Origin of the sequence: Paeniglutamicibacter sp. MACA_103, assembly GCF_045798555.1 — a bacterium.
Taxonomy (GTDB): domain Bacteria; phylum Actinomycetota; class Actinomycetes; order Actinomycetales; family Micrococcaceae; genus Paeniglutamicibacter.
In genome coordinates this window covers 56,933-113,695 of record NZ_JBIXLN010000005.1, presented here as the reverse complement: position 1 = coordinate 113,695, position 56,763 = coordinate 56,933, and the positions used below count along the sequence as shown (strand labels likewise).

Annotated in this window: 56 protein-coding genes and 2 pseudogenes (2 of these 58 only partly in view); 27 read left to right on the top strand and 31 right to left on the bottom strand. The window is 58.7% G+C overall.

Annotation, left to right across the window (positions count from 1 at the left end; all coding sequences use genetic code 11):
• Window positions 1-487: the start of a helix-turn-helix domain-containing protein gene (locus tag ACIPVK_RS03995; protein WP_407610683.1), read on the bottom strand. Its footprint begins 1,385 nt before the window's first position; the window shows 487 of its 1,872 coding nt (coding positions 1-487); its start codon is at window positions 485-487; its stop codon lies off the left edge, out of view.
• A gap of 180 nt (window positions 488-667) precedes the next feature.
• Here ACIPVK_RS03995 and ACIPVK_RS03990 point away from each other — a divergent pair.
• The 4 genes and pseudogenes from ACIPVK_RS03990 to ACIPVK_RS03975 all read left to right on the top strand — a co-directional run.
• Window positions 668-1,240 (top strand): annotated as a pseudogene (locus ACIPVK_RS03990) (alcohol dehydrogenase catalytic domain-containing protein); the annotation flags it as partial.
• Between the two features lie 144 nt (window positions 1,241-1,384).
• Window positions 1,385-1,900: a zinc-binding dehydrogenase gene (locus tag ACIPVK_RS03985; protein WP_407610715.1), complete on the top strand. Its 516-nt coding sequence runs from the start codon at window positions 1,385-1,387 to the stop codon at window positions 1,898-1,900.
• Entirely contained in the window at window positions 1,897-3,396 is a 1,500-nt protein-coding gene (locus tag ACIPVK_RS03980) for a flavin-containing monooxygenase (RefSeq protein WP_407610682.1), read from the top strand. The genes ACIPVK_RS03985 and ACIPVK_RS03980 overlap by 4 nt, the downstream gene beginning before the upstream one ends.
• A complete protein-coding gene (locus ACIPVK_RS03975; RefSeq protein WP_407610681.1) occupies window positions 3,393-4,112 on the top strand; it encodes an alpha/beta hydrolase in 720 nt (239 codons plus the stop codon). The genes ACIPVK_RS03980 and ACIPVK_RS03975 overlap by 4 nt, the downstream gene beginning before the upstream one ends.
• A 137-nt stretch (window positions 4,113-4,249) precedes the next feature.
• On the opposite strand, the gene ACIPVK_RS03970 is transcribed toward ACIPVK_RS03975, so the two are convergent.
• From ACIPVK_RS03970 to ACIPVK_RS03890, 17 genes and pseudogenes are all read right to left on the bottom strand, one after another.
• Complete coding sequence (locus tag ACIPVK_RS03970) at window positions 4,250-5,449, bottom strand: IS4 family transposase (RefSeq protein ID WP_407610680.1); 1,200 nt, start codon at window positions 5,447-5,449, stop codon at window positions 4,250-4,252.
• A 25-nt stretch (window positions 5,450-5,474) separates the two neighbouring features.
• Complete coding sequence (locus ACIPVK_RS03965) at window positions 5,475-6,068, bottom strand: hypothetical protein (RefSeq protein WP_407610679.1); 594 nt, start codon at window positions 6,066-6,068, stop codon at window positions 5,475-5,477.
• Between the two features lie 69 nt (window positions 6,069-6,137).
• Entirely contained in the window at window positions 6,138-6,833 is a 696-nt protein-coding gene (locus ACIPVK_RS03960; protein WP_407610678.1) for a hypothetical protein, read from the bottom strand.
• Window positions 6,830-7,234, bottom strand: coding sequence for a hypothetical protein (locus ACIPVK_RS03955; protein ID WP_407610677.1), 405 nt, complete (start codon window positions 7,232-7,234; stop codon window positions 6,830-6,832). The genes ACIPVK_RS03960 and ACIPVK_RS03955 overlap by 4 nt, the downstream gene beginning before the upstream one ends.
• A gap of 235 nt (window positions 7,235-7,469) precedes the next feature.
• Window positions 7,470-7,616, bottom strand: a pseudogene (locus ACIPVK_RS03950) (glutaredoxin family protein); the annotation flags it as partial.
• 37 nt (window positions 7,617-7,653) lie between these two features.
• A complete protein-coding gene (locus ACIPVK_RS03945; RefSeq protein ID WP_407610676.1) occupies window positions 7,654-8,343 on the bottom strand; it encodes a hypothetical protein in 690 nt (229 codons plus the stop codon).
• Window positions 8,344-8,356: 13 nt separating this feature from the next.
• Window positions 8,357-8,893: a prepilin peptidase gene (locus tag ACIPVK_RS03940; RefSeq protein WP_407610675.1), complete on the bottom strand. Its 537-nt coding sequence runs from the start codon at window positions 8,891-8,893 to the stop codon at window positions 8,357-8,359.
• 91 nt (window positions 8,894-8,984) lie between these two features.
• A complete protein-coding gene (locus ACIPVK_RS03935) occupies window positions 8,985-12,125 on the bottom strand; it encodes a LysM peptidoglycan-binding domain-containing protein (protein WP_407610674.1) in 3,141 nt (1,046 codons plus the stop codon).
• A gap of 1,164 nt (window positions 12,126-13,289) precedes the next feature.
• Window positions 13,290-13,940: a hypothetical protein gene (locus tag ACIPVK_RS03930; protein ID WP_407610673.1), complete on the bottom strand. Its 651-nt coding sequence runs from the start codon at window positions 13,938-13,940 to the stop codon at window positions 13,290-13,292.
• Between the two features lie 14 nt (window positions 13,941-13,954).
• Complete coding sequence (locus ACIPVK_RS03925; protein WP_407610672.1) at window positions 13,955-14,344, bottom strand: pilus assembly protein TadG-related protein; 390 nt, start codon at window positions 14,342-14,344, stop codon at window positions 13,955-13,957.
• Window positions 14,345-14,778: 434 nt separating this feature from the next.
• Window positions 14,779-15,171 (bottom strand): TadE/TadG family type IV pilus assembly protein, encoded by a 393-nt coding sequence (locus tag ACIPVK_RS03920; RefSeq protein ID WP_407610671.1) that lies wholly within the window; start codon window positions 15,169-15,171, stop codon window positions 14,779-14,781.
• 6 nt (window positions 15,172-15,177) lie between these two features.
• The gene (locus ACIPVK_RS03915; RefSeq protein WP_407610670.1) at window positions 15,178-15,405 is read right to left on the bottom strand and encodes a hypothetical protein; all 228 of its coding nucleotides are present in this window, start codon (window positions 15,403-15,405) and stop codon (window positions 15,178-15,180) included.
• A gap of 12 nt (window positions 15,406-15,417) precedes the next feature.
• Complete coding sequence (locus ACIPVK_RS03910; protein ID WP_407610669.1) at window positions 15,418-16,308, bottom strand: type II secretion system F family protein; 891 nt, start codon at window positions 16,306-16,308, stop codon at window positions 15,418-15,420.
• The gene (locus ACIPVK_RS03905) at window positions 16,305-17,165 is read right to left on the bottom strand and encodes a type II secretion system F family protein (RefSeq protein WP_407610668.1); all 861 of its coding nucleotides are present in this window, start codon (window positions 17,163-17,165) and stop codon (window positions 16,305-16,307) included. Before ACIPVK_RS03905 ends, ACIPVK_RS03910 begins: the two co-directional genes overlap by 4 nt.
• Complete coding sequence (locus ACIPVK_RS03900) at window positions 17,162-18,679, bottom strand: CpaF family protein (protein WP_407610667.1); 1,518 nt, start codon at window positions 18,677-18,679, stop codon at window positions 17,162-17,164. The genes ACIPVK_RS03905 and ACIPVK_RS03900 overlap by 4 nt, the downstream gene beginning before the upstream one ends.
• A complete protein-coding gene (locus ACIPVK_RS03895; RefSeq protein WP_407610666.1) occupies window positions 18,672-19,481 on the bottom strand; it encodes a hypothetical protein in 810 nt (269 codons plus the stop codon). The genes ACIPVK_RS03900 and ACIPVK_RS03895 overlap by 8 nt, the downstream gene beginning before the upstream one ends.
• Window positions 19,482-19,483: 2 nt before the next feature.
• On the bottom strand, window positions 19,484-20,164 hold the full coding sequence (locus ACIPVK_RS03890) for an SAF domain-containing protein (protein ID WP_407610665.1): 681 nt from the start codon (window positions 20,162-20,164) through the stop codon (window positions 19,484-19,486).
• Between the two features lie 81 nt (window positions 20,165-20,245).
• Here ACIPVK_RS03890 and ACIPVK_RS03885 point away from each other — a divergent pair, with 81 nt between their 5' ends.
• From ACIPVK_RS03885 to ACIPVK_RS03875, 3 genes are all read left to right on the top strand, one after another.
• Window positions 20,246-20,599 carry a hypothetical protein gene (locus ACIPVK_RS03885; protein WP_407610664.1) on the top strand — a complete coding sequence of 118 codons (354 nt, stop codon included), beginning with the start codon at window positions 20,246-20,248 and terminating at the stop codon, window positions 20,597-20,599.
• A gap of 555 nt (window positions 20,600-21,154) precedes the next feature.
• A complete protein-coding gene (locus ACIPVK_RS03880; RefSeq protein ID WP_407610663.1) occupies window positions 21,155-22,096 on the top strand; it encodes a ParA family protein in 942 nt (313 codons plus the stop codon).
• Window positions 22,089-22,694 (top strand): hypothetical protein, encoded by a 606-nt coding sequence (locus ACIPVK_RS03875; protein WP_407610662.1) that lies wholly within the window; start codon window positions 22,089-22,091, stop codon window positions 22,692-22,694. Before ACIPVK_RS03880 ends, ACIPVK_RS03875 begins: the two co-directional genes overlap by 8 nt.
• A gap of 12 nt (window positions 22,695-22,706) precedes the next feature.
• Here ACIPVK_RS03875 and ACIPVK_RS03870 read toward each other — a convergent pair whose 3' ends face one another.
• Window positions 22,707-23,591, bottom strand: a complete 885-nt coding sequence (locus tag ACIPVK_RS03870) for a replication protein RepA (protein ID WP_407610661.1) — start codon at window positions 23,589-23,591, stop codon at window positions 22,707-22,709.
• A 322-nt stretch (window positions 23,592-23,913) separates the two neighbouring features.
• The gene (locus ACIPVK_RS03865; RefSeq protein ID WP_407610660.1) at window positions 23,914-24,705 is read right to left on the bottom strand and encodes a hypothetical protein; all 792 of its coding nucleotides are present in this window, start codon (window positions 24,703-24,705) and stop codon (window positions 23,914-23,916) included.
• Window positions 24,706-24,929: 224 nt separating this feature from the next.
• On the opposite strand from ACIPVK_RS03865, the gene ACIPVK_RS03860 reads away from it, so the two are divergent.
• From ACIPVK_RS03860 to ACIPVK_RS03780, 17 genes are all read left to right on the top strand, one after another.
• Window positions 24,930-25,178 carry a hypothetical protein gene (locus ACIPVK_RS03860; RefSeq protein ID WP_407610659.1) on the top strand — a complete coding sequence of 83 codons (249 nt, stop codon included), beginning with the start codon at window positions 24,930-24,932 and terminating at the stop codon, window positions 25,176-25,178.
• Entirely contained in the window at window positions 25,175-26,176 is a 1,002-nt protein-coding gene (locus tag ACIPVK_RS03855) for a conjugal transfer protein (protein WP_407610658.1), read from the top strand. Before ACIPVK_RS03860 ends, ACIPVK_RS03855 begins: the two co-directional genes overlap by 4 nt.
• Window positions 26,173-26,496, top strand: a complete 324-nt coding sequence (locus tag ACIPVK_RS03850) for a hypothetical protein (RefSeq protein ID WP_407610657.1) — start codon at window positions 26,173-26,175, stop codon at window positions 26,494-26,496. Before ACIPVK_RS03855 ends, ACIPVK_RS03850 begins: the two co-directional genes overlap by 4 nt.
• A 14-nt stretch (window positions 26,497-26,510) precedes the next feature.
• Window positions 26,511-27,092, top strand: a complete 582-nt coding sequence (locus ACIPVK_RS03845; protein WP_407610656.1) for a hypothetical protein — start codon at window positions 26,511-26,513, stop codon at window positions 27,090-27,092.
• A gap of 13 nt (window positions 27,093-27,105) precedes the next feature.
• Window positions 27,106-29,601, top strand: coding sequence for an ATP-binding protein (locus ACIPVK_RS03840; RefSeq protein ID WP_407610655.1), 2,496 nt, complete (start codon window positions 27,106-27,108; stop codon window positions 29,599-29,601).
• A 3-nt stretch (window positions 29,602-29,604) separates the two neighbouring features.
• Window positions 29,605-31,761 (top strand): hypothetical protein, encoded by a 2,157-nt coding sequence (locus ACIPVK_RS03835; protein ID WP_407610654.1) that lies wholly within the window; start codon window positions 29,605-29,607, stop codon window positions 31,759-31,761.
• Window positions 31,758-33,371, top strand: coding sequence for a peptidoglycan DD-metalloendopeptidase family protein (locus ACIPVK_RS03830; RefSeq protein ID WP_407610653.1), 1,614 nt, complete (start codon window positions 31,758-31,760; stop codon window positions 33,369-33,371). The genes ACIPVK_RS03835 and ACIPVK_RS03830 overlap by 4 nt, the downstream gene beginning before the upstream one ends.
• A complete protein-coding gene (locus ACIPVK_RS03825; RefSeq protein WP_407610652.1) occupies window positions 33,364-33,972 on the top strand; it encodes a hypothetical protein in 609 nt (202 codons plus the stop codon). The genes ACIPVK_RS03830 and ACIPVK_RS03825 overlap by 8 nt, the downstream gene beginning before the upstream one ends.
• A gap of 512 nt (window positions 33,973-34,484) precedes the next feature.
• On the top strand, window positions 34,485-36,647 hold the full coding sequence (locus ACIPVK_RS03820) for a hypothetical protein (RefSeq protein ID WP_407610651.1): 2,163 nt from the start codon (window positions 34,485-34,487) through the stop codon (window positions 36,645-36,647).
• A 23-nt stretch (window positions 36,648-36,670) separates the two neighbouring features.
• Window positions 36,671-36,955, top strand: coding sequence for a hypothetical protein (locus ACIPVK_RS03815; protein ID WP_407610650.1), 285 nt, complete (start codon window positions 36,671-36,673; stop codon window positions 36,953-36,955).
• Window positions 36,956-37,013: 58 nt separating this feature from the next.
• Entirely contained in the window at window positions 37,014-37,400 is a 387-nt protein-coding gene (locus tag ACIPVK_RS03810; RefSeq protein WP_407610649.1) for a hypothetical protein, read from the top strand.
• 421 nt (window positions 37,401-37,821) lie between these two features.
• Window positions 37,822-37,956 (top strand): hypothetical protein, encoded by a 135-nt coding sequence (locus tag ACIPVK_RS03805; protein ID WP_407610648.1) that lies wholly within the window; start codon window positions 37,822-37,824, stop codon window positions 37,954-37,956.
• A 62-nt stretch (window positions 37,957-38,018) separates the two neighbouring features.
• A complete protein-coding gene (locus ACIPVK_RS03800) occupies window positions 38,019-38,738 on the top strand; it encodes a hypothetical protein (protein WP_407610647.1) in 720 nt (239 codons plus the stop codon).
• 49 nt (window positions 38,739-38,787) lie between these two features.
• Window positions 38,788-39,108 (top strand): hypothetical protein, encoded by a 321-nt coding sequence (locus ACIPVK_RS03795; RefSeq protein WP_407610646.1) that lies wholly within the window; start codon window positions 38,788-38,790, stop codon window positions 39,106-39,108.
• Window positions 39,109-39,139: 31 nt separating this feature from the next.
• The gene (locus ACIPVK_RS03790) at window positions 39,140-40,852 is read left to right on the top strand and encodes a hypothetical protein (protein ID WP_407610645.1); all 1,713 of its coding nucleotides are present in this window, start codon (window positions 39,140-39,142) and stop codon (window positions 40,850-40,852) included.
• Window positions 40,852-41,784, top strand: coding sequence for a hypothetical protein (locus ACIPVK_RS03785; protein ID WP_407610644.1), 933 nt, complete (start codon window positions 40,852-40,854; stop codon window positions 41,782-41,784). The genes ACIPVK_RS03790 and ACIPVK_RS03785 overlap by 1 nt, the downstream gene beginning before the upstream one ends.
• A gap of 33 nt (window positions 41,785-41,817) precedes the next feature.
• The gene (locus ACIPVK_RS03780; RefSeq protein WP_397388760.1) at window positions 41,818-42,144 is read left to right on the top strand and encodes a hypothetical protein; all 327 of its coding nucleotides are present in this window, start codon (window positions 41,818-41,820) and stop codon (window positions 42,142-42,144) included.
• A gap of 54 nt (window positions 42,145-42,198) precedes the next feature.
• Here ACIPVK_RS03780 and ACIPVK_RS03775 read toward each other — a convergent pair whose 3' ends face one another.
• From ACIPVK_RS03775 to ACIPVK_RS03725, 11 genes are all read right to left on the bottom strand, one after another.
• The gene (locus ACIPVK_RS03775) at window positions 42,199-42,435 is read right to left on the bottom strand and encodes a hypothetical protein (RefSeq protein ID WP_407610643.1); all 237 of its coding nucleotides are present in this window, start codon (window positions 42,433-42,435) and stop codon (window positions 42,199-42,201) included.
• 1 nt (window position 42,436) lies between these two features.
• Entirely contained in the window at window positions 42,437-43,051 is a 615-nt protein-coding gene (locus ACIPVK_RS03770) for a hypothetical protein (protein ID WP_407610642.1), read from the bottom strand.
• A gap of 240 nt (window positions 43,052-43,291) precedes the next feature.
• Window positions 43,292-44,971, bottom strand: coding sequence for a hypothetical protein (locus ACIPVK_RS03765; RefSeq protein WP_407610641.1), 1,680 nt, complete (start codon window positions 44,969-44,971; stop codon window positions 43,292-43,294).
• Window positions 44,972-46,009: 1,038 nt separating this feature from the next.
• Window positions 46,010-46,369 (bottom strand): transposase, encoded by a 360-nt coding sequence (locus ACIPVK_RS03760; protein WP_407610640.1) that lies wholly within the window; start codon window positions 46,367-46,369, stop codon window positions 46,010-46,012.
• 252 nt (window positions 46,370-46,621) lie between these two features.
• On the bottom strand, window positions 46,622-47,497 hold the full coding sequence (locus ACIPVK_RS03755) for a cytochrome b/b6 domain-containing protein (RefSeq protein ID WP_407610714.1): 876 nt from the start codon (window positions 47,495-47,497) through the stop codon (window positions 46,622-46,624).
• A gap of 485 nt (window positions 47,498-47,982) precedes the next feature.
• Window positions 47,983-48,954: an electron transfer flavoprotein subunit alpha/FixB family protein gene (locus ACIPVK_RS03750; RefSeq protein WP_407610639.1), complete on the bottom strand. Its 972-nt coding sequence runs from the start codon at window positions 48,952-48,954 to the stop codon at window positions 47,983-47,985.
• 15 nt (window positions 48,955-48,969) lie between these two features.
• Window positions 48,970-49,734 (bottom strand): electron transfer flavoprotein subunit beta/FixA family protein, encoded by a 765-nt coding sequence (locus tag ACIPVK_RS03745; protein ID WP_407610638.1) that lies wholly within the window; start codon window positions 49,732-49,734, stop codon window positions 48,970-48,972.
• Between the two features lie 91 nt (window positions 49,735-49,825).
• Window positions 49,826-51,067 carry a CaiB/BaiF CoA transferase family protein gene (locus ACIPVK_RS03740; protein WP_407610637.1) on the bottom strand — a complete coding sequence of 414 codons (1,242 nt, stop codon included), beginning with the start codon at window positions 51,065-51,067 and terminating at the stop codon, window positions 49,826-49,828.
• 21 nt (window positions 51,068-51,088) lie between these two features.
• Entirely contained in the window at window positions 51,089-52,255 is a 1,167-nt protein-coding gene (locus tag ACIPVK_RS03735; RefSeq protein WP_407610636.1) for an acyl-CoA dehydrogenase family protein, read from the bottom strand.
• Window positions 52,240-53,067: an HpcH/HpaI aldolase/citrate lyase family protein gene (locus ACIPVK_RS03730; protein ID WP_407610635.1), complete on the bottom strand. Its 828-nt coding sequence runs from the start codon at window positions 53,065-53,067 to the stop codon at window positions 52,240-52,242. The genes ACIPVK_RS03735 and ACIPVK_RS03730 overlap by 16 nt, the downstream gene beginning before the upstream one ends.
• Window positions 53,064-53,546, bottom strand: a complete 483-nt coding sequence (locus ACIPVK_RS03725) for a MaoC family dehydratase (protein ID WP_407610634.1) — start codon at window positions 53,544-53,546, stop codon at window positions 53,064-53,066. Before ACIPVK_RS03725 ends, ACIPVK_RS03730 begins: the two co-directional genes overlap by 4 nt.
• Before the next feature lie 281 nt (window positions 53,547-53,827).
• On the opposite strand from ACIPVK_RS03725, the gene ACIPVK_RS03720 reads away from it, so the two are divergent.
• The 3 genes from ACIPVK_RS03720 to ACIPVK_RS03710 form a co-directional block, all read left to right on the top strand.
• Window positions 53,828-55,210, top strand: coding sequence for an MFS transporter (locus ACIPVK_RS03720; protein ID WP_407610633.1), 1,383 nt, complete (start codon window positions 53,828-53,830; stop codon window positions 55,208-55,210).
• Window positions 55,211-55,244: 34 nt separating this feature from the next.
• On the top strand, window positions 55,245-55,976 hold the full coding sequence (locus ACIPVK_RS03715) for an IclR family transcriptional regulator (RefSeq protein WP_407610632.1): 732 nt from the start codon (window positions 55,245-55,247) through the stop codon (window positions 55,974-55,976).
• Between the two features lie 131 nt (window positions 55,977-56,107).
• Window positions 56,108-56,763, top strand: partial view of an IS1634 family transposase gene (locus tag ACIPVK_RS03710; protein ID WP_407610631.1) — the 5' portion only. It continues 1,099 nt past the right edge of the window; only the first 656 of its 1,755 coding nucleotides appear in the window; the start codon lies at window positions 56,108-56,110; its stop codon lies off the right edge, out of view.

Here is a 56,763-nt window from a genome sequence, read left to right as displayed (position 1 = left end):
CCTTGGCCACCGCATCGTCAATTGGTCCAATGTGAGCGAGCCCAGCCGACCCAAGGTAATCTGCCACTTGGATTGGCCCATCGGCACGGGCCACGGATCCGAGAAGCCCTGTGTTGAACGGCATTCTTATCTCCCTGTAGGCCTGCGTCCAAACACCATCGGTTTCGGTGATGCGGGTTTCGCCGAGTTCCTGGTCATTGAGGCTGATGTAGGCCATGTCCGTTCCCACGATGGCCCTTGTCCGCGTGACGATCTCGCGCAAGGTGTTCTGACCTTCGCGCAGCGAAGAAATGGCAGCTGCCGTGTCGGACAACACGTGTGTTAGCAGTTTCTGCCGGCGTGACGTCGAAGACAACGCATTCACTTTTCGCAGCGCATGGCGCCATCTTTGCCCGTCTGCATCTGCAGGAAGGATGTCCATGGAAATCTCAAGCTCCGAGGGTTCGATACTCAAGGCATTTTCGAGAATCTCGACATAAGTTTTCATCAGCCGCCTCCTCAGGATTTTTCTACACATCAATCGCAAAACTATGTAAATTGTCACATGGTCGCACCCGCGCTAAGGGATCAGACTCGATACATGACGTTCGCCAGATCACACTGGCCCGTGCTTCTAGCAAATTAGATGAATCGCTCTTTACCTCCCGAACATTGAAAGGGCCGTCGCATGACAACGAGCGTGACCACGCCTTCCCGCCGTACCACAGACACAGCGCCATCGGAATCAATTTCACCGCTCGCAGTTTCGTCGATCCGAGGTGATTCCATCCGCATCCGTGGCGCAGTTTTGAACTCGATCGGCGCCCCGGCCCCGTACAGCGTGAGCCGTCCCATCACCATTGACAATCTGAATCTTGGTCGGCCGCGGCGTGGCGAAGTGTTGGTCCGCGTCGAGGCGGCGGGGCTGTGCCATTCCGACCTTTCTGTAGTCAATGGATCAAGACCCCGACCTGTGCCGATGCTGCTCGGTCACGAAGCCGCCGGCATAGTCGCGGAAGTAGGAGTTGGGGTCACATCAGTTGAGGTTGGGCAACGCGTGGTCATGACCTTCCTGCCGCGTTGCGGGGAATGTGAAGCTTGTGGCACGAACGGCAAGCTGCCTTGTTCGAATGGCAGCAAGAGCAACGAGCATGGAATCTTGCTCTCAGGTTCGTCTCATTTGCTTCGTGGAAGCGAACCTGTAAGCCATCATCTGGGGGTCTCCGGTTTCGCCACCCATACCGTAGTCGATGAGCGTTCCGTAGTTCCGGTGGGTCTGGATGTGCCGCCCACTGTGGCCGCCTTGCTCGGCTGCGCAGTTCTCACAGGAGGAGGGGCTCTGCTGAATGCAGGGGCGATTACAAGCCAAAGCACCGTCGCCGTAGTTGGACTTGGAGGCGTAGGAATGGCAGGACTCCTGACTGCATTGGCCACTGGATGCCGCCGTGTCGTCGCCGTCGACGCCCAGAAATCAAAGCTCGAACTTGCACGCGAATGGGGTGCAGATGCAGCTTACAGCCCCACAGAGGCCATTGAACGGTCGGTGAGCGCCGACGTTGTGCTGGAGGCTGTAGGCCATCCGGGCGCCTTCGAAACCGCTTACCAGCTACTCGGTCTTGGTGGAACGCTGGTTACGGTGGGGCTGCCAGCCCCCGGGGCGATGGCCAGTATCGAACCGCTGTCGCTGACGGCACAGGCTCAGACCATAGTTGGAAGTTACCTAGGATCAGCCGTTCCCAAGCGCGACATCCCGCGATTCGAGCAGCTTTGGCGAGAGGGTCGCCTTCCCCTAGAAAAGCTCATTTCCCGTGAGATCCGGCTAGAAGACATCAATGAGGGCATGGACGCGTTGGCCTCCGGCACGGTAATCCGGCAGGTTGTCACATTTGAAATGAGCCAGAAGGAAAGTGAGCATGAATGAACAACGAATCGATGCACTGCGACGTCGTGGTCCTAGGTGCCGGGTTCGGCGGGCTGGGCATGGGTGCACAGCTCAAAAAGGCCGGAATCAATGACTTCACAATCTTGGAAAAGGGTCCAGGTCTTGGCGGCGTGTGGCGTGAAAACTCCTACCCGGGCGCGGCATGCGATACCGAGGCGCATCTCTACTGCTACAGCTTCTTTCCGCACCTCAGGGTAAGTCGGATGTACGCCGACCGCGACGAATTGCTGGGGTATCTGGACCGATTTGCCGCCCATTTTGAGCTTGGTGGGCACCTTCGTTTCAATTCGGAGGTCACCAGTGCGACGTGGGACAGCGATGCAGCACTTTGGCGTTTACAGATTGCAGGCTCCGGCGAAATAACCGCTCGCGTGTTCATTCCCGCTTGGGGCCAACTAAATGCTCCTTCGATCCCGGCTATTCCAGGATTGGCCGAATTCGGAGGGCAAGTCTTCCACTCGGCCAGGTGGGACCGCTCCATCGATTTGGCCGGAAAAAAAGTGATCAGCATCGGTTCAGCCGCCAGCGCTGTGCAGTACGTGCCCGAAGTCGCGAAGGTCGCCGGTTCCTTGAGAGTCTTCCAACGCAGTGCCAACTGGATCATGCCCCGCAACCAAGTAATATTCAGCGAGCAACAGCTGGACGCCTTCGAGGAGGATCCGTCCACCTTCGAACAGTCTCGCGAAAACCTCCACGAGTTCAGGGAGAACGGATTCGAGCGCACGCGACTCGCCACCGACGCCCAGCTCGCCGGTGTTGAACAGGCAATGGCCCACCTGGCCGCTCAGGTCCCGGATGAAGCATTGCGGGCCCGGCTGACCCCGGATTACGAGTTCGGTTGCAAGCGAATCTTGCGCACCGATGACTACTACCCAGCCTTGATGCGTGAGAACGTCGATCTGGTAACCGCGTCAGTTGATTCTTTCGTCCGCGAAGGGATCCGTACCCGGGACGGAGCTGTCCACGAAGCAGACGTGGTGATCTTCGGGACTGGCTTCGATTCCCAGGCATTCCACGGAGACCTGCGCATCATCGGTGCCTCCGGCGACGATTTAAAAGACCGCTGGGCAGACGGCGCAGAAGCCTACCTCGGCATCACGGTGGACGGTTTCCCGAACCTCTTCATGATCTACGGACCCAACACCAACTTGAACCACAATTCCATCATCACCATGCTGGAAATCCAGCAGAGCTACATACTCCAGGCGCTGGCTCGCCTTCTGCCGGTTCCCGGTTCATCAGTCGAAGTGCGCGGACGCGTACTAGCAACGTACAACGCTAATCTTCAGGAAGAGATGGAGGGGTCTGCCTTCTCCGCCGACTGCTCCAGCTGGTACAAAAACGCCAACGGCAAGGTAATCAACAATTGGTCCGGAACCGTAGAGGAATATCGTTCCCTGGCCGGTGACTTCAACACCCGAGATTACGTCCTTTCTGGTGCTGCCCTTCGTGCACCGGAAAATGCCCGATCATGAGCGGTACGGTGCGGGATCAACTGCCGCTCGCGTTGGTGGCAGACGACGCAGTTGCCCTGATCTCCGCATTCCGCCAAAACGGTTCGATCGGTTTCCATGACCTGTCGCTGGCCGATTCACGCGGCGCCTACGAGGTTGGTTGCGCCGCAAACGGGCTCCCTTTTCAGGAATTGCCCCATGTGGAGGACCTGGTTTGCCCCATTGAGAATGGCTCAATCCGCCTACGCCACTATTCGCCTTTCAGCGAAGCCTCGGGCCCCAGACCCGTCATGCTGTTTGTTCACGGTGGTGGCTGGGCCATTGGTTCGCTGGAAACCCACGACCTGATCTGTCGGCAACTGGCATTCGCCAGCGGAATCGATCTCGTGGCTGTGGAGTACCGGCTGGCACCCGAGCATCCATTCCCGGTGCCCCTGCAAGACTGCATCGCAGCATTGGGGTACATATGTATACACGCGGCTGAACAGGGCTGGGATCCTCACCGCGTCCTTGTCGCCGGGGATAGCGCCGGCGGCAACCTCGCCACGGTACTGGCATCCGACCCGCGTTGCGCCGTATCCGGGACGGCCGTGATCGGACAGCTGCTTTTCTACCCGGTGGCAAGTTTGGCCTCGGAGTCCCCCTCATACGGTCGGCTCGAGTCAGGCTTTCCGCTCACTGCGGATTCGATGCGGTGGTTCAAGGAGCTCTACCTAGCCCCAATACCGTTTACTTAGTAACTTTGGGAACGCGTTTGAGTGGCCAGCTGGACATCTTGCGTTTCACGACGCGGGGGTTGCTGCGCTGCCGCCGAGGCGGCAGCAGTTCATGCAGGATTTCCCGACAGAAAATGGCGAAGGCTTCGGCATGTTTTTTAGGGGGAAAAAGCCGGGCGCGCGGCCAATGTTCGCCGTGCGGCCCGGAGGGTTCGCGTGAAGGAAATGCGCAGGGGGTCCTCGTCAAGATCGCGGGCGACTTCGCCGATCAGGGACCGCAGGGCGTAATGCACGCAGAGATAGCCGTAGATTTCCTGCAGGACCCCATCGGGGGTCTTGGAACGCAACACCAGGGAAGGGCCACGTTGGTGGGTCTTAATCTCATCAAAACACAACTCGATTTCCCAGCGTTGGGCATAGGCCTCGGCGAGGTCCTGGGCCGGCGCCTCGGCCGGGTCCAGGATGGTGGTGATCAACAGGAAATCCCCAACGTCCTGGCCGGTGGTGACGGTGTATTCGATCACGCGCACCGGGATCGGGTCCGTGTTGTGACGCCGCTGCTTCGTGCCCTCATAGACGGCCGAAAGGTAGGACCCGTCGGCGAATTCCTCGTGCGCGGGCAGCACCGCATTGCCTTTCATCCGCCACAATTGTTGGGCGCCGGTCTCGATGCTTAGCTTGAACGCTTCGTAGCTGAAGAATCCTCGGTCGGCGATTGCCAGCATGCCCGGCTGGAGCCTGTGCAGGAGCCCTGGGTACATGGTCTGCTCGGCGGTGTCGCACCCGGAGACCACCGCCCCGATGACCGCGTGGGTACCGCATTCGACCAGCCCCAGGAGACGGGCCTGCGGGTAGGCGCTCTTGGCCTCGGTGTTGGTTCCGGGGCGCCCGTAGGTACGTTCGTTCGCCGCGGTGTCCGGGATGTCCAGAACGGTCCCGTCAATGCTCACCAACCGCCATTGCCGGTAAAAACCGGGCCCACCCGCGGCAGCCACCGGCTTGGCGCAGGCATCGAACAGGTCGATCATCACCGTCGATCCCAGGCGGGTGCGGGCCTTGAAGATCGCGGCCTTCGTCGGCATCGTCCATTCCCTGAACCGGCCGGTGATCCATTCCATCCCGGCCAGCACGGAGCGCATGACTTCCTCGTAGGAGCCGGAGGAGAACATGGCCAGTGCCATCACGTAATAGACCATCATCCGCGCCGGAAGCAACCTGTTGCGTTGCCCGGCCACACCGGTGCGATCAATCGCCGCGTCCACCTCCCGGGGCGGGAACACCCGCGTGAGTACGCCCAGGGAGACGTGATCGCCTAACCGCTCGGAACCTTCGGGCTTCACCCATCCACTACGTGCCATTCCAAAAGATTAACACAGCCGAAGACTAAGTAAACGGTATTGTACCTAGCCCGGATCTTTCATCGGGTACCCGATGAAAGATCCGGGCTAGGGTCACGTGTACCAGCTTCCCCATAGCCATTTCGTCTGCCCCTAGCTCTGGCCCACTGTGCACGGTCTTCAACACGTGCACTCCCACCGTGCGGCCGATGCGTTGACAGGCGGCAAGTGAAAAGCGGATCCCCTCCACTGGGCCCTGTAGCTCAGGATCGTTGGCAGCCCGGTTGAGGACTCGGTCCAGGTCATCCACGACTATGGCCACTGGTGAAAGTTCTACGTTCTTTCGGTTCTCTAGGTGCGCATATCGGCGGTCCATCTGTTCGCAGATTTCGCGCATTTTCACTTCGAACTGACGCACCTCGCCGCTTCCAAAGACCCCGCCACCTGCTGCGCTGAGTTCTGCGAGTTCTGTCTGGTCCCCCAGGCCCCAAACTTCCCATGAATCTTCGGCAAGTTCGCGGGCCCAGTGTTTCAGGGCCGTGGTATTCTCCGCCTTGGCCTCCCCTGCCACATACAGATGGCCGTCGGTTGCCGGTGTCCAACACTGGTCAAGGCTGGGGATTTCGGTGTGTGCTTCCATGGTTCTTCTCCTGCTGAATTGGTTTGCTTTCGTTGTTTTCGCGCGACTCGGGGTGTGCACTGCTTCTAACTAGGCGGCTTGCACTGGGCGTGCTGCGGGAGAAGCTGAACCCAACATGATGCGGATGCCCCACCGAAGCGCGAGGTAAATGAGGCTGAGCGATGCCCAGAACATTGCGTAGCGCCAGAAGACGGCGCTCTCCATCAGGGTGGGATTCAGGGATAGGACCATGGCCGGCACGACGATGCATTCGGCCAGGCTCACCAAAACGAACGCCCATGGCATTTGCCGAGCTGGTCCCAGATCTTGGCAATCTCGAATGGTTTGACCCAAAGCAAAAATCGCTGCAATTAGCAGCAAAGACACCACGACCGCTTGCATATTTTCATCGGTGATCAGCGGAAGCAACAGACTAAGACCCACCCAATAGAATGCAGCTCTAAGAATCCTCACCGTCAACTCGGGCAGTTCTGTTGGCATCTGATGAGCCGTTTCCACCGTGTAGGTCCGCGGCGGATAAGTACGTTCCGCCCAGGTGCGGACCACGATTTTCCCGATGAACGCCAGAACACCCCCAAGAAACAGTGCCGTGATAACCCCGCCAAAGGTGGCGCCGACCTCCTGGGTGAGCGCTAAGTAAAAGACAGCAATGAAGCACGCCCTCCAAGTCAGTCTCAGCGTGTGGAGAACGATCCAGAGGAGTGCTGGCTTTAGACCGGATTGAAGCGCGTGGGGTTCTTTCGAAGAATAGGGGGCGGTGTTCATGTCGTTTCCTTTCCATGAGGACCGCCGGCAGTCGGGGACATACCGCGGAGCTCTGGCCCGGTGGTGTGGGAGAGCAGCACAAAGATCCCTACAGCGCGGCCGCGCCGAAGGATGTCATGAAGCGCCGCCACCGTCGGATGATTGTCCTGATCCGGGCCGAGGCCCACATTCAAAGCCTCCACGAGCTCCGGCAAGCCGAAGACCCTCAGAAGCTGCCCCTGGTCATCCCATGCCGAAGTTGCTGAGAGGCGGCAGGCATACCGCCGAACCATCGCCTGGTGGACCTCGTTGATGGTGGCGATACCCTGCTCAAGGCTCACAGTGGATGCATGGAGCAACTCGCCCTGGATGTCCAAAGGAAGCGGGTACGGCAGCACATTAACTTGCGCGTGGATTTGCACTGTTATCGCCGGCCCCTCCTTCGGAAGGTCCAGGGCACAACGCCCACACAACTGAAAAGCAGCACAAACGAAGCAGCCTCATACATCGCTTCAGTAAGGTAGGCACCCATGAGGACATACCGCCTTACGCCTGAACCGCGGCAGCCGCGGGAACGCCCTGGATGGAACGCTGTAGACGGATGACGTCGAACCCGTACCAGTGCTCCCCGGTCTCCGTGTTGAGCACGACAGGCACCTGGGAATACCCCATCTTGACCATCCGCGCGCGAGCAACCGGGTCTTCACTCACATCGTGGAAGACAGAGGGCACCTCGTGCCGCTCCAAGTACATATGAAGCCCAAAGCATTGTCCGCATCCAGGCTTGGTGAACACTTCAAACATGAGATCCCCTGCAGATCGAGCAGGGGACGTACCCTCTTTAGGCGCGGTCTCCTGCAGGCTTATATTCCATGCCCAGGCCATCCCCGATCTGCCGGTACCCCATCCCCCGATAAAGACGAATGTGCCTATCGGTATGAGCCACCAGCCCTACCGGAGCAAGACGCTGGTACTCGTTGGATAGCCCAACAATGAAGCGTTTCCCGTCACCCGATTCAGACTTTTTTCCCCGCGCCAAACAACCCAACTCCACACCAGCAGGACCCAACACGGCCAGCAGATCCTTTCGCCCCCCTTCCCGGCGTGACCGCGGAGCACCCTGCAGAAAGATCGTCAGCAAAGGCAGCACCATGTAGAACAGTGAACCTATGAGCAAGGGCAGCCACACAGCGCCTTTCGCAAAAGCCATCACCAAGAAATACGGACCCGCAACCACCACCAAAACAGTCGCCACAGCACACAGCTTCTGCCACCACCTCAGAACCACCGGGCTCACCACACCAACAACGCCATGCCACGCGTAGAGCTTGCCGCGCAGCTTCCCTTCAACAGCACTGACCAAGAAATTGGGGTACGAAAGAACACTCATCAACCACGCCGCCGGCGAATGACGCGCGAACGCCTCAGCCATGACCCAAGCAGCCCGAGGGACATACCCCCACGAAGCCCTCGACACCTCAACGGCAGCGGGGCCGGCGCTCGCCGATTGCGCTTTGCGTTGTTTCTGCATGGGGCACCTTCTTCTAGGCGAATGCCTGGGACAGTTCGGTGAGGACGAGGGCGGTGGTGACGAAAAGGCCGGCGACGACCATATGGGGGGCGGCCGGGTAACTCTTGTGGCCTCGTTTTTTCAGCACGAGCCCGTGGACCAGGCCGGTCGCTGCAGCCAAGGCCACGGCCCATAGCAGCGGACCTGCGCCGAAAGGGGCTATCAGAAGCCCCAGGGGCACGCTGAGCTTGACGTCCCCCATGCTGGTCGCCTTGCACACCAGCAGCAGCAGATAGAACCCCGTGTGGGCTGCGGCAAGCAGCGCTGTCTGTCCCAGCATGGCGCCACCTTCGGGAAGGATCGCGGCGGTGAGTACCAATGCGGCGACCAGTCCTGCGGTCCAGGGCAGGGTGTAGGCGTCGGGGACACGACGTGTCTTGAGGTCTTTGAGGCTGGTCAAGGCCCCGAAGACGAGCGACAGGACCGTGGCTGGAACCAGGAAGATCAAGATGGTCTCCTGGAATGCCAGCACCCCGCCCAGTCCAACCAGGACGCTGAGTGGGATGCTCACTGCCGGGGACATACCGTCGCTGTCTTTCATGCGACGGCTCTCTTCGCCGAGGAAGCTCTTGAGGCGTTGCACCCCCGCCGGTGACGTCGGGTTAGGCGACACGGTAGCCAACTTCGCGTAGCTCGTTGAGCAGTTGCTGGGTTTCGTCCTCCGGCTCGCTGTCCTCGTCGAAGGCTCCGAGGTAGTCGTGGAACTTTTCGACGATCTCTTCCACGCCGCTGCGGTCCTTGGCCAAATGCTCAGCGGTGATGGCGTCGCGCCAGGCCTGTTCGTTGGCTGGGTCAACGGTACGTCCGACCAGGGCCCCGAGGCGGGCCAACTGGGCATCGTTCTTGGCCATGGCGCGGTCGACCAGCTCGTGGGCGGCCATGGAAATGACTTCGATCATCTCGGTCATATTGCGTTCGTTCCACAGATAGTTCTTCGGGCGGATCCCTTCGAAGGGCGCACCGCGTACCAGGCGGAGGGCTGCGACCAGGCGAGGCAGGGAGACGGTCTGGACGTTGTCCCCGATCAGTCGGGTGAAGATTGTCCAGTCACACAGCACTTGCTCATCGAGGCGGTACCGTTCGTCCCGTGCGTGGGGGAAGAGCATCGTCCCGTCCTCGGCTTGGCCAAGGTACGCGCGGGTGAGGTTCGAGAGCTTGTTGCGGTTCTGTGCGGCTTTCGCGCCTGATACTTCGGTGTTGGGCCAGAAGGCTTCGTTGTACTGTTCGGTGGTGGCCCCCGGGTGCAGTGCCAAGTATGCCAGCAGTCCGACACAGCGTGCGGTGGTTCCCGGCGCGGGTTTGCCGGTAGAGGGGGACGTTGGTTCGACGCCTCGGGCGTTGAGTATTTCCACGGTTCCCAGCAGGCGGATCACGGTGGTGTCGCCTGAGACCATGCCGAGCAGTTCGGTGGCGTCAGGATCTAGGCTGCCAAGTGATACCTGGAGCGGGGACATACCGTTGTCGGCCGGCTGCAGCTCGGCGTCGCCAGCAGTCTCTTGAAGATCCCGATCGTCAAGGTGGATCACGGTGGCAAGCACAGGTTCTTCGTCGGGTTCAGTTTCTGCGACGGGTGCCGCGTGTTCGTCATCAGGGGAAGCACCCGAGGCCTCCAGCGGTATGGTCGGAGTTTCCGCGACAGGCTGTTCGATGCTCTCCTGGTCGTCCGTGACAGGGAGTTCAGTAGCCAGATCTTCGACGGGTTCAGCAACAGGCTCATCCTGAGGCTGGATGGGAACGTTCTGCAATCCATCGGCGTCGAATCCAGAGGAAGGAGCGTCGACGTGGTGAATGTGGATCACGACGTCCTCGACAGCGGCCGGGGTTTCACCGGCATCGGGGGACGTACCATCATCGAGGTCTTCAGCTTCAGCCGCGCTCTGTGCGAGCAGCTCGATGATCGCTTCTTGCTGCTCGGGGATGATTTTCTGCGGTTTGAGCATCAGGCCCACCGGGGCCAAAGTGGCATAGCCCTCGGAGTCGACGGAGAGTTTCCAATCGCCGAGGGTAAATCCTGCAGTAATGGCTGCAATGCCAAGGCGAGGAATTTGGCCAACGAGATCCATGAGCTGATGGCGCTGGCGCTCGGTGGGCTCGACACCCAGCAAAACGATTTCCGGCATCCACGACTGGCCCGGGAGCGTGCGGGCTTCGTGCAAGGAGGACACTCCGGCCGCGTGCATGGCGGCTCGAACGTCGGCGGCCCTGCCCTGGAGCATGGTCAGCAGTTCGTTGATGGTGGCGTAGCTGGTGACCCGCCCGGTGCCCAAGGCTTCTGGCAGGTCATCGGCAACGCCACACAGGCTAATGGTCAGCTGTTCCGACCATGGGGAGCAGGCCAACTCGACGGCCAACGCCGTGAGGATGTGGTGGCTTGATCCGTTGTGGTGGTCCTCGATGCCCAATGCTCCGATGTACTCGGCGTCAATGAGGATCTGGGCGTCCTTGGTGTCTTCGCCGATCGTGACCATCGCGGGGTAGGGGGCGTCTGTGTAGGCCTCTGGCTCGGGGACGTCCATGGGATGAAGACTCCACACAGTACCTTCGTCGTCTTCCTTGGCCCAGGGCTCAGGGAGGTCTTTGGGTTCGGAAAGGTAGAAGGTCAGTGCGCCGGTACTGGCGCGTAGGCAAAAGATCTTGGGTAGGGACGTACCGTTTTCGGTGGCCCAGGTGGCCAGGACCCGCAGGGCTTGGTCGATCTTCTCTTGGGTGATCGGGGCTTCCACATCGCGTATTTCGCGTTCGGTACTGGCGGCAGCGGCGCTAACTGGGGAGGTGCGTTGGCCGGCTTTGCGCAGGCGGCGCTGGTGCCAGCGGCGTTTGCCGATCAGGGCCAGCAGACCAGCGGCCAGCAGCCCGCCGATACCCGCAGTCGTTTGCAGGAAGGTGTCTCCCATGGCGCTGTCGTCCTCAGACACCTGTTCTTGGGCCGGCGGTGGGGTTTCCTGGACAGGTTCCGGTGCTGGGGCGCTGAGCGCGTTCTCCACTGCGCTGCTGCGGTCTTGCGTGTCGACAGCTAACTGCCCTGGCGCGCTTTTTTCAGAGGTAGTGGTATCTGGGGTTTCTGCCTTCGGTGCGGGCTTTGGCTGCGTCTTTTCAACTGGCGCAATTTGGGCGACGGGGATGTTGATCTGATCCCCGGTATAGATTTCATCAGCGTCGAGGATGCCCGGGTTGCAGTCTTGGATCTGCTTGTATTTCAGGCCATCACCGAGGTGCTTTTCTGCCAGGCCCCAGAGGGTGTCCCCGGACTCTACGGTGTGGGTGAAGGTCTCCGGTGAGTCGGTTTTCTGCGCGGCCGCGGCGGCTTGCGCCTGGTCGGTGGTATGTCCCCCTGCCTGCTGCGGCGCAGTGATGACGATGTGTGAGCTCTGGCTGCTGGTATCGAAGGTGGCAGCGTTGGCGGGGCCTACAACGCCGAAGAGTGCGATCACGGCTGCCAAGAGGGTGGCGGCGACGCCCTGCATGGATCCGAGGCCCCTAATCCGCGGTGCCTTGATTCCTCGGACAGCTGACGGGATCTCGATGGCCACTGACAGGGTGAAGAATGCCCACAGGGCCCAGCCGATGATTGGCAGGATGGTGGAGAAGAAGATGATGCCGCCATAGTCGGGACGCGACAGCAGCTGAAGCACCTCGGGCAACCGCTCCAGCGGGTTTCCGGCCAAGGCGAAGAGCGCGATGGGTACCCCGGCTACGAGGCCGAGGAGGACTGTTAGGGCGGCTAGGCCTTTGATTATTTTCATCAGGGACCTCATTCGTCGAACCAGGGCGCCAAGGGGGACGTACCACCTTGTGGGGCACATGGAGTGCCTTCACAGGTGAGATAGCCCCTCGCGATTGGCAAACCGGTCATGGCTCTAGGATTCTTTTTCCGAAGCAAATTCGAGATCAGTCTCGACTATTGAGCACATGCAGCTCCCCCACATATCCAGGCCCCGTCGACTCCGTATACGTGGTCACCACACCGGACTGACCCCCACCAGACCACGAAACCTTCCACGTCGCACGAGCCCCAATGTCATAAGGCCTTGACCCTTCGCCAGGGCTCATCTTCTGGTACCGGTAGCCGCAGCTGGGCGACGAAGTCTTCCCTGACCCCTTCTCCCACGCGACACCCGGCCCATTGCATGTCACGCGTCCACCATCGCCCATGGTGTACACGACATTCACGACCTTCGCTTCAGCAGTGATACTCACACCGCCAAGCGTCTTCGAGCGCTCGTACGGACCCCAATTCAGTTCCTTCTGTTTGGCTTCAGGAACCCACAGCCATACCGGGAGGTTCACAGCCCCGGAGTCCTTCGCAGAAACCGTCGAAGTGAAATCCACGCCTTCCAGCTGGAACGTATCGATGAAACGCTTTGCTGCCTGATCAGGTGTCAACTGATTAACCCCAGGAGGTGGGGAGTTCCGCCATTCAGGCCGCGGAGAGAAGAAATCGCGACGCTGCTGACACAACATGTACTCGACCTGGTCATCCACCGGGTCCAAATGCGTGCAATCCGTATCCGCAGGAGTACACACATACCAAGCACCTTCGCCGGCGTCCCTCCCAGCAGGCGGCGGATCCTGTGGACTCTGCAATCGCCAATAGCAGTTGTCCCCGCCGCTCCATACACCCTTGCTATCGTGCTTACACGGGATCTTCGTCCCATGCTCGTTCTTACACTCCGTCGGGCCCGGCTTGAAATCACTCTCAGGATCCTTCGGATTCCCAATGGGACGAGACTGGTTACTCTCCCCATCAGAACCATCCTGTTGCTGTTGAGACTCACAGTTACCTCGGGCATCACAAACCAAATTCGCAGATTTCCCAACAGGCTGAGCAGATGCACTCGAAACCGGTGACACCAAACCCAAAGCAAGCAGCACACTGCTAGCAGCCAGAGCACTCATAAACCTTCGGGCTAACAAGGGACACCGCCATCTTTGAATACCGTCTTACCAACAAGCCACTGCCCGCGCTTCGTATCGAATTTCGCCTGAACCTCGATAACCGCGCGCTTCAGCTCAGGCTTCCCACCCTTCTTGCCATTGGCCAAAGTGATATCCACCGCTGAGGTGTCGTTACAGATCTCAAGGTAGACAAAATGATCCTTCAGCTTCTTACCCCCCTCGGTGACCTCCGTGGAATAGCCAGAGAGCTTCTCCACCTTCACATCACCAACAACCTTCAGCTTCTTCTTCTTCGTATCTCTCAGAATTCCAATATCCTGAGCAAACTGATCCGCAGTCGCAAACTTCGCCAAATCATCGGTCGAGTCATCCTGTACATGCGCTTGCGTGTTGTAGACCTCAGTCAGCTTCTCGAAAGTCTCGAAAGCAGCATTCACCGACACATCGTCAGGACCAGGCTTCGTCGTCACAGGCTCAAACACCGACACCTCGGCCGACGGCTCCGCGCTCGCCGAGGGAGTGCCCGATGCCGAGGCCGAAACCGACGGGCTCGCGCTCGCCGTCGCTGATTCGGTCGGGGACGTACCACCGGCTGTGTTGCAGCCGGCCAGGAGGAGCGCCAGGGCGGCGGCGGATGCGGTAATTAGTACTGGCTTCTTCATGATGTTCGCTCTTTCTACTGTCCTGGCCTGAAAGCTCGTGCTTCGCCGATGCCGATGCCTTGCTTTGGTCCGATAGGAAGGAATTCGGGGTGGTAAGTGACTACAGCACGCACACTTACCGTTTGTCCTTGTACGGCCACGCTACCTTCGACACCCGACGTGGCTAGGTATTTCTGGGCTGCTTCCCTTGCGAGGGATGGGCTGAGAGTGGTGTCAGCCGTGATGCCGCCGTTCACTCCTGCCCGAGCGGCCGATTGTGCGACCAGGGTGGCCTGTTCCTGGGCATTAATCACGCCTCCTCCGTCGATATACAGGCCAATGACCATGAGGATGATGGGAACCATCCCGAACAAGAGGATCGATGGAGCTTCGCCGCGCTCGCTGCGCCACCACTTTTTTCTCATGACCGCTTACCTTTCCCGGAAAGCGTCCACGGGGGACATACCGTCTGCGGAGATTGTTCGGGCGCCAGGCAAGCTCGCGGTATTGATACCGACGAAAACCACGTCACAGGTCACGGTGGCCCGCACGGTTCCGGGATCCGTTCCGACGGGCGCGAATTGGGAAGTATCGATGTTGACACTGGACGAGGCGCAATCAATCCCACGCTGATCGAGTACCCTGTTGGCTGCCTTTTCCCCGGCAGATTCGCCAGATCCGGCTGTCCTGGCTAGGGACGCGTCCCTAGCTGCTGAGTTAGCAGCTGACTGCACCGCGTGCTTCGCGGTACCTACGACTCCCGCGTAAAGGACCAGCAGGAAGAAGAGGAAAATCACCGGAATCGCGAAGAACGCGCTCACCGATTGACTTCCCCGCTCAGAGCAGCGTGTCTCGTTCTTCATCGCGCAATGATCCTTTCGGTAGGTCCTGAAACCTCCTGGTCGATGGTCCATCCTTCGTGGAAGGGGAACAGAGACGGTGCTTTAGCCTTCACGCTGGCCCGAACTTCGGTTGCCGTCTTTGTAACGTTGACTGCATCGGCCGGTAGATCCATGCCGTATCTGTCCAGAAGCCCAGCTGCCGCGCGGCGGCCGTCGGACGCGGTGGATCCCTCATAGCGGGCCACGTTGTAAGCGGCCGCCGCCACTGCATGTGCTTTTTGGCTGGCGTGGATCACCAATCCGAACTGGATGAGGCCGAAGATCAGAATGAGCATCATCGGGACATACAGCATCCCCTCGACGTTGGAGCTACCACGCTCCCTTTTCTGATCTGCGGCTGATTTGCTCATGGCGGTTTACCACCAACCCATATCGTCGATCTTGCCCATCCATTCCTGGGCTTTTCCGGTGAAGAAGGCCACGGCGACACCAACCACAATGACCGCGATGTACACCCAACCGAAGTTGCTGGTGTCGTTGCTTCCATGCTCGCTCTTGAGTTTGGAGGGGGTCACCTGGGCGGAGATGAAGGCGGCGGCGGTTAGTACTGCGGTGGTCACCTTGTCAGTGATTTGATTGCGCATTGTTCTTTCCTTTCAGAAGGGGCTTGCAGAAATATTGATGAAGAGTGCGGTGAGGATCATTCCGAGGAAGATCATCACGATCCCTTGGATACGACGGGCGATCTTGCCGCTGACCAAGTTGGCTTGTTCGTGCTCGTCAGCTAGAGCTCGCATGCGCAGATTCTTTCCTGACGCGCGCAGAGCCTCGTATATTCTGGCCCCGTCTTTGCCGCTTAGGCGGACAATTCGGGCGGCCTCCGAGAGCTCTGGCACGTGGATTTCCGCGGCGAGGTCATCCAGGGCGTCCCAGACTTGCTGCTGCTGGTATTGGGCCCTAGTCAAAACCTGACGGATTCGCACGAAGACCCAAGAGTCGTTGCTGACGGTGGAGGCACTGGCCACGGCAGCGGTGACATGAGCGCCTCGCTTGACCTCGGTAGCGACCAACTCGATGAAGCTGCCGACACCGCGCCCAAATTCCTTTCGAGCGCGTTGGGCCAAGGCCCTCGCCTGCCGGTCGGGGACGGACCATCCTGCCATGAAGCCTAAGCAAATGGCCAAGAAGAAGAGGTCATTTGGTACTCCTGCCGCGCTCAGAACAACGGCTGAGAGAATCAATATGGCTGTGGTGCTGAAGGCATAAAGGACCTTCTGGAAAGCGTGGTCTACTTCAGTACGGCCGATGAGCTGCAGGTCCATCTTCGTGGCCTTCGGTCCTACCGGCAGCGGGGGCAGCTTCATTCCCCAGGTGCCCATTCGGGTTTTCCAGTCATCCCTGGAAACCCCTGAAGAGGTCTCGGCTGTGGCTTCGGATCCGAAGGTGGCCATCGCGGCCGATAGCTTCGGCCGCGCTGTAAATAGTGGTGAGACAAGTACGGCTACGGCTACGCCGATCAATGCGCCGCCTATCACTGTAAGGATCATTTGGCTTTCCTTCCCAGCATGCGAGCCGCGCGGTACGGTTTGGTCATCTGGTGCATGCTGTACAGGACGGCGCAAAGCGCACCTACCCACACCATGTACATGACCTGTCCCGTGGCGCTTTGGTACGGCTCGGCGATCACGGGCAGGAACGGCATCCCGACCAGCATCACTGCGACACCGACGACAATGATGCGGGTGTCTTGGCGAGTCTTGGAACGATCTGTGTCGATCTGGTGGCGTGCGCGGATCTCGTCATGGACGCTCTCGGCAATATTCTCCAAGGCTGCACTTAGACCTGAGCCACGCTGCTTCGCTGCCAGCATCAGATTCATGATGATCACATCCGCTGTGGGGTCGTCGACCTCGTTTGCAAAGGCTTCCAGCGCGGCCGACAGCGTCCACCCGCCGTCAAGGCGTGCGATGAGTCTCTTGACCATCGGACGGATTGATTCCGCAGCACTGGTCTGCGAGGCCTTCAATGCGGTTTCGAGGAAAGTTCCAACCCCAATAAGGCCGGACAGCGATCGGGTCCAAGCTTCCAGTGCTTCAAGCTTCTCCATGACCTGGCGTTCAGCGCGGTTGGAAAAGAGCGTAGGAATCGTGAGCGCACCCAGCGGCAAAAGGATCAGGGCTGGCGCCCATCCCGTGATCAGGAAGAAGATCAGTGCCACGAGGAACGCGACGCCCGTACGTACCCTCTCTGCCTTGGAAAATCGGGCTCCGAGGCGTTTGACAGACCCTGGCATAGGGGCGGTCTGCCTCGCCTTCGTTTTTGGACGCAGCAAGAAATAGACCACGGTTAGGCCGACGCTGAGAATCAGCAGAAAGACTCCAAGGGGCAAAAGAATCGGGCTCATTGCAGATCCCTCCTCAGGAGCTCTTCGTTCAACCCGTGGCGCTGCAGTTTGCGCCGCATGCGGCCATCCTGTGGGAGGCGGATGAAGTGCGCATTCTCGTCGTCGTTATCCTCATCAAGCTTGAAGATATCCAATACTGCGACACCGGTAGATTCATGAGGCAGGACTTCGGAAATGTGCGTGAGCTTACGCAATTTCGTACCGTCGGGCTGTTCGATGCGATTCAGCTGAACCACGAAATCAATGTGCCTGGCGATCTGGCGCTTGGCGTATTCCTCGGTGTACGTCTGGCTGGCCAGACCTACCAAGGCCTCAACGCAGTCTTCGGGGTCCTCGGCGTGCGCCGTCGATAAGCTACCTGCGCCGGTCTGCATTGCACGGATCATTGGCCCGATTTCATCGCCGCGGACCTCACCAACAATCAGTCTCTGCGCGTTCAGGCGTAGCGCCTTACGGCTGGCATCCCACATGGTGTACTCGCCAACTCCCCCTGATTCACCAGCGGGGCGGTACTGCAAGGAAATCGGCGAAACGACCCGGTTCTCCAGATGATGCAAGTGAAGCTCGCGCTCCATCTCCAGTGTGATGACTTGCTCGTAGGGGTCGAATTCGTTGACCAAGGCACGAAGCATTGTGGTCTTGCCATCACCGGCGTAACCACTGATGACGACCGAACGCTTTGCATCCACGAGAACTCTCAGGAAATGGGCGGCAGCCTCGGTCAGGTTCCCTTTGGCCACCATTTCGCTCAATGTGATGTTCAGAAAGCGGTGAACTCGCAGAACCAACGTGGGTCGTGGCGTCACCGGGGCGATGACGCCGGCCAGACGGACCATTTCCATGAGGTCCGCGTCCACGTCGGGGTGTGCCTGGTCAAAAGCACGCGCTTCTTCTTCCTTGCGGTTCAGCAGGAATTGCACGTCGTCGACCAACACCCGGTCGCTCGGAGCAATCGGTGTTTGGCGACGCATCTCGCCACCAACATGCTCAGTCCACACTTCGTCGCAACCGATCACAGTCACATTCTCAATGGTGGGATCGTCGACGAACTTCTGGAACGGCCCGAGCCCAAACATGTAGTCAAAGAGAGTTCGCTCGACACTGCGCTGCGTATCCTCGGTCCAGCTGCCTTCTTGACCCATGGTCCTAATCTGAAGCTTCACGTTGTCCAGCACGACCTGCTTGATGTGCTGGCGCCCTAACTGTTCGCGGGCTTCCTTATCAAGCTCGGGGCGTAGCAGCAGCTCTTGGGACTGTAGCTCGGCGGCCTGCCCACGAAGAGCCGTGATGGTCTCCCAGTATGTTTCGCTGTCCTCCGAAAAGGTCAGGGTCCCGCTGGCGTTCACGACACTGGTTTCCCTGGCAACGCGGCGGCCGGCACCCGCTCCCCCAGACAAATGGTTCTTGGCAGATGCTGGAACACTCACCGAAGGATGAGGGATCGTCTCGGGAGCGAAGAAGGGCAGGCTGCGGATCTCCCGAGCCGCGGTGCTCTCGGCAGTATTCTCAGGCATCGATCTCCTCCTCCATCGTTGCTCGAATCGTTGAAAGGTCCTTGGTGATTTTTGCGCGTAGAGATCGGATCGAAGCCATGTAGCCATCCCGCAAGGCTTTTTTTGTGGCCCGGTCCCCCTGGGAAAATACCGCTGCACGTTTGGGTGAGAAGGGGATCTCTCCGGCGACCGGCATGTTCAGGAATTTGCGGACCTCAGAGCTGGTGCTTCCTCCGGCCGGAGCTTCAAAAAGCACCAGAGATGAGCTGTCTCCCCTACCGACTGCATCGCGGATGGGATCGATGGACTTGCGCCCATATTCAATCGCTGCCAAGGCAGGAAAGGTCGGTTGAAGACCATACAAAAAGACATCAGCACGTTCAGCCAATGCAACACGGCGGTCACGATTTCCGGTCCACCGGCCGAGATCCACGATGGCATCGACCCCGGACGAATCCAAGCTACAAAGCAATTCAGCAAGCTCCCCCCAAAGCGTCGTGATTCCGCCAGCAGCCTCAGGATTGGCAACTGCTGGGAGTAGAAGCTTTTCAGTTCCCTGGTCTTCCCCCGTACTGGTCAGAGAGACACAGGAGCCCAGCAACGATTCCCGGTCGAGGTGACCAATGGTGGCAATCTGGGAAAGTGTGCTCAAACCACGAACACCTGAAATCTGGCACTGCATGAAACCAGCAATGACCGACGACGGCTTCGAAATGTCGGCTTCAACCAGGACAACTGGTCGAGGCCATTCCAAAGCGAGGGCAACAGCCGTTGTAGTGATTCCAGGGGACGTACCAACACTGGCGATGGAAACGACGGCCATGACTACTTCTCTCCGTCCAAGACCAGGCCGGCAGAGCCTGCTGCGCTCCAAGCAGCTACGCGTGGAGCATCAGGCATCTTCACCCGGACGTCGACAATCATCGCGCTATTTCCTTCCGAGTCTTCACTAACGGTCGGGAAGCGCTCCACAATTGCGCTGACTACTGGAAGCTCACCGGATGCCGCCCCTTGATCCCCAGACGGGGTGTAGACCACCCGGACCTTGTCCCCCGGAAGCAACTCACGAGCGGGTAAGTTCGCCGGCTTCATCCCCAAGCCCACAATGCTGAAATTCTCTGGCACCGGCATGGTCTGCGCGTAAGAACCTTCAACGAGCGGAGTGCCCGCAAAAAGATTAGTTTGAGCCTTCATCCCAACGACCTCAGCGGACCTATCGATAGGAATGAGGTTTGGAGCGTTCTCCCCTACGGAAATAGAGGTCAGATTTTCCTGCGTGATCGCTTCGCCGCGCGAAACGGCCGCTTTCAAGCTCAGGACCTCATGGCTCCCCTTTGACTGAACACCCATCCAGGCGAGCAGGGCCCCAATGATGGCCAGGATCAGCACAGCAGCGATGTATCCCTTGCGGCGCATGGGCATCTTTGGACTCATCGATCGCTGAGGAAAGCCTTTTGCAGGCTTAGCGATGGAAGGTGAGTCGTCTTCGGTGACTTGTGCCGTCACGAGTGGCCTCCTGGAAAATAACGAACGATCTGACTTTTGCACGCTAGCACGACCTAGATTTTAAATCTAGGCTAGTTGCTCATGAGCAACTTCAAAAGCAATGATGGGGACATGCCGCGAAAAATCGACCCCGGACTACCAACCGAGCTGGCGCATGCCATCAGCACCTTCGGCTCCGCGGCCCGCGTGCTGATCCTTCGCGACCTCCAGGTCCGCGGGCCCGCCTCTATCCCGGCGATTGCCGCCCGGCTCGACTTGAACGAACACACGGTGCGGTCGAACCTGAAGGTCCTGGAGGGCACTGGGGTCCTCAGCGGGGACATACCGCCCGAGCGCCGAACAAGGACAGCTGTGCAGTACTCGGTCAACCTTGGGCGCTGCGCCGAGTTGCTCTTGATCTTGCGCACCAATGTCCTCCTTCCGCGTGACACTTAGGCTTCTTCTTTGGGATAGCCCTGCCTTGCGGCCTTTCCGGTCAAGCCTCTTCAATTAATATTCTCGCCTACATGAAGTACCGCTTCCGCACTCCCCCGTAGATATCGCGAATACACGTAGGGCGTTTTTCGGGCTGACGTCCCAAAAGGCCACCTTTTGGTGAAATTGGGGCGATCGCCGAATTTCTTGCACCCTGGAAATGGCCGCGTCCAAGCAGAGCGCAACACTCCCATCTAGAGGAATCGCTCCACTCCCCCCGTTTCTGTGGGCTCCCTCAGCGCTTGGAATGTTCCGCGCCCGGCGTCGATTCAAGGAAACTTGCCACCAAAAACTAGTTGTAGAAGTACTCCTGATACAACTTGTTACCTAGTTTTTACCTAACTACTCCACTAGTTCTAACACAAGGTATTAACTAGTTGCTAACATAGTACAGCGACTATTTTGTGACTTGTTGAAGAACTAGTGATATGAATACTTGCAAACTATGTACATAACTATTCCCAAACTATGTAAGGTGGTAGTATCCAGGGAGTCAGATCATTCATAGGAGACACCATGGCTAATGCATTCGCTCCCACCACGCAAACCGTGGATATTCGCCCGATCCCTCGCGCCACAACCTTTGCCATCGACAAGGGGGGAGTGGGCAAGACGTCCTGCTCTGCCAACGTGGCCGGCCAAGCTGCATCCGCGGGATACAAAACCCTCATCATCGATCTGGACCCCGTAGGCAGCTTGCACAGCGATTTGGGCTACCCCAAGAATTCCGGCACTGAACTCTTTGACGCCCTACGCAAGGGAAATCCCCTCCCGATTCTCGAAGGGATCCGCCCGAATCTCGACGTCGTTGTTGGCGGCGAAGAGCTGCGTGACCTTCAAGGCATCCTTTTCAGCCGCGGACAATCAGCCATCGAAGGCTTCGCGTCCATGCTCTCCCTCAGTTTGGGAGCTATCGCAGATCCATATGACTTGATCGTGATTGATACGCCCCCAGGGGATCCCTGGATCACCGAAGGTGCCCTGTGTGTATCGTCCGCGCTTGTCATTCCCACACGCTCCGATGATGGTTCCTTGGATGCGGTGGAAAATACTGCCCATAAATTCATGCGAGCCCGGCACTTCAACCCGGACCTCCGCTTGGCCGGAGCGCTACTTTTCGGCATCGGAAGCATGAGTCGCCGGATCGCTCGTCAGACTCGTGAACGTCTGGATGAAATGTTGGGAGATGCCGCCCCGGTGTTCAACACCAGGATCCGGTATCAGGAGACCGCCGCGATCGACGCTCGTCGCCAAGGAAAGCTGATTCACGAGCTCTCGCCCGCGGTGCAGGAAGCGGTCAAGGATCGCCTGTTGGCGCTGCAACGGGGGGAATCCCCTGATGATGCAAATGGCCTGCTGGCGACCAACGTGGGCGAGCTTGCGAAGGAATATACTGCCCTGACTCAAGAAGTCCTGACTCGTTTGACGGAAATCGAGGAGGAGATTAGCAATGGCTAGGAAAAATCTGGGCGCGATGTTTGCGCCAGGTGCCGAAGAGCAGCCGAAGCCTGAGGATCCTGTAGTGGACCAGTTGAAGGGGCTCCTGGCCCCGAAGAAGCGGTCGCCACAGCCAGCCGTTGCTGATCGTGCTCAGGCAGTTCCCGATGCTGCTTCAGGCGATTCGTCTGGCCCGGTGACTCCTTCGGAGATGCAGGGCAGGAAGCCAGTTGCGCAAAAGGCCAAGCAGGATCATCATTCAGCGTATCTACCTCCGCACGTGTACAAGGCTTTGCAGAAGGAATCCAAGAACCGCGGATTGGGATACACCGATCTCTTCATGCTGGGACTGAGCGAAGTCTCCAAAGAGCAGCTGAAGGCATGTTTTAGCGTGTCTTCTCCGGCCGGCCTTCCCGAAGGAATGCCTAGCGGTGTCCCGGCCCGTAAGCGGCGTGCTGGGGGAGGAGGAGGTACCCAAATCCAGCTGAGGATGACCGACGAACAAGTGATGTGGCTTGATTCCATATATGCGCCAGAAGTGGGCGCCCCGAATCGGAGCGCCCTGGTTTCGACCGTCTATGCCTTGCTCTTCAAAGTGGAGACCCCTCACTATTCCTAGCAGCGATTGCAGCTAGACAATTGCTTTGGCGGCTCTGTTCAGGCGTAGTCCTGATGGCAGGGCCGCTGTTGTGTTCTGGGGGAAGAATATTTGAACCTCACGCCAGTGACTCAGGAATTTAGCCCGAAACTGTCGTTGGTGCTTGTACTCGGACCCAAATTGGGCTTCCAACTGCGACCATGTCACCGTGGTCGGCTTTTGCAGGCTCCGCAATCGATAGGCGAGCCACACATACAGATCCAGCCGCATAGCTGAACCTGATAGGGCTCGAAGAATCTGTGGATGCAGCATGACCGGTGATTTGAGTGCTTCCTCGTAGAACTGTTCCGACAGCGTAATGGTGGATCCAAGCAGCTGGTCTTGCCCTGGTATTTCCTTGGTCGAGAACCAGAGGTCGTATCGTGAGGCGATATGGAAGTTCTCTCCTGTGATTGCCCATCGCGTGCCTAAATCCCGAGCGTCTTCGATGTTTATGCTCGCTACGGCCAGCCGGTGCAACTGATCCAGTACTCGACGCCCAGAAGCACCCGATCCGTTCATTCCTAGGGTGCCCAGAAATTGCGTGAGTGAATCCCCGAGGGAGATCTGACGGGACCTCGTTCGAACCACCTCGGTAGTCATCCAGGTCATGAGATAGCGCGGAATCACGCCGTACGGGTAGGCGCGGTTTCGGCTGCCATCAGGCGAAGTAACAAGCCCCGGCGTCAGCGTTAGCGTTAGCGCATTGTTCCTGCGAACCCACTCCGTGGCACCTTGGGGATCCTTGTACGGCAGTGACAGTTGAGCCATGATCCGGGAGGCGAAATGTCCATGGAATTTCTCGCCTTCGAGTTCGCTAGCCAGGTCAATCAGCTGCAGCTGACGACGCTGAATGAGTGGCTGTGGACTGGTGGTCATGATGGGTCTTTCTTCCTGTGGATGACGAGAGTTATCCACGTGCAATCGGTGACGCCCCATTTTTCGGGATGTGAATACCTTGTTCGGGAGGAGTAATCCGCGTGATTACTGCGATGCGGCACGTGCAATCGGTGACGCTTGTTCTGATATTGCTGACTTATCCACGTGCAATCGGTGACGGCTGACCACGTGCAATCGGTGACGCCCCACCTGTATTTGCCCTAGTCAGCTCCTTAGATTCAGGAGGCCCATAAGACTTAAATAAACATGGGGGAAATTCATTAGTAGGGGCCGCCGAATCTGTGGATTGGTGGATAACTCCCTAGACCAGCGCTCCGCGTTCAATGCCTGCACTAGACAATCTCCGTGCCAGACGACGTTTGAGAACCTGGATACGTTCGCTCAGTTCACCGCTGCTTAGGCCCAGGCTTTCAGCAAGGACGTGACGTTCTTTGGTTGTGAAAGAGGTGTACTGGCCGAGGAGCTTGGCTTCTTCAATGTTCAGCGCATGGGTCTTCACCGCCCATTCAAGTACGCGCATCACTTCCACCCACGGAGATCCAAAGCTGTCTTCGTGCGGCTTGCACATCATGGGATGAACTTCAGCTGCAGTGCGATCGGCCAAACGGTCTTCGGAGTACATGGCTTCAGCAACAGCAATGTCTCCGAAGCTTTGTTCAGCCATGATCTGGGGGAGCTTGGCCGTCATGGAGCGAGTAATGCGCTTGAGCATTTCCATTTGCAGATTCCCCGTCGCTGAGGTCGTTCGGGTGACGGGGTACGTCTTGATGCTCTCCCAGAGGGCGTACACGGCGATTGTGAGGGCTTCATCGGCCTGGCCGATGGACCGGAGGTACCTCAGGCCCTTGGAGTACCCAGCGGCGTTCACAGCCATTCCCTGGAAGTAGTGCAGCAGGGCGCGTTCCACCGCTGGGTTGCCTTCCACTGCTGCACTCAATGCTTCCCGAAGTTCGTCTTGCGATGCTTCTGAGATCTTCTGCAGATACTCAGCACCGGTGATCGGCCCTGCGGATCCGTAATCGGCAATTTGGTGGGCGTGCTGGGCTTCCCATTCATGGTTCAGCCTGGTGTTGATGCGGGTGAGGGTGGTCATGGCACTCACGTCCTTTCGTCCTGCTCCACGTTCCTCAGCACCCCTGGATTCGAATCTGGATCCTTTGTGCGAGCAGGAAGTCACGAGCAGATTCCTCTTCGACCCTTTGCGCACTGACTAGGCTTTTTTGTTTTGGAAAAAAGTTCGGATCTTCTTGACCGGTTTCGGTTCCTCGGTGGGCTGTCTGTAGGTAGAAGTCAAAAAATTCTTGACAGGGGACCTCTATGAAAGATCGGGCCAATGATGCTGATGAGCATGTGAAGCCGCAGCTTAGTGACGACCTCGGGCATTTCTTCCGTGAAAGCGAGGTCGTCATTTCTACCGAGCAGCAGCTTGAAAGCAGAGTCGCCGATGTGCTGCAGGAGCCCTTCGATACCCAAGCCGCACAGAACCTAGCGGCCTACTTGATGTCAGACGAAATGGAACGCGGTCGACGTGCCGCGGCCTTCATCCGCGAGGAGGGGAAGCTATGAAACGCAAGAGCAAGGTGAATTCCACCGACAAGCCCAAGCCCTCCTTGTGGACTGGCTTCAAAGGGTCTCGTGGGTCGAAGAGCCGGCCGGAAGCAGATCAGGAAAAGCTAATCCAGGCGGAGCCGTGGACCCAGGGCCACAATCTGTCGAACAAAGTACTCACCGGGATAGCGGTTGTCGGTTTGGTCGTGTATCCCTTTATCGCCTCAAATATCTCCCAGTCGATGTCTCCAGCAGCGCCGGCCCAGGTCGTGCAAGCAAAATCTGCGGCCTTGCCCACCCCTGCCCAGCAGGCTAGGGCTACTGCCGAGGGTTTTGTGTCTTCCTGGCTGACCGCCACAAGCGATAATTCTGCGCGGCTTGCACGCTACATCAACGTGACCGACGCAAGGCTGCCAAAGACAGGCTCCGAAATTCGCGAGGTCACGGCAGCCGAGATCCAGCTCATCCAGGACAACGCATACCTGGTCACTGTCAATGCTGAGGTGAAAGACGCAGAAGGGGCCTGGCAGTTAAGGGCCTTCGACGTCTCCTTTGTCACCGACGACGAACAAAAGCTTCTCGTATTGGGCCTTCCAAGCGAACGAGCGATCCAGCCAGCGAAAGGTACCAAGCTCGACGGATACTCACGCGATCTTTCAGCCAACACGCCGATCATCGGCTCAGTCGAAGGATTTCTACAGGCCTACCTGACAGGTGCCGGGGACTTGGCCAGGTTCTCTTCACCCGGCACAAACTTCGTTGCTACATCGCCTGCCCCTTACACCTCAGCCCGACTGGAATACATTGTCGGCGACCGTGAACCGGGGGAGAAGCTCGCGGACGGAGAAACCCTCCGCGTCAACGCACGAGTCTTGCTCATCGCCAAAACCACTGAGGCGCTCGGCGACTTTCAAATGACCCTTACCGCCCGAGCAGGGCGCTGGGAAATCACCACTCTCGGGCTCGATGACCAAATGGTCACTGCCCAACTTTCACGAAAGGAAGCAAAAAAATGAACATCTCCGACCTCACCAACGCCGCATCCCACAACCTCGTTGTAGGCGCCAACGTTTTCGAGCAAATTAACGGCCTATTCAACCAAGGCAAGGGAACAATCATCATCGGTGTCGGTGTCATTATCGTCCTGGCTGTGGGCATTGTTTTCTGGCGCAGCAAGAGCTGGGCCGCGACCCTCAGCACCATGGTCCTCGGTGCACTCGTCGGCTGGTTCGTTGTCGGCGGGTACTCGACGATCCAGGAAAGCGTCAATGAAACCGTATCGATGCCAGTTCCTGCGATCTCGCACACCATCGATCTTCCTGACCAGCTTTCGTAGCCCAGGGGAACACCATGTCTGACGAATCACCGAGGATCGTTACACGCTTCTATCGCGTCGTCCGTATCCCGATCATGATCGGACGCCTCCCCAGCGGAGAAAAGATCATTGGCGGCCCCTACACCGCAGCCCAAATTGTCGCTGTCGGTTTCGCTGCCATGCTGCTGTACAAGACCTTTCCGCTATGGCGAACCGACAATTTTCTGGCCAACATCGGGCTGGCCGTCGTGCTCATCCTCATCGTGGGAATCATTGCGGGAAAGATGCAAAAGCTCGATGGCAACCCGATGATCCACTTCGACGGGTTGATGGGATCCCTCAACGCACGGTACGTCCTCAAACAGGGGACATACCGTGGGAAACCACTCAAGCTAGATCGCCCGCGCCGGGCAAGAGCACATCGCACCTTGATCGACCGCCGTGACAGCACGTGGCCATTTGGCCTCGCGGTCGCTGACCAACCATCTACTGCACCGGCCGTTCAGTTGGACGTTGCCCCAACATCATTTGAAACTCAGCCCCCTGCGAAAGCCCCACAGATCGCGGCGTCCAGCGCTGTCAAGCATCTTCTGGCTCAAGCGGGACATACCAACTAAGGAGGAGACCACCATGCGTATCCCGTACACCGATCTCACCGAGAACCTGGCCTTTACAGACACCGGCACGGTATGGGCCACGTGGCGGTTGGAACCGCAGAAGTATGGGTACGCCCCCGATAAGAAGCGGTTCATGATCAAGAAGCTCCACGAGGAGCTCTTTCAAAGCATCCGCGGTGAAGCCATGCTCATGGGCATTACCGCTTCCCTTGATCCTGCAGCCCTGGTCGAAGCCATGATCGACGGCGTAGATCCGCAGGAAAGCCCGCACTGGTATGACGAGGTCGCCCAGACTCTCGAAACGTGGGAGGACATTGATTTCGGCACCCGGACCTTCTGGCTGTCCATCCCGTTGAAAGCATCCTCACCGAAAGAAATGCTTCAGCGGCATGCCACAGTGCTGCGCCGCAAATTCCATGAAGCCCTGGCCCTTCCCGGTATGTCCCCGGAGGCCGGTCTCCTGGAGACCGGTTTGCACTCCAGCAAGCAGGCGCTGCAGAACCTCCCGATGATGTTCCGTGCCCGGCCGGCTACTCCAGCAGAGCATGTGTGGTTGGCGCTACATCACCAGCAGCGCGGCCTCTACATGGACGAATCAGTAGGTCTGCAGGGACATGAACAGTCCCTCGTCGAAGGCCAAGCCCAGATCATTCCCGAGCCGTGGATTGACCAGGGCGCGCAGACCGACTCGAAGGACGAGAACCGGGACCGGATATTCCGCCGCCGGTACATCAAAGTTGCGGCAGCCAATGAGCCTTCCTACCAGCAGGTCCTAGCCATACGCACCATGCCTTTGGGAGGTTTCGAATTCCCTGGCGGCGAATGGATGTCTGCCATTGACCAACTCGACTTCCCGGTTGACTGGGTCTGGCGGCTACAGATCACCGGAGCGCGCGAAGCAAAAAAGCAAAATGCCGTCAATGAATCCCGTCTCGCGGACCAGTACGAACAACGCACCGACGAAACCGTGACAGGATCGAATGCGGATCTTGACGTGCACCAGCGTGACCTGCAGCTGTACCAACGTGCCCTGGGACGTACCGAGCGTGAGGTATCGATTGTCCCCACCGTGTTGCTGGCCGTAGGCGGCTCCTCTGCTGAGGAAGCCACCCAGTACGGCAAGCAGATCATCGAATTTTACCGGGGCATGGAAATCGGGGTGGACGCACCGCTTCCGAAGCTCCAAGAAGACTTGTGGTGGTCCATGCTCATCGGAACCCCCACGAAACCGGTCGTCAAGGAATTCTCTCTGCCCCCCACAACCAGCTTCGATCTGTCCGGAGCGATTCCCGTGTCCAACAACGCACTCGGAGCCGAACGAGGCATCATGCTCGGCATCAACACCACTGGGGGGCGCCGTACTCCGGTCTTGCATGACATCGAGGGCGCAGTACTCGGCAATAAATCCGGCTGCTTCGCTGTGGTCGCTGAGCTGGGAGCCGGCAAAACAGTCACGTTAAAGAAGGAAACCATGGCAGTGGCCAAGCGTGGTGGGCGGTATCTGGTGATCGATAAGTCAGCAACCCACGAGTGGGTTGCGATGGCCGAGGCCATGAAAGACATCGGCATCGAAAGCACCATCATCGACCTAAGCAATCCTCGTGGGTCTCTTGACCCCTTGCGGGTTTTCGGCATAGAAGACGGTGCATCACATGTGGAGTCCCTAGCCGCGATGCTCATGAACATTGCCCCTTCGGACGAGCTGGGCATCGTGCTGAATGAAACGCTGAACCCGATCTTCCTTGAGCAACACGGTATCGATTCCCTGGGCAAGCTGGTGCGTTTCCTTCAGGAGGACGCCACCGATGCTCTGCAGAAGAAGCTGGGACGTACCATGCAGGCCTTCTCCAAGAAGAAGCAAGGCCGTGTCATCTTCGATGAGACACTGCCGCCGTTGTCCTCGGATTCCCGAGGGATCGTGTTCTGCACCTATGGTTTGGATCTTCCCACCCCTGACGAGCTTCAATCAGAGCACCTTTTCCGGCAGCTCAGCCTGGAGAAAATCTACGGTCGAGCGATGTATGCGCTCATCGCACGCATCTCCCATCAGATCTGCTTCCAAGACGATTCTGACTTGGCGCTCTTTATGGCCGCGGAGGCACACCACCTGACCAGCAACCCCCAAGGATTGGAGATCGTCAATTCGTTCCTTCGAGAGGGGCGCAAGGCAAAAGCAGTCCTCGGCATGGACTCACACGACCCGGTCGAGTTCGGGCCAAAACGCGGCCTGATCCCCTTCCGCATCCTGATGCGTCACACGGATGAAGAGGAAGCCAAAAAGGGCTTGACCTATCTGGGACTCGACCCCCAGGACCAAGAGCTGGTGGAGAAAGTGCGCGGCTTCTCGCCCCAGCAGCCAGACGGGAAGGTCATTCTCGGACGCGAAGGCGAGTGCCTCATCGTCGACCAGTCCGGTAATCACGGCGAGATGCAGGTGACCCTTCCGGCCCACAAGGCACATGCCAAGGCCATTCTCACCACACCAGAACCGGCTCACGCGGGGAAGTAACCAATGAAACGCCTATTCTCTCTCCTGACCGTCTTAGCCGCGGCGCTCGTAGGCATCCTCCTGTGGGGTGCCCCCGAGGCCATCGCAGCGACCGATCTTCAACCAGCGGACGTCGCCGAGGGGGACATACCAACAGATCCGCTGCAGGGTTTGAAAGACTCCCAGGGGGTACCTGCGGAAAAGTATCTGACCACCCCGGTAGACCGAGGCGATATTTGGAATCCTCGCCACGTCATCGACGGTTGGTTCATCGATATGCTCTGGGGCCCCTACACCGGAGCATTCAAGATTGCGATGTGGGTCATCCACTTCGTTTTCTCCTTCACCTGGGTCGACTGGCTGGTTGCGCCTGTCGAAGGAATCTCCTCATCGATCTTCGAGGTCATCAACCCGATCAAGGGCAGCTACATCGGCTTCGCTATGGCGCTAACTGGACTCGTATACGGGTGGGCGATGCTTCGAGGGCGCATGGCTCACGGCCTCACCAACATCTTCATCACCATCGGCGTCCTGGTACTGCTGCTGGGATCTTTGGCCAACCCCATGACGTCGGTCTTCGGCACCGATGGAGCGTTCGATAAGTTCCGTAATGCCGGCAATGAAGTCGCTGTCGTCCTAGCCACCAACGGAGAGCAAAGTTCATCAGACCTGAACGCATCTGAAGTCATCAATGAGTCCGTCAGCAGCAAACTAACTGACGTGCTGCTTCGCGAACCAATCCAATATGTCGCTTTCGGCAAATCCCTCCAGGGCAAATGCGACGAAACCTTCACCGAGAAGATCCAGAAGGTTCGCACCGGGGACGCCGGAGACAAGAGCGTGCGCGAAGCAATCGCAAAATGTGACGAGCAGGCCAAAGACTACCTATCCGCACCGACCGGCACACTCGATGTCATGGCAGGATCCTTCTTGCTCATCGGAGGCATCCTGCTCTTCGTCCTGGTCTTCTTCGCAATCCTCGCCGGGGCAGTCCTGTTCCTTGCCTGGCGCACCTGTGTGCTCATCGGTCAGCTGCTACTCGGGTTGCTTCCCGGCCGTGACCGCGCGGGCCTGTGGGAATCCTTGGTCATGGTCATCTATGGACTTTTCCTCAGCGGATTCGCACTAGCGCTCTTCGTAATTTTCCTGCTCGGTATCGTCCAAGTTCTGGATTTCCTGGAACCGATGGGACGCAACAAATTCCTTCTGGTCCTCGTAGTAACAGTGGTCTCCGCATTCCTGCTGATCAAGTACCGCTCCTGGCTAAGAGAACGGGCGAAGAAGCTCTCAGACCGGCTCAAATCTGCGCTCGGCGGACAAGGCGAAAACCGGCAGCCAGTGACGGTCAAGGGAGCCGTTTCAACGGTTCGGAATGCAGCACACACAATTTCCAGCATGCGCACCTCACAGGCTGTGCGCCGCCAAAACAGGATGGCTTCTTCACCCGCGGCCAGCAAAAAGGACCAACGAGATTCTCCCTCTCGAACTCCTGGCCAGACTCCAAGTTCATCAACCTCGGCCAAGGTATCTGACGATGCACCAACGAAGGGACATACCACCTCGTCTCCGGCGCCAGCCGATACCCCTGCAAACCAGCGTAAGAAGGCAAGCACAGCACGAGGAACCGCGAAAGCCGCAGCCATGCTCGTGGCAAAGAGAGTCCCCTATGTGGGCACCGCAGTCACCGTAGCTAGTACCGCCGTGAACGTGGCAAAGAACATCAAGGAAAAGACCCAATCGGGGGAGGGCAAAGTGGAGCGATCACAAAAGAAGGTGGCCCGACTCGATGCCTCCGCCCAGGCCGTCGCCGCACGCAAGGAACAGCGCCAGGAACGCGTACACCAATCAATGGACCGCATCGATCGAAAAATTGCCAAAGTGCAGCCCCCAGAAAAAGAGCACACCGGCAACCCAACGACCGAGCCGCGCGCACACCGACTACAGAACCGAATGGACACCCAGAAAACCAAAGCCGCACAGGTCACCCAACGGGTACCACGTCGTCAAGACCGGGTGCAGGAAAAACTGGCGGCCGCCCAAAAAATCCGGGATGCAGCCCAAGCCCAGGCACAAGCCAAGAGCACCCAGAAAAATGCCAGGGAAGAAGCACTCCGACGCAGAGCTCAAGAGCGTCGTAACCAGACGCAAACAGATCCGGACCCCGTGAAGGTCTCTCGATGAATACCGAGACAAAAAAGAAAGCAGGGCTCGGTGCAGGCGCAGGTTGCCTCGCCACGCTGCTGCTTTTTGGCCTGGCTGCCATCATGACGCCGATACTCATGGTCGCGGGATTTAGTGGAGCTGCCAAGAACAAGGGGGAATCCCAGAATGAACTCTGTGGCCCCGGCACAGGACCCAACGTAGTCTCCCCAGAAGTCGTGTACGCGGGTGAATGGCTCAACCCCCTTGAAGGACGCCTCACTTCCCCCTACGGCCGCCGGCTCCACCCCACGCTCCACATCTGGCAGCTCCACTCCGGACAAGACGTCGCTGCACCAGACGGTAACGCCATCGTGGCGGCCGCCGACGGAACAGTAAGCATCGCAGGCAAGTCCAGCGGAGGTAACTCCGGCTACATGGTGGCCATCGAACATGGTGGCGGAGTGCAAAGCCGATACGTCCACTCATGGCCCCACGGAATTCACGTCAAAGTCGGCCAAAACGTCAAAGCAGGACAACACATCGCCGACGTAGGCTCATCAGGGAACTCGACAGGCCCACACCTCCACTTCGAAATCAGAGTCAATGGCCAACCCACCCCTCCCATTCCATACCTCCAACAACGCGGCGTAAATCTCGGCACCGACAAGTCAGAACAGATTCAAACCGTCAACAATCCAAAGAAAAATCCAGACTCCCAAAAAGCCGATCCCAACAACCTGGTAGGGACATACCACCGCCAGAACGGTCTGGAATTTAAAGTCAACGGCAAACAAGCATCCAACCTCAACGCAGTCATACAAGCAGCCCGCAAACACGGAGCCAACAACCAAGCCACAGTGATCGCCCTGATGACCGTGCTGCAAGAATCCAAAGCCATGATGTACGCCAACTCCAACGTGCCCGAATCGCTAAACTACCCACACGACAGCATCGGAAGCGACCACGACTCAGTAGGACTCTTCCAACAACGGCCAGCCGCAGGATGGGGCCCAGTACAAAAACTGATGGACCCCAACTACTCCACCAACAAATTCCTCAACGCACTCTTCGCAATCAAAGGATGGGAAAACCTCCCCCTAGGAGACGCCGCACAACACGTACAAATCAGCGCATTCCCAGACCTCTACGCCGACTGGGAACCCGTAGCCGTCCAGATCCTCAAAGGCACACCCACCGACCCCAACATGCTCTCAGTACAGTGCCCAGCCCAAGCCACCACCGTCCTGGCCATCAACTCCGACATCGACGCCGAACAAGCACGAAAACAACTCATCGCAGCAGCCACCAAAGCCATCGGCGGCCACTACGAAAAAGGCAGCCGAACCTACAAACAATGGGACGACGCAGGCTTCGTCTACTGGACCACCCAACAAGCAGAAATCCGCGGCATCCCATTCGTAGACCAATGGACCGCCGGCCAACGAACCGACGACCCCGAACCAGGCGACCTAATCGCCCTCGGAGAACTACCCCACGAAAAATGGTCACAAGTCGGAATCATGGTCAACAACCACTCCTTCATTACCGTCACCCGAAACGGAACCAAAGAACTCCCCCTACCCCCAAACCCAGTGGGATACGTCCTCGTCCCCGAAGACAAAATTCCAGAGGAACCAACCAATGAATAAACGCCTAGCCATCATCCTCAGTGGCCTCCTCGCAGCAGCGCTCGCCGTGTGGCTGATCGTGCCCAAAGAACAGAACCAGGTCACTGCTTCCCCGCAGGTTTGGGATGCTCAGGAAGAGGGTGCAAGCGCCACCCCTGAGATAGAACAAATCCCCGTTCAGCTTCGCACCGCTGTGACCCGATTTGCCGAAGCGTATTATTCGTCTTCCTACGATGACGACCGTCCCAGTGCCTGGCTTGACCGCACGCTCCCGTGGTGCACCGATGCTTACGGCAAAGAGCTACAGAGACTTTATGGATCCGGCGACGGGGGGAGCGCCTGGACAGAAATCAAGAACATGCACTTAGTGACTTCTGTTCAGGCGCTGGAGATTTCCGAGGCCTATCGATCCAGCAAAGCAGCCACATATCTGCTGACCTTCGAACATGTCACTGAATCAGATGCTGGAGACGGGTATCGGCCCATCCAAAAAATAGTTGAACTAGAAAACACCCGTAGAGGCTGGCTTGTCAAAGGCTGGACGGATCTTTCCGATGGACCAACTTTTACTGATCAGATAGCGCCCACGGATTCTCCCGACCAGGAATACTTCGTCGACTAGCCTTGCCTAAATCAGAACGAACAGACCCCAAGAGAGCACCAGCTGCTCTCCTGGGGTCTGTTCGTTCGGTATTGGGGGGGAATAGCCAGGTGCCTAATTCTGCGAACCGGATGCGATGCTCAGCTCAACTGGAGAAGCCTGTAAAACGTTGGAGGGACATACCGCAGATAGTGCAATTTCGGGAATCGCCAGCCGGCGCCGCTTATTTAAACCTTCGTGGTGCAGCTGGGCCTTCTTTAATCCTTAGCGCAGCCGTTAGCAACATGGTCCATCACATGTGTGCGTATTCATTATGCACCTAGGGATGTAACTAGGTATGACCATCGTTACCCTGTTATTTCGGCATTAGATACGCATGAGACCAAATCCGCGGCTGACTAGATCGCTCTTATTACTCCCTTGGGAATGGGTGAAATCATCGAAGCCTAAGAACCTCTACGAGAACCTAGTTTCGATGTTAGCACCCCTTGTCAAGTTGGAGTGTTGAAAATCCAGATTCTCAAGCGGAAACCGTGACCGTTTTTTGGAACGTTGGGGGCTATCTCTTTGGCATGAGAGCTCATATCAAGACCGCAAATATCGAGGCACCGCAGGAGTTCAATCTACTACCGCCTCGACGGTATGTCTTCGGCAAGCTGCTAATCGTTGCCTGCGCTGCAGCGTTGATCGCGTGGGCCGTTGCGGAGATCTTCCAATTTCCTCTTCACGTTCCCAGCGCCATGGTTATCGCTGGAGCATTGCTGTTTGCATCCGTAGTTCTGCATTGGCGGCGGCGGCGCAAGCACAAGGTTATGGACGAGCTCGTTCTTCGTACCTACGATGCACTCGGGGCAAAACGTATAGACCGTAAACTCGTTCGTTGTGAGAGCTGGTCTCGGAGTATTGTTCCCAGGCCTTCACGAATTCTTTTCCACCACAATCCAGTGACCTGGGATGGGAAGCCATTGGGGGAGAATCGGGCCAACTTAGTAATCGGTTTGGGTCTAAAGCCGATCCTGCAGAAGCTCTTTCCCGGCATGAAAATTGCTATCACCCCTGGGCCTCAGCCGTTCACTCTGGTCGCCGAACTGTCCAACGTTGAGTCAGTGGGGGACGTACCGCCCGAGGACGACACCGGGACTAGGGCCACATTGGTGGCTTCGGAGCTGTTCAAGGAGCCGGCCGAGATCCAGACCGAGACCGATGAGGAAGGTACTGAGTTCATCAAGGTCAAACACAACCAGGGCATCGAGTTTGCCTTGGCCGCCCGGCGCACTCGGATCGAACGAATATTTAACACTCGTGTTCCAGGTCAATGGCGTGCTCATTGGGACACCATCAACGACGAGCTCATTTTCAAGCAGCGCAAGGATCTGCCCACCATGGTGAAGATCGAGGTAGACGGCATCACTCCGATCATGACCCATGCGCAGTACACCGATTTCCAGATCCTAATCGGGGTCGCGGAAAATAACGTTCCGGTATTTTGGCGACCTTACATTCAGTCGCATGCACTAGTAGTCGGACCGACCGGTTCGGGTAAGACCGTGCTCCTCCACAACATTGCGATTGCCTGCTCGCATGCTGGGCTGAGGGTGTGGGTGATTGACGGGAAGAGGATCGAATTCCTGGGATTCAGGTGGTGGCCCAATATCGAGTTCATTGCTGCGAAGGTACCGCACCAGATCAAACTGATCGCCGATGCCAAGCGCCTGATGGATCATCGCTACGATCTGATCGAGGACGGCAAAGCCTCACTGGATGATTTTGAGCCGATCATCATCATCATCGACGAAGTCGCTTCCATGGTGAAGCGCATTGAGTCGTGGTGGATGGACCAAGGGTGGAAAGGCAAGCCTCCCGTCAAGGAATGGCTTTCCGAGCTAGGACGGCTAGCCCGTACCGCGAAGATCCACATGATCATCGGCCTTCAGCGTCCCGATGTTCAGTTCCTCGAAGGCGAGATGAGAAGTAACTTCGGAGCACGCTACTCGGTGGGACGCCTAGACCCCCAGGGAGCAATGATGATGTGGGAAAACGCGGCCGTGGGCACCACGGTTCCTCGCAGCAAGAAGGGCCGCGGGTTTGCTACGACTCTGGATGGAGACGTGGTTGAGACCCAATTCATTTACGCCCCGAACCCCTACATTCCTGCCCCTGGATACGATCCAGAATTCGTTGATTCGGTACGTCCCGCCGAAGAGAGATGGGGAGTGAAGCACATCGAAGACATCGAAGAAATCCAGATCGATATCGACGGCAAGGATGTTCGGGCATCTCTGGATGACTTCTTAGAAGCCCGAGTCATCGAAGGCCCGCACCCGAATTGGGCACGCATCACCGAGAGCCCGAAAGCAGGGGACATACCGGCAGATGAGGAAATGGCTGCCGCTGCCAACATATACGAGGAGAGCGTCATCGATGAGGTCATTGACGAGGACTCTTCTCCGGACAGTGACGAAGAATTCGAAGGCTTCTCCAGCCAGATCCTCAGCTTGACCCCAGACCATCTGGAAGCCGGCGACCTGATCGAAGTCGACCCCCTCACCAGTCTCTGGGGCGTCGTGGAGGACGTGACCACCGATGAATTCGGTGCCCAAATCGACTACCGGGCCATGGCAACAGGTGAACCGGAGATGCTCGATACAGATCGGTCCGAAAAGATCCGTACTCGCAAGCCAATTGACGCTATTTAGATCCAGAAATTATGGAGGACATCATGAGCAACAAAAATGCCACCGACGACGAACTGCCCCTGATCATCTGCTCACTGATCGGGCTCATTGGCCTGGGCGCTTTTTCCCTGGCCTCATTCTTCACGCCAATTAGGACGTGGCTTGTCGAGAACAAGATTTTGACTACGGCCAACGAATCGTTGGTCGCGATTGAGCAGTGGAATATCGGGTTAGACATGCCACGGCTAGTCCTGGTCGGGGCAGTGCTCGTGGGCTTTGTTGCTCTGGTTGTTTTGGCCGGCACAAAGCGCAAAGAAAAGAGGCTCTAATCAAGATCCTGATCATGGTGTCGTCAGCAGTCCAAGCAACCACCGAGGGAGCAGCCTCATGGTAAGCAAGCAGCAAGTGATCGCACTAGCTCGAGAACACGGGTTCACGCAGGATCCAGATCCCGGGTTTATCTGTTTTCGTCGAACTCATCAGGACGGGCGTCAGCAGATGCTGCGTGTCGTCTGGTGGTCGAATAAGAAATTCGCCGCAACACTGGGTATTCCCAATGCCTACATTGTGGTCTGTCCAGGAATTGATCAAGATCATCACGAAGATGGGCGATTCCGGCTACCCCTCGTGGAGTGGCCTTCATCAGAGCAGCTTCGCCGATCTCCACACGAAGTCCTTGAAGAATTCAGGAACGTGTTCATATCAGCACTCGATGCGCCATCTGATCAGGCGCATGAAACATTCCAGGGGCTTGGAGGACGCTACCGCCTCTGATGCTCGGGTATCGGTCCCTCGGAGGTGACATGAATCAGCACGGAATGTGTCCACGTTTTGTGTTTCGTGACCGGTTTCAGCAAATGCTGAGGCTATCCCACGGGGGAAAGCAAACCTCCGTGGGAAGAAGGAACCATGTGCCGTACAGACCGTCGGTGTCCCAACCAGAACTGCACACACGCAAGGGAAGCTCATAACCGGCGCCGACGAGACAATCGGAAGATCCGCAAGAATATCGAGCAGTGGGCAGCTGACCAGGGTTTGGATCTCGATCCAGTCAAAGGGAAACCCGCCGACGCCTTGAAAATTTGGGCCGATGGGAACGGGGCACCACCGGAGGTGTTGCAACCTGCCACTTGGAAGGCCGGAGTGCAGCCTCAGCCAGCAACACCTGCCGCAGTGCAGGGGAGACCGGTCCCAAATGCCCATCCAGGCCGCGGGTTTGCTCCTGCTGGTGGCGGCGCTGGTGGCGGCGCTGGTGGCGGAAAGGGAAGAATGCCGGCAGTTGGCGGTGGCGTTGCTCCCGCACCTGTCCATGGGCAGGGAAATGATCTAGTAATCGAGAACAACCGGATTTCTGCCGGTGATCGGCAGTACCTTGAGCCGATCAAGGATCAGGTGTCAGCTCTGCTGAAACGTCAAGCAGTCGATCAGACCTGGCAGGAAAGGATCCTCACTCAGGGCGGTACGGTCCTCAAAGAAATTGGTGCGGGCATCAACACGACAAAGATGATCCAGCTCGACTCCGAAAGCACCGGATACTTCAAGCCTTTCGCAGGCCTCGAACACTCGGTGTCCAGAAGCTTCGGCCAGAAAAATGCAGAGCAGCCGATCCATGAGGCAGCAGCCTGGCAGCTGGCTAAGCAGCTAGGTCCTGAATACACGCAAATGGTTTCCCCTTGCATCATCCGCGAAGTAGGAGGGCAGTGGGGTTCCGTGTCGTTCGGCCAGACTGGTACTTCCACGCATCGCGCAGGAATTAGGTCCATCAGCGAACTCCCGAAGGACCAGGTCGACAATCTGGCATTCTTCGATGCCGTCATTCGCCAACAAGACCGTCACGAGGGAAATTTCTTGGTTGATAACCGTGGCATTGTGGCAATTGACCACGGATTCTCATTCTCCAATAACCGTGACTACATGAACTATTCGAAGATCCAGGCATATCGGGCATCGGCGCGTCCAGAATTGACCCAGCAAGAATTTCAGCTGTTGGTTCGCATCACCGGTTCCTCAAATTGCCTCGGCTTGAAAGACATCATCGGGGAGGATCGGGCAAAGGCTCTGCAAACTCGGGCCCAAAATATGCTGAAAACTGGACGCATTCCACTGCCATAACACCAGCAACATATGCTAAATTGGAATAACATATAAGGAAGGGGGAGCCATGATCTCCTTGCGCTACCTTGAACACCGGATGGACCGTAACGATCAACCTTCAGCTGAGCTCGCCGTGCTGACAGTAACTGACGATTTGAGCACCCAGGTGACAGGCGAGCACCCGAACGTCGTCGACTTGATGCTGCGCGTGGCTGCGATAGACGGTTCTGGTTTCATCACTTTTGAAGACAACCCAATCCTCTGGGCCCGCTCAGTGCACACGGGATACCGCACGCCATATCTGTATGTGGAAATCGCCGAAGACACATTCCCTCAGGATGCAGCACGCGAGGAATTTTCAGACAACGCCTCAGCTGGCGATAGATAAAAACCCCAGATTTCCGGAGGAACGGACTTAAATGAGACCTCAGCCGTGGAAGAACCTTGCTGACCCAACGACCTTGTGGATTGACTACAAGAGCGGTAAGGGCGTGATGAGCAACGGTAAGAATGTCGTCGCGAAAATCGGACCACGACGCAAAAACCCGAACCTCGTAGACATGCTCGATACAGCCATGGCTGAAGAAGCACGACGCATCATGTTCACCGGGAAGGTCCCCACGGCAGATAGGGGGCAGCGGCACTGGCTTCTCGTCCAAACCCCAGGCTGGAAGGCTCTGGGGCACTGGATGGGCAAGCCTGTGACCGGCCGATTCGAACACATCAATACCGGGCTGCGGGTGGAAGTGCGCACAGCCGAAGAATGGTTCGGGGACACCCCTCTCACCCCAACGCTGGCCAGGGACTCCTGGAACGCATTGAAGGTGATGATTGACGAAGCCTTCGACGGAGCTCCTATTGCGCTCAGCCCCGCTGGTACTGGAACGAATCTGTGGGCGTTTTCCCTGCCAAAGAACTTGGACCCGGTACACCTGACCGAGGATATTGCCGAAGAAATCCATCGAACCTCCGGACAGCACCACCTCGAACACCTTGTAGCTGGCCCATCATTCTCCACCCATGAAGACTGCCTTCCCCTGATCGACCCTCAGAGCACGCCAACGGCCGATAAATTCGCCTACGTCGACGCGCGCTTTATGTACGCCTCACTGTGCGGGGAGCTGGGCACCGGTCCCGGCGTCCGCCTGAACCGAGCCGCATCCTGGGATCTCTTGGAGAACGATCCCTACGCCCGCGGCCGACTCCTGCTCAAGTTCACGGTCCCGCAGGATTGGAACCATGTGGGAATCTTCGGAGTCCAGCACCAAAAAGCTGATGACGGCTGGTACTACCCAAATCGCCCAGGAGCAACCGGTGAGACCTGGGCCGACATGGCAGAAATCCACGTAGCGCGACAGTACGGTTGGCTGATCGAACCCTACGAAGGGATCAAATTCGAAGGCCATTCAGATAAATCCCGCGGCGAAGGACTCACGAGAGCCCGCCCCTTGGATACTTTCGCAAAACGGATCATCCGCGCCCGTGAATGGGTCCAGAACGATGATGAAATCAATCCGCTGGTACGTGCGGCGGTGTCGGCCGCGATCCGTGCCATCCTCATTCAGACCATAGGTGCTTTCTCCTCGCGCGGACGCGCCAAGACAGTCGTGACCGAGGACGTTCGTAATGTGCCTGCCGCTTACCAAGCCGAAGTGCGTCGTCAGGGGAAGCTGTTCGTATACAAGCAGCACCAGGTCATGAATGAACGCAGCTACCAGTTTTACCACCCGGAATATTCAGCGCAGATCTGGGCCCGCGGACGTGCCCGGGTTTTGTCCTCCCCAACCTCCGACCGCTCGGTAAAGGGCGGTGCGTTGTCTGTAGATCCATCGACTCTGCTGGGGATCAACGGTGACGCCATCTACACCACGACCTTGCCCATGTGGTCCTTGCCCACGGCTTCCGGCGGACTCGACGACGGACGTGTTGGACGCATGCGCCTTCAGGGCTATTTGGAAGGCCAGTACAAGATCCCCGTAACGCTTGATGAACGCAATCGGCTTAGGCAGAAATCGGCTGCTGCTGGAGTAGATGCCGCTTTGGACCGGACCATCCATGAAAACGAATTTGAGCAGTCTGACGATGAGAGCTTCTATGCCGTCTCCGACGAACCCGAGACCGAGGTCGTCTAATGGCTTTCAACGAGGAATCCGCATCCCCTGCGGAACTTGTCGCGGAAATTCGCCGGATCTTCCAAACTTCATGGGTAGAGCTGGGAGGCATGCTTGATCGTTCGGAGAAGATGGTCCGCAAAATTGCCAAGGGCGAGACCAGCGGCGAGTCATATCGTGAGGCATTACTTGAGATCCTGCGGCAGGGACGTGTCGTGCATCGTCCGCCCCGACGGCGCAGGAAAGATGGAAGCCTGGTAAAGGTCCGCGCCAAAAATGATGCCAAGACTCCCCTGGTTACTCCGGTAGAGCACGCCATCGAGCCTGAAGAGGCTGAGGGCGCTGGCGAAGTTTCTGCTGCCGACAAACAGAAAGCCGCGAAAGAAGGTGCAGGGGGACGTACCGCTCCAAAACGGCCGCGGCGCCGATTCAAAAGGGAAACTACGGTGTTCCCGGACGGGGGTCGCCAGCACAAAATCGAAATGCCTAAGGGGAAGAAAACCAAAGGTCATGCCCAGGGCATGGGCGCAATTCTGGACACCTTCCGACGAGTCGCGAAGGGACAGAAGGCGGGGGATAAGCGTGTTAAGGTCTCTGTCGTTTTTGACTTGGGCAACGGCGAGACTCGACGCGTAGAGATTGGTAGCCATGCGGGCTACCATTCCTCCGACATCCTCGCGGACGTCCGCAAGCTTCATGGTGGTGACGTCGAGGGATGGATCAACGATCAGGTCCGAGAGAGGTACACAGATTTCGACCCCGTCGATTTCTCGGTAGTACAGGCGGAGATCCAGGTCTTCGACGCCGCCCGCAGCAAAGCCGAGCGTAAAGCCCTCGATGAGCAGGATGCGCGCCGCTGGAACCGCGATCGCCACGGACGCCGATTGATTGAGCCTGCCCCCATGGCAAACCGGAAATCCCGCGCACGGAAACGCAACCGGGACAATCAGTGACCCACGTAGAGATCTTGGAAGGGACATACCGTCGTGACTGAAACCGACCGCATCGAGGAGTACCTGGTGCGCGCTCTGCAGCGGCATCTACCCGAAAGCAGCAATCTCGACATCGCCGAGCTTGCTAAGAACATGCGCTCGGAACTCACAGACGTCAATTGGCTTGCCGATCGCATGCAGGTTTCGCTCTCTGCGGCGCGGGTCCAAAGAAGCCGATGGAAAGAAGCCTTCCCGGAGCCGGTCGTCCAACGTCACTCATTCTGGCTCAAGGACGAAGTCGAGGAGTTCATCCAAGGTCGCGAGAGCTATACCGGTCCCGGAAAACCGCTAAAAACAGCGCGGAAGAGATCCGAGGACTAGCGCTCGGAGGGCATGCAGACCGGCATACCTTGAACAGGGACATACCGGGGGATGCTAACCGAGGACATGGCCGGCGACGTCGTGTTCTGCAGCGTAGCGATTGCACAGTTCTGCCCGCAGGAAGGCATTTGAAAGCAACAAGCGGTAGATCTCGGTGGTGGCTGCATCGGAGGGAAAATTTCCTTGAAGGCTACGGATGGTCATCGTTTCAGTGGCCCAAACAGCGACGGCACGCAGATCCAGGTCAACGATCAAGTCGACCTGGCGGGTGTATGCGACGCGCTGCAACATCCTACTGCCCCGTCCACCCGGATTTAGCAGCCGTGATCTTCCCCCATGCGATTGAGATCTGCCTTCCCGAAGGGTCAAGCACACCCACGCTTTGGTTGCCGGTTCGCACCACCCGCATCCAGTTTGCTTCTGCACGCACGTGGTCGCCGTAGCGGACGGTAGAGGAGTCGAAAAGATCTAGACCAAAATTCCCGAACAGGACAAGCTGCTCATGGAGGACATCTAGTTTCGAGGAGAGTTCTGCGATTAGGGAAGTTTCGTTGGAAATTGCTAAGGCTGAGCCGTGTGCACCGCGGTTTCGCTCCTGGGCGATGAATGCCCTGGCCTCGTTAATACGGTTCTCGTACCCGGTTGCGAGTTGCTGCATTTCAGCCGGGTTTGTGGTCGTCCAATCGCTGACCTGATGGCCAGCGCTTTCTAAGGACTTGGCGATTGCGGCCGCCTTCTGAGAATCAGCAGCATCGCGGCGTTTGCTTTCAGGGACATACCAGACGTTCCTGGTGCGAGCCCATTGCCATCCATGCGTCTTGAAGATGGCATTGCTGCCATCGCCTAGAGCGCTTCCATGCGCTGACGTGCCGTGGCTCAGCGAGTGGCACAAGTAGATGCGAGACATTTTCCCTCCAAACCAATATGTTTAATTAGATTAGCATATTTAGGCTCAAGGGAACAGCACTCGGCCGTCGGTGCGCAGCGTCGAAACATTACGCCTCAGCGGACCCCTCAGGGACCCGTTCGGGTCGGTTACTGGCAGATGGGGTCTTGTATCCAGCTAGTCCACAGGTGCCCACATTCCGGGATCCTCTGACGACATTCTGCGACGATCTTGAAAGGGAAGCGGCTATGCGAGACAGTTCTAGGCGGCCAGTCCCTGTGTTTGTCCGATTCTGGCGTATGGCGTCATCAGGGCGATATCCACAAGGGATCGATCTGGATAATCGTCTGGTGGAACCCAGTATTCGTTCATTTCATGGTCGTAGATCTCGTGCTCAGCCAGGGGGGCAACATAGAGGGGACTGGTGGGCCTGCTGGCGAGGGTTTCGTGCCAGGTTTTCCGCTGCGCGCGGTAGAGCGAGATTTGCGCGGAGATTTCATCGAGGACGCCCATCATGTCTGCCAGTAGGCGGAGGTTCGCGGATTTCACGGTCCTCCATTCACCGTGGACGATTTCAATCATCCCCAGCTCAGCCATGGTTCGCAGTGCATCGTAGACCGCGGTGCCGGAGAGCCCTGTAGCCCTGGCGATGGCTTGTCGGCTCTGGCGGGGGGTCTTCTCGATCGATTCGTAGGCAAGCGCTGCGACCGGCCCCAGCGCCCGGAACACCGGGCGTATGGAGTAGATCTTTCCCGCGGCTAGACGTCGGTCGTTCGCGACCAGAGCGTCTGCTGGTGCAAGGCTCAGCTCGTACTCGTCCGCTTCAAGTCCATGCCCTGATTTAACTTTGGTCACGGGTGAATCTGGAAGAGCTGCGAGATCCTTCAATCGACGGGCAACCGTGGAGTGATCCACTCCCATGGCAACAGCCAGAGCACGGCATCCAACTGCAACGCGAGTCTTCCCCGTCTTATGCGAGAACTCGAAGAGAGCGCGAAGCAGGAAGCGCAGGTAGATCCCGGAGCGTTGCTTCGCCAAGCGAAGATCAAAGAGATCGAGCAGGGCACGCATGCGACGAATTTCGCCGTGAGTATCCCCCCGCTGTGAGTTAATAGTGTCGTTTATGTGGCTTTTACGAACAGGGCCCTTCCGGGGCGGATACCCTTGTTTTTCTGCGAAATTACGGGCCTTCGAGATCTCTGCGTCAATTCGTGTCTGACGTGAATCCTGGTCCCGGTACTTCTGGTACAAAGCAGCAAGACCAGGAAACTGGCCATTGATGAGGCCTGTGTGGATTTGCTCGTCGCTCCACCCCGAGGCAACCAGCGAGCACATGGCGGCCATACGAGCCTCCGAGGGAGAAGAATAGAGCCCTTCATACGAGGCTCCCTCTGCGATGGCACGAGCCAGAGACTTAGGGCGGTGATAATTGGGGGACGTACCGTGGGAGCGCACCGGGGGTGCCGGCGGCGCTGCAGGTGCCGGTCCAGCGGACGGCGAGGCTACGCCATGAGATTCCAGCTGAAGTGGAAGCACGGCCTCCAAGAGCAGCGCTATTACTTCGGCGCTGTTGCGAATCTCGAAGATGGCGGCTGCGTGATCGAAATTGGTCACAAGCTCCTGGTAGCCACCGTTTTTGTGACGGCTACCAGGGACACGGATACATCCATGTTTTGCAACACGGTGCGGTGAAGGGTCAAGTGAGTCCCACCACGTGCCCAGTTGCTCGACTAAGAAGCGTGCCAGCTGACAGTCCAGCGCCTCAGCGAGTGGGACATAGACATGGTGGCCTCCGGAAACGGAGCGATCTACGACGTAGAGCACATCCAAGGAATCGAGCCAGGACTGGCATTCTTCAAGGTCACGGAGCATGCTGGCGTGTTTCGCATCGAAATCCAGGCAAATGGTGGAAGCCGTGCCGGTTTCGGAGTAAATCATCACAGCGGCGGGCCTGGCAGGGGATGCGTCGCTGAGCACACGCTCATTACGAGGATGGTAGTCTCCGACGGCATTTAGGGTCCGAAAGCGGGGGCGCCCCGCAATTTTCCCCGCAAATACGTGCCACAGAAGATCGGCGGAACTTGTGGGTTCGCTCGCAAAACGGTATGTCCCTGTGGACACTACCGGTGCTCTGTCGCTACTCTTAGTTATATCCATATGGGTGCTCCAGACAGTCTGGTGCCCTCGGATGGAGGCTCAACGGCCATAAAAGTCCCTTCGGGGGTCTTATCGTGACGATGGGTAAAACTAAATATCGAAGTGGGTAGTACCTTCTTCCTTTTGTAAAAACGGTGAATTACATGGAGTTCTAACGGTCTGCGAAACCGGAAGAACCTAGGACCTCGAAAGTCCATTTCCTACATCGCTCGGTTGGCGCCGATGCGGTGTAGCAGACTTCTTAGCGAAGCGGATCAGTTGGCGCTGGTCCGCTTTCGCATTTAACTATCCAGTTTTTCGGGGCTCCTCTTCGAGTAGGAGCTGGTCTTGGCGTGACATAAAAGTAGGCACACCATCGTCGTCCAAGGGCATGTTTTCCACGAGCGCATCAAAGAATCCGCTGGCGCTTAAACCAGTACGGCTAGCAATTGCTTTGAAGCGATCCCGGCTGCGTTCGGCAACCAAGTAAGTTGCCGTGACAGGCTTGACCCGGGAACCGTACGCGATACGGGGGTGACCAGGTAGTGTACTCATAGTTTAAAACCTACCCGAACCTACTTATAAAGATCATCAAGTTTGTTGCGCGTGTCGTGACTCAAATGAAAATCCTCGGAACAAGCGGATTCAGGCGGTCATTGAAACAGGAGGCTTCCGAATCCGCTCGATCGGTTTCCTGAACTCTAGCCTTTTGCGGGGCCTGTCGTTGAGTTCGGCGGCGACCCAGTCGAGGTCCGCAGCGCTGTGGATGGACAGGTCCGTGCCCTTGGGGAAGTACTGGCGCAGCAGTCCGTTGGTGTTCTCGTTGATCCCGCGCTGGCAGGGCTAATGCGGGTCGCAGAAGTAGATCTCGATGCTGGTGTCCATCTTCACGGTCTTCCAGTCCTGCATTTCGATGCATTGGTCCCAGGTCAGGGAATGGCGCAGCGATTCGGGCAGGGTCTTGATCTTCGCGGTCAGTGTGTCGCGCATCTGCTCGGCCTTGTAGTAGTGGGGAAGATGGACGAGCATCGTGTAGTTGGTGTTGCGCTCCACGAGGGTCCCGATGGCGGTCTGGTTGCCCTTGCCGATGATGTAGGGTCGGGCCGGAGCGCGATACCGGGATTGCTCCCGGTTCGATTCTCCGACCCGCCCGACGGGAGAAAGTTGCGGGAGGGGCCCCTGTTTCTTGTTCCTGAGGCTCATCCTTGTATCCGCCGCGACGACTGGCCCTTTTGCTGCCAAGTAAACGAACGGCACGCTCGGCGGGATCCCGGGAAAAGCGTAAAAGGGCATCGTGCCGCGATCTAAGTTCTTGGGCTGCCGGTGAAACAGTGGCGCAGGGACCCCGGCCAGCCGACAACGCGCTGGGAGGCAAGCTCGTCTCCCGTGAGGCCCTGCGCTCCTGTCGCGTGCCATCTGGGCTTGGCCGTAAAACCAGCGCAGGAGGGATGGCAGTTAGCGGCTGACTTTGCCTGTGAGTGAGGCGATAGGGGACAGGAACGATGGCCGGGCCAGGAACCAAGCAGCGGCCATGATGGCCAGGGAGGCCGAGAAGATCCAAAACCCTGTCCAGGACTGCGTGTCCTGCGATGCGTACATGTGGTTGAGGTTTCGCAGTGCCCCGGTGGTGAACACCAAGATGACATGTACGATGATGAACCCAACGAAGAAGACCATGACCGGCACGTGAACCTTTCGGGCGATCTCAACCGGGTAGGCCTTGTTGAGTCGCTCGGCATCCTTGGGCCACACCGGGGACATCCGCATTCCCGAAAGGATCGCCAGCGGTGCCGCGATGGACACCACGGTGAAGTACGCCAGGACCTGCATGGCGTTGTAGTGGATCCACCCGTTCTCCAACGGCCAGTCCATCGAGGCGTATTGCAGGGCGGACGAGACGGCGTTGGGCACAATGTCCCAACTGGTCGGAACGATCCGCATCCACTGTCCGGTGGCGAACAGCAATACGTAGAACACGATCCCGTTGAATATCCAAAGCAGGTCCAACGACAGGTGCAGCCACAGGTCCAGGCTTATTTTCACCGGCGGGGTCTTCGTCTTGAGAATCCCGGAGTTGTTGCGGGTCCAGTGTGCTTCGGGCCGTTGGGTGGTGCGCACCTTCCAGCCCGAACGAATGATCAGCACGATGAAGAACGCGTTGAGGAAGTGCTGCCACCCCAGCCACCACGGCAGACCCGTGGGGGCGGAGGCCGGCAGCGCCGAATGGCCCGGGTACTCAGCCAGCCATGCCTCCACCGGGGCCAGGGAACGGAGCCATTGGGCCCCCATCACCACAGCGGCCAGCACCAGCACCGCGACCAGTACCGCCATCACCGCCCGCACCCACCCTAGGGCACCTGCCTTCTCATCGGCCTGGGACGGGGGAGCAAGCGTTGTAGAAGGCAAGGATTCGGCCGCGGATTCCACGGCCGGTTTTGCCACGCCAGATGCCAAGGCGGGTTTGGGCCCGCCGGAGCCCAGGGTCGGCCTTGCCGCACTAGATCCAAGGGTGGGTTTGGAACCGCCGGGACCGAGGGATGGTTTCACTCCACTGGAGCCCAGTGTCGGCTTTGCCGAGCCTGATCCCACGGCGGGTTTGGTTCCGTCGGCGTTGATGCGGGGTTTGGCGCCTCCGCCGCTGCCAAGAGGAGTGAGGGCGGGCTTGGATGGGCCGGTTGAATGCGCATCGGGTTCTGATCGTGGGGCTGTCCCTGAGTCGATCGGTGTGCTGCGGTCCCGGGTGATGTCGGGCGTCGCTGTGTTGGACGACTCGTCGATTGGCGACATGTGCGTATTTCCTCAGGTTTGGGCGCGGCTTAGCGGGCCTGGCTCTCGAGTTCCTCGATGAGCCTAGGAACAATGGTGGAAACGTCCCCGACGATGCCAAGATCGGCGATCCCGAATATGGGTGCGTCGGCATCCTTGTTAATGGCAATGATGGTCTTGGCCGTCTGCATCCCGGCCCGGTGCTGTATCGCACCGGATATCCCCAGCGCGAAGTAGAGGTCCGGGGCCACGGTGATTCCGGTCTGACCCACCTGGTGGTGCTGCGGTACATAGCCTGCGTCCACGGCGGCCCGGGACGCGCCAATGGCGGCGCCCAGGGTATCGGCTAGCCGCTCCACCAATTGGAAGCCGTCCTTGGAACCCATACCGCGGCCGCCGGAGATGACCTTCTTTGCCCCGCGCAGCGCGGGCCGGGTCGAGTTCTCTGCGGTTTCGTGGGCGGCCGTAATAACAACGGAATTGGCAGGTTCGATTTCGAGGGGGACCGTGGTGCTCTCATAGTTGGCAGGCTCGGCGCGGTCACCGATCGCTCCTTGGCGCACGGTGATAACAGGAAGCCCGTACTGGGCGGAGGCGTCGAGGTCATAGGAGCCACCGAATACGGAGTGCGCGGTCACGATCCTGCCATCATCCACCCGAACGCCGACTACGTCGGTGAGCAGTCCGCCGCCCACTCGCAGTGCCAGGCGGGCTCCTGCCTCGCGGCCAGTGGATGAGTTCGCCACCAGCACGGCCGCAGGTTCCATGTTGCGGACGGCCGTCTCCAAGGCAAGGACTTGAGGGGTCACTAGGAGCCGGTCGGTTTGGTCGGTCTCGCACACATAGACATGTTCGGCCCCCCAGTGACCCAAAGTGGCTGCGTGCTGTCCTCCGGTGCCCGGCATGGCAACGTGCACCGCCACCGGGGTGCCTAGCTGGGAAGCGGCGGCGATCAGGCCGGCGGTGGAGGCTGCAGGCTCCCCATTCAGCGCTGTTTCGACGAGTACGAGAATGTTGCTCATCTGCGGTCTCCTTGGTTAGGCGAGGTGGTTGGTCACGAGGAATTCGGTGATTTGTCGGGCTGCGTTGCCGTCGTCCACGATCTTGGTCCCGGCGTTTCGGGCAGGACGCTGAGCGGCGGCCACCACGATGGAGCTGGGGACTGGGATCTCGGCGTCCAGATCAGTGAGGGTGAGCTCCTGCAGAGGCTTCTTTTTGGCCTGCATGATCCCTTTGAAGTTGGGGAACCGCGCTTCAGGCAGGCGCTCGGTGACGGATGCCACGGCAGGGAAGGGGGCGAAAAGTTCGACCGATCCGCCTTCAACGGCCCGTTGGCCGCGAACACCATCGGTTCCGATAGCCACGGAGTCCAGGAACGACGCGTGCGGTAGGCCCAATCGCTCGGCGATCAGTGCAGGCACCACCCCAGCACGACCGTCGGTCGACTCGTTGCCCGCGATCACCAGGTCGAAACCGGTGTTGCGCAAAGCCGCGGCCAGGACCTCTGCGGTCTGCAGGGTATCGGCGCCTGCCAGTGCGTCGTCGGAAACGTGTAGGGCAGCATCGGCACCCATCGCCAGCGCCTTGCGCAGCATTCCCTGGGCAGAGGAAGGACCCATGGTCAGAACGACCACCTCCGCATCGGCGGTGTCCTTGTAGGACAGTGCCACCTCCAGCGCGCGGTCACAAATTTCGTCGATGACGGCATCACTGGCGGCACGGTCAATCAGACCGGTCGACAGATCGATCTTGCGCTCCCCCCAGGTGTCCGGGACTTGCTTCAGCAGTACGGCGATCTTCATGTGCGCAGGCTCCTTCCAAGGACCTGGAAACGAGTGGCGCTTCCTGGTCCGTGTGGTGAATGGGTGGACCAACCCCCTGGGGTCGATTTGGTCATTGGGGGGAAACTCCGGTCCGCGGCAGGGAGCGGTCCGCGGCATTTGAATGCACGATGTGGACGTCCAGCAGTGCATCTATTTCTTGAGGTCCGTACCCCAGGGATGTGAGGATCTCCCGGGTGTCGGCGCCCTTTTCTCGTGGTGGATTCCCTACGCTGCCCGGGGTGCGGCTGAGGCTTATGGGCACGCCGCTGCTGCGATATCCGTCCCGTTCCACGACCATTTTCCGGTGCAGCACATGGGGGTCGCGGAGTGCTTCGGCGACGTTGTGTATGGCGGAAGCCGGCACCCCTCGGGCGAGGAGTGCTTCAGCCAGGGGTTGCCGTTCGGTCACGGCGATCTTCTCGGCCAGCAGTGGGCGCAGCTCGCTGACGTTGCGGAGCCGGTCGGCGTTGGTGGTGAAGCGCGGGTCTTCGGCGACGGATGGAATGCCGAGCAGGGACACCAATTGGCCAAATTGCCGATCGTTGCCGGCGCCTACGAAGATCTGTCCGTCCTCGGCGGCGAAGGTGTCGTACGGTGCGATGGTCGGGTGTGCCGAACCTGTGCGTTGGGGGACGCGACCGTCGGCCAGATGGGACGAGGAGTGCGGGTGCAACAAGGAGATCGCGGTATCGATCAAGGTGCAGTCCACCAGTTGCCCCATGCCCGTGCTGTGACGTTCGTTGAGGGCGAGCAGGATTCCGGAAAAAGCGTAGATCCCGGTGACCATGTCCACGATTGGCACTCCGACCCGCAGGGCTGGCCCGTCGGATTCCCCGTTGATGCTCATCAAACCGCTGTAGGCCTGCACGACGGCGTCGTATCCCGGCATGGCTCCCATGGGGCCATCGATGCCAAATCCGGTGATGCGGCATTGGATCAGGTGCGGATACTTCTCGCGCAGCAGCTCGTCCGGGTAGCCCCATCGGGACAGCGTGCCGGCCTTGAAATTTTCCACTAGGACGTCGGCTTCGGCGAGCAAGTCCCCGAGCAGTTGTTGGCCTTCGGAGGTGCGCAGGTCAGCGCAGAGGTTGGATTTGTTGCGGTTGACGCCGCCGAAGTAGGCGCTCATCGTGTCGCTGACGAAAGGCGGCCCCCAGGATCGGGTTTCGTCTCCCGCGGGGGGTTCGACCTTGATGACCTCGGCGCCGTGGTCGGCGAGCATCTGGGTGCACAGGGGCCCGGCGAGGACTCGGGAGAGGTCCAGCACGCGAAGCCCCGTGAGGCTCCCGGCGGGTGTTGGTGTGGTCGTCATTGTCGTATCCGTCCTTCGTGGTCAGTAGGACTTCGGCAGGTCCAGAACGTGGGTCGAGACGTAGTTCAGGACCATTTCCTGGCTCACGGGGGCGAGTCTCAGGATGCGGGCTTCGCGGAAGTATCGTTCGACGTGATATTCGCGGGCGTAGCCCATGCCTCCGTGCGTTTGGATGGCCTGGTCCGCGGTGGCGAAACCGGCCTCGGCACACAACCATTTGGCCATGTTCGCTTCCCGGCCGCACGGCAGGCCCTGGTCGTAGCGCCATGCGGCTTTGCGGGCCACCAGCTCGGCTGCGTCCAGGCGCATGACGGCCTCGGCGAGGGGGAATGCAACGCCCTGGTTTTGTCCGATGGGCCGATCGAAGACGACGCGTTCCTGGGCATATCGGACGGCTCGGTCCAGGGAGGCCCGACCGAGGCCCAGGGCCTCGTGTGCGAGCAGGATTCGTTCGGGGTTGAGTCCGTCGAGCAGGTACTTGAAGCCCTTGCCTTCCTCGCCGATGCGTGCCTTCTCAGGAACAAAGTAGTCATCGATGAGCACTTCATAGGACGAGACGGCGTTGCGGCCCATCTTGGGGATCGCGTCGAGATGGACGTGTTCGGGATCGATGTCGATGAGAAACAGCGACATCCCGTCGGTGGGGCGCTGCGCGTCCTCCCGCTTGGTGGTGCGCGCGATCAGGACCATCTTTTGGGAGTCGCCGGCCTTGGTGATCCACACCTTGCGCCCGTTGAGGATGTAGCCGCCTTCGACGCGCTTGGCGAAGGTGGAAATGCGGGTGGTGTCGGTGCCGGCATCGGGTTCGGTGACTCCGAAGCACACGTGCAAGGATCCGTCCGCGGCGGCCGGAAGGATTTCTTGCCGGAGCTCTTCGCTGCCGTGCTTGACGATCGTATTGAGGCCGAAGATAGTCAGGTGCATGGTGCTGCAACCATTCATCCCGGCACCGGAGGCAGCGACCTCCTCGAGCAGCAACGAGGCTTCAAGGATGCCCAGCCCGCCGCCGCCGTATTGTTCGGGGATGGCGATGCCAAGCCAGCCGGCTTCGGCGAAGGCGTTGTAGAACTCCCAGGGGAATTCGCCCTTCAAGTCGCGGTCGGCCCAGTATTCATCGGAGAAGCTGCGGGCCAGCTCCCGGGCGCCGGCGCGCAGGTCCTTCTGGTCGGGTGTCAGTTCGAAATCCATGGGGTGGTCCTTTCAATGAGGGTGCGCGCGTGGGTGAGCAGGGGACCGTCGATCATCTGGTTGCCGATCCGGAACACCCCGCCGCTGCTGGCTTCGGGATGTGCAAGCAGGGTCCGCGCGCACGCGATCTGCTCGTCGGTGGGACGGAAGGCCTTGCGGATGTATGCCACGTGCTGGGGGTGGATGCAGGCTTTGGCCCGGAACCCCATATCGGCCGCTTCCTTGGATTCGGTTTCCAGTCCGTCCAAGTCGCTGATGTCGATGTGGACGGCGTCGATGGAGGCTTTGCCCTCGGCTGCGGCGGCGAACAGCACACTGGTCCGGGCCTGTTCAATCATCGGCCGGTAGCGTCCGTCCGTTCCGCGGCTTGATCGACCGCCGATGTCCGCGACAAGGTCTTCTCCACCCCACATCAGTGCTGTGCAGTTGGTTGCGGCAGCCAGCCGCGGGGCCGCCAGGACCCCGGCGGCCGTCTCGCACAAGGCAACTACTTCGAAATCTTGCAGTGCGCATAATTGTTCGGGGCCCGAGGCCTTGGGGAGCATCAGTGTGCGTACCCCCGCTAGGCGCATGGCGGTCACGTCGTCATGGAACCACGGGGTGTCGGCGGCGTTGATGCGCACGATGGTGCGTTGGGGAGCTGTCGCGGCGGCGGCGGCCACCTGCCCGCGAGCCGCGACTTTCCGCTCGGGTGCGACGGCGTCTTCCAGGTCCAGGATGGCCACGTCTGCCCGGTCAAGTGCCTTCTCGAAGCGATCCATGCGATCGCCAGGGCAGAACAGCAGGGCCGGCCCCTGGGCGAAGATGCTCATCCTTCATGCTCCGAGGGCAGGCGGCGCATCATCGCGGTGCGTTGCGCTCGAGCGACCACTTCGCCGCGCTGGTTGCGGGCGATGTGCAGGAACTCCACGATTCCCGCTTCGGGTCGGGACTTAGACACGCGTTTGCTCTCCACCGTGGACTCGGCGTACAGGGTGTCCCCGGCCAGTACGGGGGCCGGGAAGGACACCTGGCCGAAACCCAGATTAGCGATTGTGGTCTCCTGGGTCAGCTGCGCCACACTGAGTCCGATCAGGGTCGAGAGAGTGAACATGCTGTTGACCAACCGTTCCCCGAATTCGGTCCGCGTTGAGGCTGCGGCATCCAAGTGCAGGCTCTGCGGGTTCATTGTCAATGTCGAGAACAAGGTGTTGTCTGACTCTCCGACGGTTCGCCCGGGGCTGTGGCGATAGACGGCTTCGGGATCGAGTTCCTCGAAATAGAGGCCACGCTGGGAGATGCTGGTTTTCATTATGTTCCTAAATATGAATGTAAATACTTATATGTGAATGATTCGAGTGTCTCGTGGTTTGGGTCACGCGTCAAGGCGGACGGCGGGGTGTCGGCGGTGGCGCGCTTGACGTGATTCGGATCACTCGATAGCGTAAGGGCTCGGTATTCATTAATGCGACTCTATGTTCTTAAATACGAACAAAAGGGTTTTCTGCTGCTCGTCTGTTACGAGCGGCGGGGGAGCACTTCGAGCATGACCCCCTCCACTCGTAATGTGGACCGTAGAAAGGATCCAGCCCGATGAACGAGCCAGTGAACCAACCCAGATCTGCCCCCTCACCGACAAAAACGCACAAGAGCGTAGGACCTGCCGTAGTTATTGGCTCTGCCCTGGAATGGTTCGATTTCTACCTCTATGCCTCGATGGCGGCTCTGGTCTTCGGGCCGATTTTCTTCCCCTCAGAGAGCTCAACGACCAGCACGCTGGCTGCAGTCGCCACCTTCGCGGTCGGCTTCCTGGCACGTCCCCTGGGGGGAATCGTCTTTGGCGTGCTGGGCGACAAGATCGGCCGCAAGGCGGTACTGTCGCTGACGTTCCTGCTTATGGGCATTTCTTCCGGCCTAATCGGGCTGGTTCCCTCCTACGAGACGATCGGTATCGCGGCCCCGATCCTGTTGGTCGCATTGCGGATCCTTCAAGGCTTGGGTGCCGGGGCCGAATTCGGCAGTGCGATCGCTGTGTCGTATGAACATGCCGGCTCGAAATCCCGTGGCCGCCTCGGGTCACTGCCCGCGCTGGGTGTGAACATTGGGTTGCTTCTTTCCTCGCTCACCGTGGCCATCCTTACCAGCTTCAGCGAGGAATTTCTGTATACGTGGGGGTGGCGCATCCCGTTTGTGGCCAGCTTCGCCCTTGTCATCATGGGTGTCTGGGTGCGCCGGCAGATGCCAGAAACCCCGGAGTTCGAAAGAATGGCCGCTCGGGCAAAGAACCACAAAAAAACCACACCGTTGCGGGATCTATTCAAGTCTGACTGGCGGGGGCTGGCTATCGTCATGGTCATGACCATCGGCTACAACGGTGTCAGCTACATCTTCAAGACGTTCTCGCTGTCCTACCTCACCCAATTCCGGGACGTTGCCCCCAACGTCGGGGCTTTCGGCATTACCCTGGCAAGCGCCGTTGCCATCATCGTTGTCCCGATAGCCGGGCGCCTCTCTGACCGGTTCGATTCCCGTCGAGTCATCCTGTTTGGGGCCGCCTGCATCGCGGTCCTAGCGTTCCCCTTCTTCTGGCTTATGGACACGAACCAGCCAATTCTCATCTGGGCCGGTCTGATCCTGGCTACAGGTGTCGCGGTTCCTGCCATACTCGCCGCTTCGGGGTCGTACATGGCTCGTCAGTTTCCGGCCGAAGTCCGAGCCTCGGGACTGGGCACCGGGCGCGAGGTCGGCGGTGCCTTTGCCGGGGGCTTGGCGCCCTTGGGGGCATTGGCCTTGGTCACGATGTCTGCTACCAACGCCACGTGGGGCGTGTCCGTACTCTTCATTCTCGGAGCGGTGTTCATTGGAGGCGCATGCATGTTCGATCAGCAGCGCAAGATTGCGATGCGCAGCGGGACCCTTGATGATGGGGCTATCGCTGTGGAGCAAGCGATGCCGGAGAACCGGCCTGTATCCTGAGGCCATCGGCAGGTTCAATGATGGAGGAAACATAATGTCAGCACCCGGTGAGGCCAAAGAACACCGCACGGCATCGCGCGTCACCAATATCCTCGAACTTGCCGCCAAGAGTGAGGGGGGCATCCGGCTGGCCGGCCTTGCCGCAGCTTTGGACGCGCCCCGCTCATCTATCCACGGGCTTGTCAAAGGCCTCGTCGCCACCGGGTATCTGCATGACGACGACGGCTCCTACACCATAGGGCCGGCTGTCACCGCCCTATTGGCGGCCCCGCGTCCGTCCATCGAGCGCGCTGCTCGGCCTGCCATGGAAGCTTTGCACCGCGACTTCAATGAGACCGTGATGCTCAGCTTCTTGGTTGGGGATGCCGTGGTCTATGCCGACGTCCTGGAATCGACCCAGATGATCCGCTATTCAGCCCCGCTGCGGACCCGACGGCCGCTCTACCCCACCAGTTCCGGCAAGTGCTTCCTCGCCTACGCCAGCGAACGCTATCGCGATGTCTACCTCACCGCGCACATCGAGAAGGAAGACCGGCGCCGGCAAGTGCAGGAGGAGCTTCGCGGGATAGCCCGAGAGAACGTGGCGATTAATCGCGGACAGACCCTTCCCGATGTCAGCGGCGTGTCCGCCCCAATATTCGGCAACGGAAAGCTATTGGCAGTCCTGGCCATTGCTGGGCCCACTGCCCGGATCGCCACGCACCTGGATGAATTCGCCGCGGCGATGAAGGATCAGGTGCGCCAGATATCTGCCCGTCTAGACTGAAGCTACGTTAGGGATTTGCTCCGGAACCGCATGGTTCCGGAGCATTTCCGCGTTTTGGGCCGAAAGCTGTAGCCACTAAAGCATTCGCTAAAAGTCTTCCATTCTCCGCATGAGAGGTGTATTTTGTTGTCATGGAACAGGGCACCAAGGCCATGCACGTAGCCATCAACAGGTCCCGCCGGATGAACAAGGCCGGCATCGAGGTCGAATACCAATCCGCCCTCATACGCCGCACCTACCGCGAAGACGGCAAGGTCAAGCACGAAACCCTCGGCAACATCTCCTACCTGCCCCAACACGCCATCGAGGACCTTCAGGCGTCCCTGAAGGGCAAGACCATGGTGGACGCAACCGCCCGGATGCAGATCCTGCGCTCCCTGCCCCACGGACACATCGACGCCATCACCACCATGGCCCGCGGGCTGCGCTTCGAATCCCTGCTCGGCCCCGCCTCCCGACAGCGGGACCTGGTCATGGCCCTGCTCACCGCACGCATCCGCAAACCGACCTCCAAGCTCGCCACGCTGAACTGGTTCACCGACACCACCCTGGGCACCGACCTCGGTCCGGTCTCCACCGATGAGCTCTACGCTGCCATGGACTGGCTGCTTCAACAGCAACCCCGCATCGAAAAGCAGCTCGCCCGCACCCATCTGGGACCCGAACACAATCCCGAGGCACTGGCCCTCTTCGACCTGTCCTCCTCCTGGGTCACCGGAACCCACAACCCCCTGGCCAAGCACGGGTATTCGAGGGACAAGAAACGCGGCTGCGAACAAATCGAATA

Coding starts and splice junctions, on each gene's coding strand:
- ACIPVK_RS03985 (WP_407610715.1), top strand. CDS start 1,385: ATGGCAGGACTCCTGACTGCATTGGCCACTGGATGCCGCCGTGTCGTC.
- ACIPVK_RS03980 (WP_407610682.1), top strand. CDS start 1,897: ATGAACAACGAATCGATGCACTGCGACGTCGTGGTCCTAGGTGCCGGG.
- ACIPVK_RS03975 (WP_407610681.1), top strand. CDS start 3,393: ATGAGCGGTACGGTGCGGGATCAACTGCCGCTCGCGTTGGTGGCAGAC.
- ACIPVK_RS03970 (WP_407610680.1), bottom strand. CDS start 5,449: ATGGCACGTAGTGGATGGGTGAAGCCCGAAGGTTCCGAGCGGTTAGGC.
- ACIPVK_RS03965 (WP_407610679.1), bottom strand. CDS start 6,068: ATGGAAGCACACACCGAAATCCCCAGCCTTGACCAGTGTTGGACACCG.
- ACIPVK_RS03960 (WP_407610678.1), bottom strand. CDS start 6,833: ATGAACACCGCCCCCTATTCTTCGAAAGAACCCCACGCGCTTCAATCC.
- ACIPVK_RS03945 (WP_407610676.1), bottom strand. CDS start 8,343: ATGCAGAAACAACGCAAAGCGCAATCGGCGAGCGCCGGCCCCGCTGCC.
- ACIPVK_RS03935 (WP_407610674.1), bottom strand. CDS start 12,125: ATGAAAATAATCAAAGGCCTAGCCGCCCTAACAGTCCTCCTCGGCCTC.
- ACIPVK_RS03930 (WP_407610673.1), bottom strand. CDS start 13,940: ATGAAGAAGCCAGTACTAATTACCGCATCCGCCGCCGCCCTGGCGCTC.
- ACIPVK_RS03925 (WP_407610672.1), bottom strand. CDS start 14,344: ATGAGAAAAAAGTGGTGGCGCAGCGAGCGCGGCGAAGCTCCATCGATC.
- ACIPVK_RS03920 (WP_407610671.1), bottom strand. CDS start 15,171: ATGAGCAAATCAGCCGCAGATCAGAAAAGGGAGCGTGGTAGCTCCAAC.
- ACIPVK_RS03915 (WP_407610670.1), bottom strand. CDS start 15,405: ATGCGCAATCAAATCACTGACAAGGTGACCACCGCAGTACTAACCGCC.
- ACIPVK_RS03910 (WP_407610669.1), bottom strand. CDS start 16,308: ATGATCCTTACAGTGATAGGCGGCGCATTGATCGGCGTAGCCGTAGCC.
- ACIPVK_RS03905 (WP_407610668.1), bottom strand. CDS start 17,165: ATGAGCCCGATTCTTTTGCCCCTTGGAGTCTTTCTGCTGATTCTCAGC.
- ACIPVK_RS03900 (WP_407610667.1), bottom strand. CDS start 18,679: ATGCCTGAGAATACTGCCGAGAGCACCGCGGCTCGGGAGATCCGCAGC.
- ACIPVK_RS03895 (WP_407610666.1), bottom strand. CDS start 19,481: ATGGCCGTCGTTTCCATCGCCAGTGTTGGTACGTCCCCTGGAATCACT.
- ACIPVK_RS03885 (WP_407610664.1), top strand. CDS start 20,246: ATGAGCAACTTCAAAAGCAATGATGGGGACATGCCGCGAAAAATCGAC.
- ACIPVK_RS03880 (WP_407610663.1), top strand. CDS start 21,155: ATGGCTAATGCATTCGCTCCCACCACGCAAACCGTGGATATTCGCCCG.
- ACIPVK_RS03875 (WP_407610662.1), top strand. CDS start 22,089: ATGGCTAGGAAAAATCTGGGCGCGATGTTTGCGCCAGGTGCCGAAGAG.
- ACIPVK_RS03870 (WP_407610661.1), bottom strand. CDS start 23,591: ATGACCACCAGTCCACAGCCACTCATTCAGCGTCGTCAGCTGCAGCTG.
- ACIPVK_RS03865 (WP_407610660.1), bottom strand. CDS start 24,705: ATGACCACCCTCACCCGCATCAACACCAGGCTGAACCATGAATGGGAA.
- ACIPVK_RS03860 (WP_407610659.1), top strand. CDS start 24,930: ATGAAAGATCGGGCCAATGATGCTGATGAGCATGTGAAGCCGCAGCTT.
- ACIPVK_RS03855 (WP_407610658.1), top strand. CDS start 25,175: ATGAAACGCAAGAGCAAGGTGAATTCCACCGACAAGCCCAAGCCCTCC.
- ACIPVK_RS03850 (WP_407610657.1), top strand. CDS start 26,173: ATGAACATCTCCGACCTCACCAACGCCGCATCCCACAACCTCGTTGTA.
- ACIPVK_RS03845 (WP_407610656.1), top strand. CDS start 26,511: ATGTCTGACGAATCACCGAGGATCGTTACACGCTTCTATCGCGTCGTC.
- ACIPVK_RS03840 (WP_407610655.1), top strand. CDS start 27,106: ATGCGTATCCCGTACACCGATCTCACCGAGAACCTGGCCTTTACAGAC.
- ACIPVK_RS03835 (WP_407610654.1), top strand. CDS start 29,605: ATGAAACGCCTATTCTCTCTCCTGACCGTCTTAGCCGCGGCGCTCGTA.
- ACIPVK_RS03830 (WP_407610653.1), top strand. CDS start 31,758: ATGAATACCGAGACAAAAAAGAAAGCAGGGCTCGGTGCAGGCGCAGGT.
- ACIPVK_RS03825 (WP_407610652.1), top strand. CDS start 33,364: ATGAATAAACGCCTAGCCATCATCCTCAGTGGCCTCCTCGCAGCAGCG.
- ACIPVK_RS03815 (WP_407610650.1), top strand. CDS start 36,671: ATGAGCAACAAAAATGCCACCGACGACGAACTGCCCCTGATCATCTGC.
- ACIPVK_RS03810 (WP_407610649.1), top strand. CDS start 37,014: ATGGTAAGCAAGCAGCAAGTGATCGCACTAGCTCGAGAACACGGGTTC.
- ACIPVK_RS03805 (WP_407610648.1), top strand. CDS start 37,822: ATGCCCATCCAGGCCGCGGGTTTGCTCCTGCTGGTGGCGGCGCTGGTG.
- ACIPVK_RS03795 (WP_407610646.1), top strand. CDS start 38,788: ATGATCTCCTTGCGCTACCTTGAACACCGGATGGACCGTAACGATCAA.
- ACIPVK_RS03790 (WP_407610645.1), top strand. CDS start 39,140: ATGAGACCTCAGCCGTGGAAGAACCTTGCTGACCCAACGACCTTGTGG.
- ACIPVK_RS03785 (WP_407610644.1), top strand. CDS start 40,852: ATGGCTTTCAACGAGGAATCCGCATCCCCTGCGGAACTTGTCGCGGAA.
- ACIPVK_RS03775 (WP_407610643.1), bottom strand. CDS start 42,435: ATGTTGCAGCGCGTCGCATACACCCGCCAGGTCGACTTGATCGTTGAC.
- ACIPVK_RS03770 (WP_407610642.1), bottom strand. CDS start 43,051: ATGTCTCGCATCTACTTGTGCCACTCGCTGAGCCACGGCACGTCAGCG.
- ACIPVK_RS03760 (WP_407610640.1), bottom strand. CDS start 46,369: ATGAGCCTCAGGAACAAGAAACAGGGGCCCCTCCCGCAACTTTCTCCC.
- ACIPVK_RS03755 (WP_407610714.1), bottom strand. CDS start 47,497: ATGGCGGTACTGGTCGCGGTGCTGGTGCTGGCCGCTGTGGTGATGGGG.
- ACIPVK_RS03750 (WP_407610639.1), bottom strand. CDS start 48,954: ATGAGCAACATTCTCGTACTCGTCGAAACAGCGCTGAATGGGGAGCCT.
- ACIPVK_RS03745 (WP_407610638.1), bottom strand. CDS start 49,734: ATGAAGATCGCCGTACTGCTGAAGCAAGTCCCGGACACCTGGGGGGAG.
- ACIPVK_RS03740 (WP_407610637.1), bottom strand. CDS start 51,067: ATGACGACCACACCAACACCCGCCGGGAGCCTCACGGGGCTTCGCGTG.
- ACIPVK_RS03735 (WP_407610636.1), bottom strand. CDS start 52,255: ATGGATTTCGAACTGACACCCGACCAGAAGGACCTGCGCGCCGGCGCC.
- ACIPVK_RS03730 (WP_407610635.1), bottom strand. CDS start 53,067: ATGAGCATCTTCGCCCAGGGGCCGGCCCTGCTGTTCTGCCCTGGCGAT.
- ACIPVK_RS03725 (WP_407610634.1), bottom strand. CDS start 53,546: ATGAAAACCAGCATCTCCCAGCGTGGCCTCTATTTCGAGGAACTCGAT.
- ACIPVK_RS03720 (WP_407610633.1), top strand. CDS start 53,828: ATGAACGAGCCAGTGAACCAACCCAGATCTGCCCCCTCACCGACAAAA.
- ACIPVK_RS03715 (WP_407610632.1), top strand. CDS start 55,245: ATGTCAGCACCCGGTGAGGCCAAAGAACACCGCACGGCATCGCGCGTC.